This is a genomic window from Streptomyces sp. NPDC043746, from assembly GCF_056436485.1.
In genome coordinates this window covers 291,281-348,154 of the sequence record NZ_JBWKCM010000001.1, presented here as the reverse complement: position 1 = coordinate 348,154, position 56,874 = coordinate 291,281, and the positions used below count along the sequence as shown (strand labels likewise).

Here is a 56,874-nt window from a genome sequence, read left to right as displayed (position 1 = left end):
CCCGGAAGGGCGTACGGCGGGTCGTAGGGCTTCGGGGCTACTGCTCGTCCGCGGGCGCGGCCTGCTGGACACCGAGCAGCACGGCGTCCCGGCCGTCCTCCTCGGCGAGCTGGACCTTGACCGTCTCCCGCAGCGACGTGGGGAGGTTCTTGCCGACGTAGTCGGCGCGGATCGGGAGTTCGCGGTGACCGCGGTCGACGAGGACCGCGAGCTGTACGGCGCGCGGGCGGCCGATGTCGCCGAGCGCGTCGAGCGCGGCGCGGATCGTGCGGCCGGAGAAGAGCACGTCGTCGACGAGGACGACCAGCTTCCCCTCGATCCCCTCGCCGGGGATGTCGGTACGGGCCAGGGCCCGGGCGGGGCGCAGCCGCAGGTCGTCGCGGTACATGGTGATGTCGAGGGAGCCGACCGGCATCTTCCGGCCGGTGATCTCTTGGAGTTTGTCGGCGAGCCGGCGGGCGAGGAAGACGCCCCGCGTCGGGATGCCGAGCAGCACCACGTCGTCGGCGCCCTTGGCGCGTTCGACGATCTCGTGGGCGATACGGGTCAGAACACGGGCGATGTCAGGGGCCTCGAGAACGGGGCGTGCCGCGTTGCCGGTGTCGTCGTGCTGTGCGTCCATAAGAAACGGACCTCCTTCTCCGCCTCACGGGACGGACCTTAAAGGACGTCGAAATTACGTCATCCACGGTATCAGGGCTTGCGTCAGGCTCTGACCCCGGCCCTGGAGGTACCGGGTCCGGCCCATTCGGCTTGACGCAGCCAAGTAACGCTGCGTAACCTCACAGTGAGTTACCAGCCACGCGGCGGAGCCGCACACTGTTCCAGCGTCCGGGGAGCCATATGTCCAGCGAATACGCAAAACAGCTCGGGGCCAAACTCCGTGCCATCCGCACCCAGCAGGGCCTCTCCCTCCACGGCGTGGAGGAGAAGTCACAAGGTCGCTGGAAGGCCGTCGTGGTCGGTTCGTACGAGCGCGGCGACCGTGCCGTGACCGTACAGCGCCTCGCCGAGCTGGCGGATTTCTACGGGGTCCCGGTGCAGGAGCTGCTGCCCGGCACGACTCCGGGCGGGGCCGCCGAGCCGCCGCCGAAGCTGGTCCTGGACCTGGAGCGCCTCGCCCATGTCCCGCCGGAGAAGGCCGGTCCGCTGCAGCGCTACGCGGCGACCATCCAGAGCCAGCGCGGTGACTACAACGGCAAGGTGCTCTCGATCCGCCAGGACGACCTGCGCACCCTCGCCGTGATCTACGACCAGTCGCCGTCCGTACTCACGGAGCAGCTGATCAGCTGGGGCGTGCTGGACGCGGACGCGCGTCGCGCGGTCTCCCACGACGAGAGCTGAGCCCAGCGGGAGCGGAGCCCTCCGGGCCCTGGGACCGGCGTCCGCAGCAGGCGCCGCCCCGCAGCAGAAACGTGCCGCCGGGTCGGCGGGAGCCTTCGGGCCCCCGCCGACCCGGCGTTTTCGTCGCTCGTACTCCCTCGGAACGTACGCCGAAGGTCAGAGACATACGCCGAAGGGCCCACGGCCGGCTGACCATGGGCCCTTCGTGGCGTGCGCGTGGCGGAGCTGCCCCGCACGGGAGCGGGCTACTGCTCCCGGCGGAGGTTCGGCTTGAGGTCCTTGAAGCGGGCCAGCAGGCCGTTCACGAACGACGGGGAGTCGTCGGTGGAGAACTCCTTGGCGAGCTGGACCGCCTCGTCGATCACCACGGCGTCCGGGGTCTCGTCCATCCAGATCAGCTCGTAGGCGCCGAGCCGGATGATGTTGCGGTCGACGACCGGCATGCGGTCGATCTCCCAGTCCACGGCATAGGTGACGATGAGGTCGTCGATCCGGTCCGCGTACTCGGCGTACCCCTCGACCAGCTCCATCGTGAATTCGCCGACCGGCGGCTGGCGGTCGTCGGTCCGCGAGTGCCGGACCCAGTCCGCGAGGACGCTGCGCACGGACTCGCCGCGCTGGTCGGCCTCGAAGAGGATCTGGAAGGCGCGCTTGCGGGCCTTGTTCCGGGCAGCCACGGTTAGCTGTTCACCCGGCCGAGGTAGTCGCCCGTGCGGGTGTCGACCTTGATCTTCTCGCCGGTGGTGATGAAGAGCGGCACGCCGATCTCGTAACCGGTCTCCAGGGTGGCGGGCTTGGTGCCACCGGTGGAGCGGTCGCCCTGGACGCCCGGGTCGGTGTGCTGGATGGTCAGCTCGACCGCGGCGGGAAGCTCGACGTAGAGCACCTCGCCCTCGTACTGGGCGACGGAGGCGGTGAAGCCCTCGATCAGGAAGTTGGCGGCGTCGCCGACGGCCTTGCGGTCGACCATGAGCTGGTCGTAGGTGTCCATGTCCATGAAGACGAAGTACTCGCCGTCCATGTACGAGAACTGCATGTCGCGGCGGTCGATGGTGGCCGTCTCGACCTTCACGCCGGCGTTGAACGTCTTGTCGACGACCTTGCCGGAGAGCACGTTCTTGAGCTTGGTGCGCACGAAGGCGGGGCCCTTGCCGGGCTTGACGTGCTGGAACTCGACGACGGACCAGAGCTGGCCTCCGTCGAGCTTGAGCACCAGGCCGTTCTTGAGGTCGTTCGTGGAAGCCACGGTTGCGGAATCTCCTGGACTGAAGCTGGTGGAACGACCGGGGATGCGCGCTAGAGCGCGAGCAGTTCCTTGGTCGTCATGGTGAGTAGCTCGGGTCCGCCGTCCGCCTCGGGGCGCACGACGAGCGTGTCATCGATCCGGACACCGCCCCGGCCCGGGAGGTGGACCCCCGGTTCGACGGTGACCGGCACACAAGCGTCCAGTTTACCCATGGCTGTCGGTGCCAGTTGCGGGTCCTCCTCGATTTCGAGCCCCACACCGTGTCCGGTCCACGGCTGGAGGCCCTCCCCGTACCCCGCCGACTCCAGCGGATGCCGGGCCGCGCGGTCCACCTCGCGGTAGGCGGCGCCCGGCGCGAGGGCTTCCCGGCCGCCCCGCTGAGCGGCGAAAACGAGGTCGTACAGCTCGATCTGCCAGTCGGCGGGGGCGGTGCCGATGACGAAGGTACGGCCGATCTCGCAGCGGTAGCCGTGGTAGCTCGCGCCGAGGCGGACGGAGAGGAAATCACCCTCCTCCACCCGGCGGTCGGAGGGCCGGTGGCGTCCCTGGCCGGAGTTGGGGCCGGTGGCGACGGAGGTGGCGAAGGCGGGGCCGTCCGCACCGTGGTCGACGAGGCGGCGCTCCAGCTCCAGGGCGAGGTGGCGTTCGGTGCGGCCGACCAGGATCGATTCGAGGAGTTCACCGAGGGCCTGGTCGGTGATCTCGGCGGCGATCCGCAGACAGCCGATCTCCTCCTCGTCCTTGACGATGCGCTGCTGCTCCACGGTGAAGCCCAGATCGGCCAGGAGCAGGCGCGGGGCGGCCTTCCCCATGGCCCGGTGCCGGGCCACGGTCAGGTCGTGCTCCTCCACGGCGAGCGAGTCCGCGCCCGATGCGGCGGCGAGGCCGGCGGCCTCCACGACCGGGTCCCCGTCCGGTACGGGCAGGACGTCGACCCGGAGCGCCTCGTCGGGCCGCCCGTGGCCGGACTCGCCGGTCGGGGCGCGGGAGCAGAGCAGCACGTCCTCGCCGGGGCCGAGCAGCAGCACGGCGCCGGGAGGCGCTCCGCCCGCGAGATAGCGGACGTTGGCGGGGCGGGAGACCAGCGCGGCCGCGGACCCCGCGGCGGCGCACCGGTCGCGGAGCAGCCCGCGTCGGACGGCGTGCACCTCAGACATGCTCCGAGCGTACGAGCGGGGGCGGCTCCCCGCTCGGTCGGCGCATCCGACCGGGGGGCGGGCGTGGGGGGCGCCTGCTCCGGCCGGCAGCTACCAGGCGGGCGGGGAGGCGATGGAGCGGGCCAGCACGTCGTCCAGGACCCGGGCGGTGGTCTCCACGTCGTACGTCGAGTTGTCGATGATCGGGAGTCCGGAGCCGTACCAGCCGGCCATCCGGCCGTGGATGCGGGCGACCTCCTCGTCGGAGAGGCGACGGTTGCCGCTGCGGGCGGCGTTGCGCTCCAGGACGACCTCCAGGCCGGGCAGCAGCACGACGGGGAGCAGACCGGGGCCCACGTGGCGCTTCCAGCCGCCCAGTCCGACGACCGGGCGGTCGGGGAAGACGGCGTCGTCGAGGATGCAGGAGATGCCGTTGGCGAGGAAGTTACGGGCGGCGAAGCCGCAGGTGCGGCGGGCCAGCCGGTACTGGGCCTCGGAGTGTTCGTTCCAGCCCGCCTGCGGGTCGGCGAAGCCGGAGCAGACCCACTCACGGACGTCGTCCAGGGAGACGTGCGCGGTGGGCACCCGGCGGCGGGCCGCCCAGAGCCGGGCCACGGTGGTCTTCCCGGCACCGGCCGGGCCGATCAGCAGCACGGCGAGCGTGGCACTGCCGGTGCCGGGCTCGGCAGGCGGCGCGGGCAACGGCACGGGCCCGCCGGGCGGCAGCTGGACATGCCCGGTGACCTGACCACCGGAGGGCGGCGGGGTGGGGCCGGTGCCACTCCAGCCGTACTGCGGGACCTGGCCGTGAGCCGGGGGCGCAGGGGCCTGGCCCGCAGCAGGCGGCGGGGGCGCCGAAGCGTGCCCCACCTGGCCGGGGGCCGGAACCTGCGGCGCCTGCCCCGCAACCGGCGGCTGCTGAGGTATCGGGGGCGGGCCGGGGTGGCCGGGGTGCTGGGCCTGGTGCGGCCGGCCGGCAGGCCCGATGCCGGGCCCTTGGGGCGGCGGCAGCGGAGCCCCCACTGCGTGCTGCATCCGGTGCCACTCCGTCTCGTCACTGCAACTGGCGCTGTTGGAACGGCTACCGTACCTTCCCGGGCCGTCTCGGGGGGAACGGCCCGGGAGGGTACAGCGTGCCCGAAAGCGCCGGGTCCGCCGGTCGGTCAGTCCGTCAGTTCGTCGGCCAGGGCGCGCAGGGCGAGCCGGTAGGAGCCGATGCCGAACCCGGCGACCGTGCCCGTGGCGACCGGGGCGACCACCGAGGTGTGCCGGAACTCCTCGCGGGCGTACGGGTTGGAGATGTGCACCTCGATCAGCGGGGCGGTGCGCTGGGCGGCCGCGTCCCTCATCCCGTACGAGTAGTGCGTGAAGGCCCCCGGGTTGAGGACGACCGGGATCGAACCGTCCGCCGCCTCGTGGAGCCAGCGGATGAGTTCGCCCTCGTCGTTCGTCTCCCGCACGTCGACGTCGAAGCCCAGCTCCTTGCCGAGCGCGGTGCAGGTGTCGACGAGACCGGCGTAGGAGGTGGCCCCGTAGACGTCGGGTTCGCGGGAGCCCAGGCGGCCCAGGTTGGGGCCGTTGAGGACGAAGACCCTGCGGGTCACGCGGAGACCTCCCCGTAGGCGGCGAGCAGCACGGCCGGGTCGGGGCCCTCCAGGACGGTGGGCTTGCCGAGGGCGTCCAGGACGATGAAGCGCAGCAGGTCGCCGCGGGACTTCTTGTCGACCTTCATGTTCTCCAGGAGCTTGGGCCACTGGTCGCCGCGGTAGGTGAGCGGCAGGCCCACCGACTCAAGGATGGTGCGGTGCCGGTCGGCGGTGGCGTCGTCGAGGCGTCCGGCGAGCCGGCCCAGCTCGGCGGCGAAGACCATGCCGATGGAGACGGCCGCCCCGTGGCGCCACTTGTAGCGCTCGTTCTTCTCGATGGCGTGGCCCAGGGTGTGGCCGTAGTTGAGGATCTCGCGGAGGCCGGACTCCTTGAGGTCGCTGGAGACGACCTCGGCCTTGACCCGGATGGAGCGCTCGATCAGCTCGGCGGTGTGCGGTCCGGCGGGCGTGCGTGCGGCCTCCGGGTCGGCCTCGATCAGGTCGAGGATGACCGGGTCCGCGATGAAGCCGGCCTTGATGATCTCGGCCAGGCCGGAGACGTAGTCGTGGACCGGCAGGGAGTCGAGCGCGGCGAGGTCGCAGAGGACGCCGGTCGGCGGGTGGAACGCGCCGACCAGGTTCTTGCCCTCGGCGGTGTTGATGCCGGTCTTGCCGCCGACGGCCGCGTCGACCATGCCGAGCACGGTGGTGGGGATCGCGATCCAGCGCACCCCGCGCAGCCAGCTGGCGGCGACGAACCCGGCGACGTCCGTGGTGGCGCCGCCGCCGATGCCGACGATGACGTCGGTGCGGGTGAAGCCGGTCTGGCCGAGCGCCTTCCAGCAGTAGGCGGCGACCTCGACGGTCTTGGCCTCCTCCGCGTTGGGCAGCTGGATGGCGATGGCCTCGTACCCCTGGCCCGCGAGGTCCTGGCGGACCGCCTCACCCGTCTCGGCGAGCGCCTCGGGATGCAGGACGGCGACGCGCTGCGCGCGGTCGCCGATGAGCTGCGGCAGCTCACCGAGGAGCTGGTGGCCGACGAGGACCTCGTACGGGTCGGAGCCCGCCGAGCCTGCGACCTGGATGCGGGTGGGGGCCTGCTGTGCCATGCCGGTGTTCTCCACGCCGGGGGCGGCTGCGCCCTCCGGCAGTTCCAGTGCGTCGATGATCGCCTGCGCGATCTCTTCGGGGGTGCGCTCGTCGGTGGCGACGACCGTACGGGCCACCTCTTCGTAGAGGGGGCGGCGGGCGTCCATCAGCTCGCGCCACTGCCGGCGCGGGTTGACCGCGAGGAGCGGCCGGGCGGCGCCCAGACCCACCCGGCGGACCGCCTCCTCCACGCCCATGGAGAGGTAGACGACCGGGTGGTCGGCCAGCAGCTCCCTGGTCCTCCCGTCCAGGACGGCCCCGCCCCCGAGGGCGAGCACGCCCGCGTGCCCGGCGACGGCCGCGGCGACCGCCCGGTGCTCCAGGACGCGGAAGTGCTCCTCACCCTCGTCGTAGAAGATCTCCGCGATCGGCTTGCCCGCCTCGGCGACGACGTCCGCGTCGGTGTCCCGGTACGTGGTGCCGAGCCGGGCGGCGAGCAGCTCGCCGACGGTGGACTTGCCGACGCCCATGGGGCCGACGAGGACGACCAGGGGGCCGCTCATCGGATCTGGAGGTGGTCGAGGTACGACTGGACGTTGCGGTGGGTCTCGGCCACGCTGTCGCCGCCGAACTTCTCCGCGACGGCGTCGGCCAGGACCAGAGCGACCATCGCCTCCGCGACGATGCCCGCGGCCGGGACGGCGCAGACGTCGGAGCGCTGGTGGTGGGCCTTGGCGGCCTCGCCGGTGGCGACGTCCACGGTGGCGAGGGCGCGCGGCACGGTGGCGATGGGCTTCATCGCGGCGCGGACCCGCAGCAGCTCTCCGGTGGTGAGCCCGCCCTCGGTGCCGCCGGAGCGGCCGGAGGTGCGCTTGATGCCGTCCTCGGTGGCGACGATCTCGTCGTGCGCCTTCGAGCCGGGAACCCGGGCCAGCTCGAAGCCGTCCCCGACCTCGACGCCCTTGATGGCCTGGATGCCCATGAGCGCGGCGGCGAGCCGGGCGTCCAGGCGGCGGTCCCAGTGGACGTGCGAGCCGAGCCCGACGGGCACGCCGTAGGCCAGCACCTCGACGACCCCGCCGAGGGTGTCGCCGTCCTTGTGGGCCTGGTCGATCTCGGCCACCATCGCCTTGGAGGCGTCGGCGTCCAGGCAGCGGACCGGGTCGGCGTCCAGCTTCGCCACGTCGGCGGGGACCGGGTAGACCCCGTACGGGGCCTTCGCGGCGGCCAGCTCGACGACATGGCTCACGATCTCGATGCCCGCCGTCTCCTTGAGGTAGGAGCGGGCGACGGCCCCGAGGGCGACGCGGGCGGCGGTCTCCCGGGCGCTGGCGCGCTCCAGGACCGGCCGGGCCTCGTCGAAGCCGTACTTCTGCATCCCGGCCAGGTCGGCGTGGCCGGGGCGGGGCCGGGTCAGCGGGGCGTTGCGGGCCGACTCGGCCAGCACGGCGGGGTCGACCGGGTCGGCCGCCATGACCTGCTCCCACTTGGGCCACTCGGTGTTGCCGACCATGACGGCGACCGGGGAGCCCATGGTGAGCCCGTGCCGTACGCCGCCGAGGAAGGTGACCTCGTCCTGTTCGAACTTCATCCGAGCCCCGCGGCCGTAACCGAGCCGTCGCCGGGCGAGCGCCTCGGCGACCATCTCCGTCGTCACCGGGACGCCGGCGGGAAGGCCCTCCAGCGTCGCCACCAGTGCGGGACCGTGGGACTCGCCTGCGGTCAGCCAGCGCAACCTGCTCAACGGTGCTCCTCATGCTCGCGCCTGAAAAATGCGACGGCACGGCCGGGTGCGCGGCCCCGGCCCGCCGCCGTCGATCCTCCCACGACTGTGGACGGTGTCCGGCCGCCGGTCCAGCAACCGGACGCCTGTTCATCAGGTCGAATGCGTCAGCGCCCCGCGAGCGCCGCTTCCCCGGCCCGCCGCATGGCCGCCAGCGGGGCCGGGCGGCGCCCGGTCATCTGCTCGACCTGGAGCAGCGCCTGGTGGACGAGGAGGTCGAGGCCGCCGACGACGGCACCGCCACGGGCCGACCAGGCGGCGGCGAGGGGCGTCGGCCAGGGTGCGTACAGCACGTCGAAGAGGATGCCCGGCCGATCCGGCACGCCGGTGGCGAGGGCGTCGGTGGTGCCCGCCGGGGTGGTCGCGACGACGAGCGGTGCGTCGAGCGCCTGCGAACCGTCGGCCCAGTCGGCCACCCGGACGTCCACGCCGAGCCGCTGCCCCCAGCCGCGCATCTCGTCGCCGCGCTCCTTGCTGCGCACGTAGGCGGTGACCGGTCCGGCACAGATCACCGCGAGCGCGGCGAGGGCGGAGGAGGCGGTGGCTCCGGCGCCCAGGATCGCGGCGGACTCGACCTTCTCGACGCCGCGCTCCCGCAGGGCGGCGATCATGCCGGGGATGTCCGTGTTGTCACCGATCCGGCGCCCGTCCTCGGTGAACACGAGCGTGTTGACGGCCTCCACGGAGGCGGCCGTCGGGCTGATCTCGTCCAGCAGCGGGATGACCGCCCGCTTGAGCGGCATGGTCAGGGACAGCCCCGCCCAGGAGGAGTCCAGCCCCTCGACGAAGCCGGGCAGCGCCGCCTCGTCGACCTCGAACCGGTCGTAGGACCAGTCGTGGAGGCCGAGTTCGGCGTAGGCGGCGCGGTGCAGCACCGGGGAGAGCGAGTGGGCGACGGGCGAGCCGAGGACGGCGGCCCGGCGGCGGCTGTCAGCCAAGTCCCTGCTGCTCCTTCCACTTGTTGTTCAGCTTCTCGTGCTCGTCGATGGTCTTCGTGAACTCGGTCTTCTTGCCGTCGAGCGAGATGAAGAACATCCAGCCGTTCGACGTCGGGTTGAGCGATGCCTTGAGGGCGTCGACGCCCGGGTTGCTGATCGGCCCCGGCGGAAGGCCCGTGTGGTAGTAGGTGTTGTACGGGTCCGGGTTGGAGCGGATCTCCTTGGTGCTGATCTTGATCTTGCTCTGCTTCATGAGGTAGTTGAACGACGAGTCGAACTCGACCTTGCGGTTGGTGACCGTGTTGTCGGGCTTGAGCCGGTTGTAGACGACCTCGGCCATCTTGCGGAAGTCGTCGTGCGTGAGGCCCTCCGCCTGCACCAGACTCGCCACCGTCAGCACCTGCCACGGGCCGTCCAGCTGGTACTTCTTGGCCGCCGCTTCCAGGTCGAGCTTGTCGTACTCCTTGTTGGCCCGCGTGACCATCCGCTTCAGCGCGTCCTCGGGCTTCGAGCCCTTGGCCACCGGGTACGCCGCCGGGTAGAGGAAGCCCTCCAGCGGGTCCTTCACGTCCGGGTCGTCCTTGACCCAGTCGGGCAGGCCCAGGGACTCCGCCTTGGTCTTGGCGACCTTCTCCGTGGTGCCCTTGTCCAGGCCGAGCCGGGCGTCGATCTTCTCGTAGACCGCGACGTTACGGGTGCCCTCGGGGATCACCAGGAGGTTCTGGCTCTTGTTGTCGAGCATCAGGGCGACCGCGGCGGCTCCCGACATCTCCTTGTTGAGGAGGTAGACGCCGGCCTGGATCGACTTGCCCTTGGGGTTGTCGTTCTGTGCCGCGACGAAGGCGTCGGAGGACTTGATGACGCCCTTCTTGCGCAGGATGTTGGCGATGTCGTAGCCGAGCGCCCCCTCGGGGATCTCGACCTCGACCTGCTCGTCCGTGCCGGATCCCGCGTAGTCGGCCGGGGCGCCGAACTTGTCCTGCCAGAAGTTGTAGCCGACGTACGTCACTCCCCCGAGGCCGCCGACCAGGACGAGGGAGACCACCAGGCAGGCGCAGCCGTTGCGGCTCTTCTTCTTGGTCTTGCCGCCCCTGCGCTCCCTGCTGCCGCGCTCCCGGCGCGAGGCGCGCGAGGAGTCGTCGTCGGGGTCGTCGTCGCCGTCGCGGGGCTCGTGGGAGTCACGGCCGGCGGGCTCGTCGGCGCCGGTGAAGAAAGGATGCGTCTCTTCCTGCGGCTCGTCCGGGTCCCAGTCCGGCGACGGCTTCCCCTGCTGCTCGGGCCGCCCGTGCTGCGGGGCCTGCTGGGCCTGCGGCTGCTGCTGCCCGGGGGTCTCGCGGTGGCCCGGCGGCTGCGGCGGGGGGTAGGCGTCGGGCGTGCCGTAGTAGTCGTGCGATTCGCCGTAGCCGGGAGGCTGCTGATGGGTGTACGGGTCCTGGGGCTCGGCCCCGTACGACAGGGCGGTCCCCTGCCCGGAGTCCCAGCCGCCGTCGTACTGCGGCTGGGCGTGGGGCTGCTGACCGTACGGGTCCTGCTGCGGCGTGCCGTACTGCTGGTGCTGCTGCGAGAGGTCGTACTGCTGCTGCGAGGGGTCGTACTGCTGCTGCCCGTACTGCTGGTGCTGGTCGTACGCCTGCTGCTGCGGGTACTGCTGGTGCTGCTGGGCGTAGGGGTCCTGCGGATAGGACTGCTGCTGGTCGCCGTACTGGCCCTGGCCGTGGGCGGCCTGCCGGCCTCCCCATCCCTGGTCCCCGTACAAGGGGTCCTCGGGATGCCACGGTTCGGAGCCGGGGCCCCGGCCATACTCAGTCATCGATCCCCTAGAGCCGCGAGACGAGGTTCCGCCTCTTCGCTGTGCGGTGTTTGTTCGAACCACCGCCGCATCGCGCGGAACGTTACCGTATCGCGATCAGACAACCACTTCGACGCCCTCTCCCGGGGGATTGCCTGACGCCCGTTCGGACTCCAGAGCGTTCTGAAGGATCACCACAGCGGCAGCCTGGTCGATGACAGACCGGCCCTTCTTGGACTTCACGCCCGAGGCGCGCAGTCCCTGGCTGGCCGTCACTGTGGTCATCCTCTCGTCGACCAGCCGCACCGGAACGGGGGCGATCGAACGGGCGAACGTCTGGGCGAAGTCGCGGACCTTGGCTGCCGCGGGGCCCTCGCCACCGCCGAGGGAGCGGGGCAGGCCGAGGATCACCTCGATCGGCTCGTACTCCTCGACGATGGCCACCAGCCGCCGGTGGGCGGCCGGGACGTCTCGTCCCGGCACGGTCTCCACCGGCGTGGCCAGGATCCCGTCGGGGTCGCACGAGGCGACCCCGATCCGGGCGTCCCCGACGTCGACGGCGAGCCGTCGTCCGCGGCGCATCGGTGTCATCGAGTCCGTCACGCGGTCTCGGTGACGAGGCGCTCGACGGCGGCGACGGCGTCACCGACGGCGGCCGGGTCCGTGCCGCCGCCCTGGGCGACGTCCGGCTTGCCGCCGCCACCGCCACCGAGCGTCTTGGCGGCCGTACGGACGAGGTCACCGGCCTTGAGACCGCGCTCGCGGGCGGCCTCGTTGGTGGCGATCACCGTGAGCGGGCGGTTGTTGGCGGTGGTGAACAGCGCCACGACGGCCGGGCGGCCGCCCTGGATCCGGCCGCGCACGTCCAGGACCAGCTTGCGCAGGTCGTCGGCGGAGGTGCCGTCGGGGACCTGGCCGGTGACCAGGGCGACGCCCCGGACGTCCTTGGCGGAGTCGGCCAGTCCGGCGGCGGCGGCCAGCACCTTCTCCGCGCGGAACTTCTCGATCTCCTTCTCGGCGTCCTTCAGCTTGCCGAGCATGCCCGCGATCTTCTCCGGCAGTTCCTCGGGGCGGCCCTTGACGAGTTCCTGGAGCTGGGCGACGACCGTGTGCTCCCTGGCCAGGAAGTTGTACGCGTCCACGCCGACCAGGGCCTCGATCCGGCGCACGCCGGAGCCGATGGAGGACTCGCCGAGCAGCTTGACCAAGCCGAGCTGGGCGGTGTTGTGGACGTGGGTGCCGCCGCACAGCTCCTTGGAGAAGTCCCCGATGGTGACGACCCGGACCCGCTCTCCGTACTTCTCGCCGAACTCCGCGATGGCGCCCTGCTTCTTGGCCTCGTCGATCGACATGACCTCGGCCTGGACGTCGAGTTCGCGCGACAGGACCTCGTTGATCCGCTGCTCGACGTCGGTGAGGACCGTGCCGGGAACGGCGGCGGGCGACCCGAAGTCGAACCGGAAGCGGCCCGGGGAGTTCTCGGAGCCAGCCTGGGCGGCCGTCGGGCCGAGCGCGTCGCGCAGCGCCTGGTGGGTGAGGTGGGTGGCGCTGTGGGCGCGGGCGATGGCCCGGCGGCGGGTGGCGTCGATGGAGGCGAAGGCGGGGGCCCCGACCGTGACCTCACCGACCTGGACGACGCCCTTGTGGACGTGGACGCCGGGGACCGGCTTCTGGACGTCGCGGACCTCGATCACGGCACCGGTGTCGAGCCGGATACGGCCGGTGTCCGCGAGCTGGCCGCCGCCCTCGGCGTAGAAGGGGGTGCGGTCCAGGACGACCTCGACCTCGTCGCCCTCGGTCGCGGCGGGCGAGGGCACGCCGTCGACCAGCAGCCCGACGATGGTCGACTCGCCGGCCAGGCTGGTGTAGCCGGTGAACTCGGTGGCACCGGAGGCGTCCGCGACCTCCCGGTAGGCGGACAGGTCGGCGTGACCGGTCTTCTTGGCGCGGGCGTCGGCCTTGGCCTTGTCGCGCTGCTCCTGCATGAGGCGGCGGAAGCCGTCCTCGTCCACGGAGAGCCCCTGCTCGGCGGCCATCTCCAGGGTCAGGTCGATCGGGAAGCCCCAGGTGTCGTGGAGCAGGAACGCCTTGTCCCCGGCGAGGACCTTGCCACCGGCGGCCTTGGTCTCGGTGACCGCGGTCTCCAGGATGTTGGTGCCGCCCTTGAGGGCCTTGAGGAAGGCGGCCTCCTCCGCGAGCGCGACCGTCTCGATGCGCCTGCGGTCGGTGATCAGCTCCGGGTACTGCAGCCCCATCGTGTCGATCACGACGTCGATCAGGTCCTTGACGACCGTGCCGGTGGCGCCCAGCAGGCGCATGTTGCGGATGGCGCGGCGCATGATGCGGCGCAGCACGTAGCCGCGGCCCTCGTTGCCGGGGGTGACGCCGTCGCCGATGAGCATCACCGACGTGCGGATGTGGTCGGCGACGACGCGGAGCGAGACGTCCGTGCCGTTCTCGGCGCCGTAGCGGACGCCGGTCAGCTCGGTGGCCTTGTCCATGACGACGCGCAGGGTGTCGGTCTCGTACATGTTCTGTACGCCCTGGAGGATCATCGCCAGGCGTTCCAGGCCGAGACCGGTGTCGATGTTCTTGGACGGCAGGTCCCCGAGGATCGGGAAGTCCTCCTTGCCGTCGCCCGCGCCCCGCTCGTACTGCATGAAGACCAGGTTCCAGATCTCCACGTACCGCTCGTCGTTGACGGCCGGGCCGCCCTCGACGCCGAACTCGGGGCCGCGGTCGTAGTTGATCTCGGAGCAGGGTCCGCAGGGGCCGGGGACGCCCATGGACCAGAAGTTGTCCTTCTTGCCCAGGCGCTGGATGCGCTCGGCGGGGACGCCGATCTTGTCGCGCCAGATGGCCTCGGCCTCGTCGTCGTCGAGGTAGACCGTGATCCAGAGCTTCTCGGGGTCGAGACCGTAGCCGCCGTCCTCGACGGAGTTGGTCAGCGCCTCCCAGGCGAGCTGGATGGCGCCTTCCTTGAAGTAGTCCCCGAAGGAGAAGTTCCCGCACATCTGGAAGAACGTGCCGTGTCGGGTGGTCTTGCCGACCTCTTCGATGTCCGGCGTACGCACGCACTTCTGCACGCTGGTGACGCGCGGGGCGGGCGGCTTGACCTCACCGAGGAAGTACGGCTTGAAGGGGACCATGCCCGCGGGGACCAGCAGCAGAGTCGGGTCGTCCGCGATGAGCGACGCCGAAGGCACGACGGTGTGACCGCGCTCCTCGAAGAAGCTCAGCCAGCGGCGGCGAATTTCAGCCGACTCCATTAGTGGTCCTCATTCCGGTTGTTCGTCTTGTAGGGGAGCGTGCGGTACGTGCCGGGGCGGGCGGCGGGCTCGGCCGATGCCTCCACGGCGTAGTGCCGCTGTACAGGAAGGTCGGGGTCGACCGGTGCTTCGAGGCCCAGGGCGCCGCCCAGTTCGGCTTCGCGCCGGACCATGTTCTCGCGGACGTCGAGGGCGAAGTCCTTGAGCTTGTGGCCGGTCTCGATCGCCTTGTCCGCGGCCTGCGCGGCGAGACTCTCGGGCGTCAGCTGCCTGAGCTTGCGGTTGACCTTGGTGGTGGCCCAGACACCGGCGGCTGCGCCGGCGGTGAACCAGAACGTACGGCGGAACATCGCTGGATCAGTCCTTCTGTCCGCGGGGGTTTCGGCGGTCGCGCTTGCGTCCGCGCGCCGACGGCACGGTGCGGCCGACGATCACCGTACGGCGGACGGAGGAGCGGCCCCGGGCCTGTTCCGGTTCCGGTTCGGGAGAGGGGGCGGTGCGGCGGCCGAGGGCCTGCCGGACGCCGTAGCCGAACGCGGCGACCTTGACGAGCGGTCCGCCGAAGGTGGAGGCGACGGTCGTGGAGAGCGCGGAAGCGTTGGAGGTGACCTCCTGGACGTCGCTCGCGATGGCGTCGACCTTGTCCAGCTGGGTCTGCGCGGACCGGACCGTGGCCGAGGCGTCGGCGAGCAGCGGCACGGCCTGTTCGGTCACCTCCGCCACGAGTCTGGTGGTCGCCCTGAGCGTCTGGGCGAGCCTCACCAGCACCACGGCGAGGAACGAGACCAGGATCGCCCAGAAGACGGCCACGATGATCCCGGCCACCTCTCCACCGGACACTGTGCACCGCTCTCTGCTCGTCACTCGGCCCCCTCGGGGCCATGTCCCACGAGCCTATCGCGCCGCGCATCGCCTCCCCTACCGCATTCCCTGCGGGCCCCGGGCATTCGGGACGGACCGGAAGGGAGCCGATCAACGCGTTTGTACGGAGAGCTTCCAGAGCAGTACTCTGCGTGTTTCATGCGACACCTGCAGCGCCGCTCCACGCACCCGGACACCCGTGGCCCCCGTCCCTCCACCCCGGCAGGCGACGACGCCCCGGCCGTCGGCGCCCCGGCCCGTGCCGTCCCGGTCGGCAACGTCCCGGCGGAGCTGAACCGGTTCGTCGGCCGCGCGGACGAACTGGCCGCGCTGCGCGGGCTGCTGGAGGAGTCCAGACTCGTCACCGTCGTCGGAGGGGCGGGCGTCGGCAAGACCCGCTGTGTCAGCAGGACCGCCGCACAGTTGGAGAAACGGTACTGCGACGGGGTCTGGCTCACCGAGCTGTCCCCCGTGCACGATCCGGAGCTGCTGGAACACACCGTGGCCGAGGCGCTGGGGCTGACCGACCACACCGGCAGGCCGCCGCGCACCGCCCTCGTCGAGCACCTGCGTGGGCGCCGGACGCTGCTGGTGCTGGACGGCTTCGAGCACCTGGTGGACGCCTGCGCCGATCTCGTACGGGAGTTGCTGCGCCGGGCGCCGGGGCTCCGGGTGCTCGCGGCCGGGCGCCGCCCGCTCCTGGTGGACGGTGAAGTGACGTTCACTCTCGCGCCTATGTGCGAGGCGGACGCGGTGGAGCTGTTCGAGGAACGGGCCCGCGCGGTGCGGCCGGAGCGGGAGGAGACGGCCGCGGACCGGGCAGCGGCGCTGGAGCTGTGCCGCCGCCTGGACGGGGTGCCGCTGGCGCTCGAACTGGCGGCGGGACGGCTGCGCGCCCTCTCGGTCGACCAGGTGCTGCTGCGCCTGGACGACCGGTTCCGGCTGCTGACCGGCGGCAGCCGCGGCGCTCCGCCCCGCCACCGGGCGCTGCGCACGGCGATCGGCTGGAGCCACGAGCTGTGCACGCCCGCGCAACGGCTGCTGTGGGCGCGGCTCTCGGTCTTCGCCGGGCAGTTCGACCTGGAGGCCGCCGAGTACGTCTGCGGCGGTGCGGGGCTGCCGGCCGATGCGGTGCTCGACGTGCTGGAGGAGCTGCTGGCCCAGTCGGTTGTGGAGCGCGAGGACGGTACGGGCACCACCCGCTACCGACTGCTGGAGTCGGTGCGCGAGTACGGGGCCGAGTGGCTGGCGGCGGCCGGGGACACCGGGCGGATGCGGCGGCGCCACCGGGACTGGTTCCTGGGGCTCGCCACCTGGTGCGAGCTGGACTGGTTCTCGCCGCGCCAGGCGGAGGTGGCGGCCCGGATCGACGGTGAGCTGCCCAATCTGCGCCGGGCGATGGAGTACTCGATGGAGAGCCCGAAGGAGGTGCACCTCGCCCAGCACCTGGCGGGCTCGCTCTGGTTCTACTGGGCCGGGTGCGGGCGCCTGGCGGAGGGCCGGTACTGGCTGGAGCACGTATTGGAGGAGCCGACCCCGTACGGCACCTCCCGACTGAAGGTGCTGTGGGTGCTGGGGTATGTCGCGGTGCTCCAGGGGGACGCGGTCGGGGCGGTCTCCGCCCTCCAGGAGTGCCGGGAGGAGGCCGAGCGGTCCGGGGACTCCACGGCGCTGGCGTACGCGATCCACCGCACGGGCTGTCTGGCGACCGTCACGGACGATCCGGCGCGCGCCGCGGAGCTGCTGCGGGACGCGCTCGGCCGCTACCGGGAGATCGGCGAGCTGAACAGCAATGTGCTGATGGCGCAGGTCGAACTGGCGATGGCTGTGGCGTTCCTGGGCGATCTGGACGCGGCGGCGGCCATCTGCGAGGAGGTCCGGGAGATCTGCGAGGACCACGGGGAGCGGTGGGCACGGGCGTACGCGCTCTACGTCCTGGCCTACGCGGCGCTGCGGCGGGGGCGGCCGGAGCAGGCGCGGCGGATGCTCGGGGAGTGTCTGGCGATCGGCCGGACCTTCGACGACCTGCTCTCGACCGCGCTCTCGCTGGAGCTGCTGGCACTGGTGACGGCGGTGGAGGGCGACGGCGAGGAGGCCGCGGTGCTCCAGGGGGCGGCGGGACGGATCTGGCCGTCGGTGGGGCTTCAGCTGTTCGGTTCGGCGTACTTCGGCCGACCGCGCGCGGAGTGCGAGGAGCGGTTGCGGCGGGATCTGGGGGACGCGGCGTACGAGGCGGCTGTGCAAACCGGGCGGCGGCTGGAGCGGGGCGCGGCGGTGGAGCGGGCGCTGACGGCCGGGGCCGGTGCCGGTGGGGGCGTACGGGAGCGGCGCGACACGCCCGGGGCGGTACCGGGTTCCGCGAGCGGGCCGGGGGCCGGGAGTGAGCCCGGGGCGCGGGGCGGGTCGGGAGCAGGGGATGGGGTCAGAGCTCGGAGGTGAGTCGGGGCCGGCAGCGAGCCGAGGCCCGGAGGTGAGTCGGGGCCTGAGTCCGAGCCGGCAGCCGGGAGCGAGCCGGGGGCCGCGTCCGAGTCGGGTTCCGGGTCCCAGCCAGGGCCCGCGTCCGGGCCAGGGCCTAGGGGAACGCGAAGGCCCGCCGCCTCCCGGATGAGCGGGAGGGGCGGGCCGGAGCGCTGGTGAGAGCGGCTACGCCTGGATCAGCGGGCGTAGTACTCGACGACGAGCTGCTCGTCGCAGATCACCGGGATCTCCTTGCGGTTCGGGTCCCGGTCCAGGCGGAAGGCCAGGGCCTTCAGGTTCACCTGGAGGTAGCGCGGGGTCTCGCCCTCGGTGTCGTAGCCACCCTCGCGGGCCACCTGGAAGGGGACCTTGGAGCGGCTGCGCTCGCGGACCTGGACGATGTCGTCCGGGCGCACGCGGAAGGAGGGCTTGTCGACCTTGCCGCCGTTGACCTCGATGTGGCCGTGGACGACCATCTGACGGGCCTGGTAGATGGTGCGGGCGATGCCCGAGCGCAGGACCAGGGCGTCGAGACGGCGCTCGAGCTCGACGACCAGCGCCTCGCCCGTCTTGCCCTCGGCCTTCTTGGCGCGGTCGTAGGCGCGCGCCATCTGGCGCTCGCTGATGTCGTACTGCGCACGCAGGCGCTGCTTCTCCAGCAGACGGACCTTGTAGTCCGAGTTCTGCTTGCGGCCACGGCCGTGCTCGCCCGGCGGGTACGGACGCGCTTCGAAGTACTTGACTGCCTTGGGCGTCAGGGCGATGCCGAGGGCACGCGACTTCTTGACCTTGGGACGCGACTGGTTAGGCACGTTCTCCAGACCTCCGTTGTAGGTTAGGTTAGGCTTACCTTACTCAAGGAGATCGCATGTCTCGCCCTGGGAACACCACTCACGTCACGGACAGCACAGACAGCGGCAGCACCTCTTCAAAGGGTGCTGCTACGACGGAAGGCCGATCTGATCGTGGTCAGCCGCGTCCCAGCGGGCTTGAAACCACTCGGATGCCGTCAGCAGCCGAGCGCACACGAACTCTCGTACAGAGTACCTGCTCCGCGCTGCTCGTCGTACCGGGGCTCGATCTGGCCCGCGCCGAACCCCTGATGCCGGACACGCGGAGCGTGGGTCCCGAGGGCGATCTCTTCCTCGAATTCCCCGCGGACTCCCCGGCCGTCCGGGCCGCGACCCACGCGCAGGGCGACGAGCTGACCGCCGTGCTGGAGATCACGGACGTCGCCCCGGTCTCCGTGCCGCACCGCATCCGGGGCCGGGCCTGGATCTCCGGCTGGCTCACCTCCGTACCCGGCATCGCGGAGCCCGGCCGGATGATGCTGCGCCTGGAATTCGGCGAGGCGTACGTGGACGACCTCTGGGGCGCCGAGGACATCGAGGCGGAGGACTTCCGGGACGCCTCCCCCGATCCGCTGGCCTGCCACGAGGCGGAGCTGCTCCAGCATCTGCACGCCGCCCACGAGGACCGGATGCGCACGCTGTGCGCGCTGCTCGGGCAGCGCACGGCCCGCGCGTACGCCTCGCACCGGCCGGCCGCCGTGCCCGTGGCCCTGGACCGCTTCGGGCTGCGGGTCCGCTTCGTGGAGCACAAGGGGTCGTGCTTCGACGCGCGCTTCGAGTTTCCGGAGCCTGTACGGGATGTCGCGGAGCTGCGCCGGGCGATGCACACGCTCTTCGAGGCGGCCGCGTCCTGACCGTGCCCCGAGCGATTCAGGGCCGGACGCCGTTCCGGGCGGGGCGCCGGTCCGGGGCGGGACCCGGGTGGTCCACGGCGGCACCGGGGTGGTTCAGGACGACGGGTCCGGACCGCCGCCCCGGCGGCCCAGGCGCTCGCGGACCCGCTCGACCACATCCGCGTATCTCGCCTCGGCGCCGTGCCGGGTGGGGGTGTAGTACCGCCGGTCGCTGACCGCGTCGGGGGCGTACTGCTGGGCTGCGATACCGCCCTGGACGTCATGCGGATAGACATAGCCCTGGGCGTGGCCGAGCTTGGCCGCGCCCTTGTAGTGGCCGTCGCGCAGATGGGCCGGGACAGGGCCGGCGAGCCCCTTGCGGACGTCCTCCTGCGCGGCGGAGATCGCGAGCGTCGCCGCGTTGGACTTCGGCGCGAGGGCGAGGGCGATCGTGGCGTGGCTCAGGGTGAGCGCCGCCTCCGGGAAGCCGATCATGGCGACGGCCTGGGCGGCCGCCACCGCCGTCGGCAGCGCGGTGGGGTCCGCGAGCCCGATGTCCTCGCTGGCCGAGATCATCAGCCGCCGGGCGATGAACCGGGGGTCCTCCCCCGCCTCGATCATCCGGGCCAGATAGTGCAGGGCGGCGTCCACGTCGGAGCCGCGGATGGACTTGATGAGCGCGCTGGCCACGTCGTAGTGCTGGTCGCCGTCCCGGTCGTACTTCACGGCGGCCCGGTCGACGGTGGCCTCGACCGTCTTGAGCGTGATCTCCGCCTCGTGCGTGGCGAGCGCCGCACCGGCCGCCGCCTCCAGGGCCGTGAGCACCCGGCGCGCGTCGCCGCCCGCGATGCGCAGCAGATGCGCCTCCGCGTCCTCGGGCAGCGTGAGCGCCCCGCCGAGGCCGCGCTCGTCGGTCAGCGCCCGGCGCACCAGATCGCGCAGGTCGTCGTCGGTCAGCGGCTCCAGGGTGAGCAGCAGGGAGCGCGAGAGCAGCGGTGAGATCACCGAGAAGTACGGATTCTCCGTGGTGGCCGCGATCAGGGTCACCCAGCGGTTCTCCACGGCGGGGAGCAGGGAGTCCTGCTGGGCCTTGGAGAAGCGGTGGATCTCGTCCAGGAAGAGGACGGTCTCCTTGCCGAAGCCGCCGGAGGCGCGGCGGGCGCTCTCGATGACGGCCCGGACCTCCTTGACGCCCGCGGTGATCGCGGACAGTTCGACGAAGCGCTTGTTGGTGGCCTTGCTGACCACGTACGCGAGAGTCGTCTTCCCGGTGCCGGGCGGGCCCCACAGGATCACCGAGGAGGCGCCCGCCGGGCCGCCGCTCCCCTCGACGAGTCTGCGGAGCGGCGAGCCCGGCTTGAGCAGATGCTGCTGGCCGACGACCTCGTCCAGGGCACGAGGGCGCATCCGGACAGCGAGGGGGCTGGCGGACGGGTCCTTCTCCTGGCGGTCTTCGGCGGCTGCGGTAAAGAGGTCGGGCTCCACGTCACGAAGCCTAAGCGACCCCACTGACAACGCCCCCGGCCGCCTGCGGAGAGGCGGCCGGGGGCGTCGGGTCGGCGGTCGGGGGCGTCGGGTCGGCGGTCGGGGTCAGCTGGTCCAGAAGTCCCACCAGCGGGTCAGGATCAGCATGCCGATGATCCCGATCCACAGCACCGGCGGCACCCAGTGGAACTCGGTCAGCCCGTTCCGCAGCCAGGCGGGCGCGGGGAGGATGCGGTGCTTGACGTTGTGCGTGGTCACGTAGCAGAACATGATGATCGTGGCGACCCAGGCGAGGCAGCACCACAGGCAGAGCGAGTTGATGTTGTACAGCGACTGGTACTGGAGCCAGGTGCAGAAGCCGACGCCGAACAGGGTGCCCGCGTTGAGGCCGAGCCAGAACCAGCCGCGGTAGCGGGCACCGGCGAGCAGGCCCATGCCGATGGCGATGACCATGCCGTACGTGACCAGGCCGAGCATCGGGTTGGGGAACCCGAAGGCCGAGGCCTGCTCGCTCTTCATGATGTTGCCGCACGCGACGACGGGGTTGAGGCTGCAGCCGGGGGTGAAGGAGGGGTCCTCCAGCAGCTTGAACTTGTCGATCGTGATGATCCAGGAGGCCAGCAGTCCGGCCGCGCCGGTGATCACCAGGAGCAGGGCGAGACCCCGTCCGGCCCCGAAGGTGCGCTTGCCGCCGTCCTCCTCCTGGTCGGATGAGGGCTGGTGGTCTACCGCTGCAGTCGTCATATCGCCGTTCCATCACTGAGTGGTCAGCCGGGCATGGTCATTGTGCCGCACCCCGGGACGGGTCATCCGTTCGATGAACATAAAGACGTACGGGCGGTGGCCGGGAAGCACCCTCCGCCGCAGGGTGTCGGGGTGGGTGACGGAACCCGTGGTGGACGGGCGCGAGGATGAATCGGCGGCGGCCGTGTTGACGTTCGGCGGGGTCCGCCACGGCCGGAGGCCGCCGGGCGCGGAGCTCTGAGACGTCCCCGCCCACACGAGAGGGCGGGGCGGAGGTCTGATGCCTCCGTCCCCGCCCTCTCCGCAGGACCGCTCAGCCGAGCCGCGTCCTCTCCGTACGACCTACCGGGCTCAGCCGAGCCGGCTCTTCAGCTCCGCGGCCACCTCGGCCAGCGGCACCGCCGCCTGCTCGCCGGACTCCATGTCCTTGAGCTGGACGACGCCCTCGGCCAGATCGCGTTCGCCCGCGACCAGGGTGTAGCGCGCGCCGGAGCGGTTGGCGCTCTTCATCGCGCCCTTGAGGCCCCGGCCGCCGAAGGCGAAGTCGGCGGCGACGCCCTCGCGGCGCAGTTCGGTGACGACGGCGAAGAGGGCACGGCGGGCCTCCTCTCCGAGCGGGACCGCGTACACGCTGGTGGTGGCGGGGAGGTCCAGCTCGACGCCCTCGGCCTCCAGGGCGAGGACCGTGCGGTCCACGCCGAGGGCCCAGCCGACGGACGGCAGCGCGGGGCCGCCGATCATCTCGGACAGGCCGTCGTAGCGGCCGCCGCCGCCCACCGCGGACTGGGAGCCCAGGCCGTCGTGGACGAACTCGAAGGTGGTGCGGGTGTAGTAGTCGAGGCCGCGGACGAGCTTCTCGTCGTCCTCGTACACCACGCCCGCCGCCGTGAGCAGCGCGCGGACCTCCTCGTGGTACGCCTTGCAGGCGTCGCAGAGGTAGTCACGGAGCCGGGGGGCGTCGGTGAGCTGCTTCTGCACGTCGGCCCGCTTGTCGTCCAGGACGCGCAGCGGGTTGATCTCGATGCGGCGGCGGGTCTCCTCGTCGAGGTCGAGATCGCGCAGGAAGGTCTGGAGCGCCTCCCGGTAGACCGGGCGGCACTCCTTGTCACCCAGCGAGTTCAGCAGGATGCGGAACTGCCGCAGGCCCAGCGAGCGGTACGCCTGGTCGGCCAGGATGATCAGCTCGGCGTCGAGGACCGGGTCCTCGGTTCCGATGGCCTCGGCGCCGACCTGCGAGAAGTGGCGGTAGCGGCCCTTCTGCGGGCGCTCGTAGCGGTAGTACGAGCCGGAGTACCAGAGCTTGACGGGGAGGTTGCCGGCCTTGTGGAGGTTGGCCTCCAGCGCCGCGCGCAGGACGGAGGCGGTGCCCTCGGGGCGCAGCGCCAGCTGGTCGCCGCCCTTCGTGGTGAGGGTGTACATCTCCTTGGTGACGATGTCGGTGGACTCACCGACTCCGCGCGCGAACAGCTCCACGTTCTCGAAGCCGGGCGTCTCGATGTAGCCGTAGCCAGAGTCGCGCAGGGGCGCGGAGATGGCCTCGCGCACCGCCAGGAACTTGGCGGAGTCCGGCGGGATGAGGTCGTAGGTGCCCTTGGGGGCCTGGAAGGTGCTCACGTGATACGTCTCTCGTCTACATTCCTCGGCGCGGCGCCGCGTCCAGTCCGTTCAGGAACGGGTTGGCGGCGCGCTCGCGGCCGATGGTGGTCTGGGGGCCGTGGCCGGACAGCACCACGGTCGAGTCGTCGAGGGGCAGGCACACACGGGCCAGCGACCTCAGCAGCTCGGCGTGGTCGCCGCCGGGCAGGTCGGTGCGTCCGACGGAGCCGGCGAAGAGCAGGTCGCCCGAGAAGAGGACCGGCGGGATGTCCGCGGCCTCGGGCATCGTGAACGTCACCGACCCCCTGGTATGGCCGGGCGCGTGCGAGACGCCGAACTCCAGCCCGGCCAGGGTCAGCTTCGAGCCGTCGGTCAGCTCCTTGAGGTCGTCCGGCTCCCCCACGGTCAGCTCGCCCATGAGCGGCATCCCGATGGAGCGGCCGAGCGCCTTCTCCGGGTCGCTCATCATGTAGCGGTCCTCGGGGTGGATCCAGGCGGGGACGTCGTGGGCGCCGCAGACCGGGACGACCGAGGCGACATGGTCGATGTGGCCGTGGGTGAGCACGACGGCGACGGGCTTGAGCCGATGCTTCTTCAGCGTCTCCTCGACGCCCTGGGCGGCTTGGTGGCCCGGGTCGATGATCACGCACTCCTCACCGGCGGCGGGGGCGACCAGATAGCAGTTGGTCCCCCAGGCCCCGGCGGGGAACCCGGCAATGAGCACGATCGTCCTTAATGTTCGTCCGGAGGATGCGGCGGCGGCATGGGTCGCAGCAGTTCAGAGCCTACCGGCGCTCCTCATGACACAGGTAACCCATATACGGTACGGGCAGTCCAGACCCGATTCCCCGACGTACCCCCGACGTCACGACGTAACAAGGAGCCCCACCGGTGTCCAGCAGCGAACAGCGCAGGCGGCAGCTCGCCCGGGAGAAGTTCGAGCGCCAGCAGAAGCGCCGGGAGGAAGCCCGTCGCCGGACGAAGCGCATCACCGCGATCGTCGCGGCCTCGGTGGCCGTGGTGGCCGTCGTGGGCGTGAGCGCGTACGTGCTGTCGGGCAAGGACGACGACAAGGACAGGAAGGACGAGGCGGCCGCGAGCCAGAGCCCTGAGCCGGAGCCCTCGGAGACCGAGAGCAAGGCGCCCGAGCCGCCGATGACGATCGACAAGAAGGCGACGTACACGATGTCGCTGGGGACGAGCCAGGGCGACATAGCGTTCACCATGGACGCCTCGAAGACCCCGCACACGACGAACTCCTTCAAGGCGCTCGCGGACAAGGGCTACTTCGACGGGACCAAGTGCCACCGCCTCACCACCCAGAACATCTACGTGCTGCAGTGCGGTGACCCGAAGGGCGACGGCACGGGCGGCCCCGGCTACAACATCCCGGACGAGAACCTGGACGGGCTCGGCAAGGCGGGCGAGGACGGGACGGTGACGTTCCCCGCGGGTACGGTGGCGATGGCCAACACCAGCCAGCCCGACTCCGGCGGCAGTCAGTTCTTCCTGGTCTACAAGGACACCAAGCTGCCCCCGACGTACACCCCGTTCGGCAAGCTCGACAAGGACTCCCTGAAGGTCGTCGAGACGGTCGGCGCCGCGGGTGTCGAGGGCGGCGCCGGTGACGGTGCGCCGAAGAAGGCCGTGGAGATCAAGAAGGCGGCCGTCGAGAAGGGCTGATCCGGGCACGCCACCGGGGCGCGCCCGGCGCCCCGGGCCCCCGGGCGGGAGCGAAGAACTTCGGCCGCGCGGAGTGCGGACAGCCGGGCGGCCGGTCGCCTAGATTGGCGTTGTGCAGGGCGGGCGAGGCCCGCCCGAGGAAACTGTGGACGATGCCCGGGGGGCGAACCCCCTCGCAGGCATCAGGTGGAGGAGGCGCTGTGAGCAGCGACCCGTGGGGCCGCGTCGACGAGACGGGCACCGTGTACGTGCGTACAGCCGACGGCGAGCAGGTCGTCGGATCGTGGCAGGCCGGTTCGCCTGAGGAGGCTCTGGCCTATTTCGAGCGCAAGTACGACGGCATTGTGGTCGAGATCGGCCTCCTCGAACGGCGGGTGAAGACCACCGATCTGTCGGCGAAGGACGCGATGACCGCGATCGACCACCTGCGGCAGCAGGTGGACGAGCACCACGCGGTGGGCGACCTGGACGCGCTGCGCAAGCGGCTGGACGCGCTCGTGGCGACGGTCGAGGCGCGGCGCGAGGAGCGCAAGGTCCTCAAGGCCAAGCAGGCCGACGAGGCCAAGCAGGCCAAGGAGGCGCTGGTCGCCGAGGCCGAGGAGCTGGCGAAGAGCGAGCAGTGGCGCGCCGCCGGTGAACGGCTGCGGGCGCTGGTGGACACCTGGAAGGGTCTCCCCCGGCTGGACCGCAAGTCGGACGACGAGCTGTGGCACCGTTTCTCGCACGCCCGCTCGGCGTTCTCCAAGCGGCGCAAGGCCCACTTCGCCGCGCTGGACGCCCAGCGCGAGGAGGCCCGCAGGGCCAAGGAGAAGCTGGTCGCCGAGGCCGAGGCGCTGTCCGGTTCGACGGACTGGGTCGGCACGGCCGCGCGCTACCGCGATCTGATGACCGAGTGGAAGGCGGCGGGCCGCGCCCAGCGCGAGGCCGAGGACGACCTGTGGAACCGCTTCCGCGGCGCCCAGGACGTCTTCTTCGCCGCCCGCGGCGAGGTCTTCGCCGAGCGCGACGCCGAGCAGGGCGAGAACCTCAAGCTGAAGGAGGAGCTCGCCGCCGAGGCCGAGAAGCTGGTGCCGGTGAAGGACCTCAAGGCGTCCCGGGCCGCCTTCCGGTCCATCAACGAGCGCTGGGAGGCCATCGGCCACGTGCCGCGTGACGCCCGCCCGAAGGTCGAGGGCCGGATGCAGGCGGTGGAGCGGGCGCTCCAGGAGGCCGAGGAGTCCGAGTGGCGCCGGACCAACCCGGAGGCGCGGGCCCGTGCCGAGGGTCTGACCGGTCAGCTCCAGGCGGCGGTGGACAAGCTGCGCGGCCAGATCGACACCGCGCGCGCCCAGGGCAACAACGCCCGCGCGGACAAGCTGGCCAAGGAGCTGGAGGGCCGCCAGGCGCTGCTGGACCAGGCGCTGAAGGGCCTGGAGGAGTTCGGCGGCTGAGCCAGCCACGGCTGACGGAGAAGCCCCGGTACGCGCGATGCGTACCGGGGCTTCTTCCGTTGCCGCTGTCACGGCCTGCGGGCTTCTGCGTCGCCGCTGCTACGGCCGCCCGCGGGCTTCCGCCGCCCCTCGTTACGGCCTGCGCGCCGAGGTGACCCGGTAGACGTCGTAGACGCCCTCCACCCCGCGTACGGCCTTCAGGACGTGGCCCAGGTGCTTGGGGTCGCCCATCTCGAAGGTGAAGCGGGAGGTGGCCACCCGGTCGCGGGAGGTCTGGACGGCCGCCGACAGGATGTTGACGTGCTGGTCGGAGAGGATCCGGGTGACGTCGGAGAGGAGCCGGGAGCGGTCCAGCGCCTCGACCTGGATGGCGACCAGGAAGACCGAGGACTGGGTGGGGGCCCATTCGACGTCGAGGATGCGCTCGGGCTGCTGCGAGAGCGACTCCACGTTGACGCAGTCGGCTCGGTGCACGGAGACGCCGCTGCCCCGGGTGACGAAGCCGATGATCGGGTCGCCGGGGACCGGCGTACAGCAGCGGGCGAGCTTGACCCACACGTCCTCGACGCCCTTGACGACGACGCCGGGGTCCGCGTTGGCCCGGCGCTTGCCGCGCCCGCCGTGCGAGGGCGGTGTGGATTCGGCCAGGTCCTCGTTGGCCTCGTCGTGGCCGCCGAGCGCCTGCACCAGCTTCTGCACGACGCCGGCCGCGGCGACATGCCCCTCTCCGATCGCCGCGTACAGCGAGGAGATGTCGGGATAGCGCATCTCGTGGGCGAGGGTGACGAGGGAGTCGCCGGTCAGGATGCGCTGGATCGGCAGGTTCTGCTTGCGCATGGCGCGCGCGATGGCGTCCTTGCCCTGCTCGATGGCCTCGTCGCGCCGCTCCTTGGAGAACCAGGCGCGGATCTTGTTGCGGGCGCGCGGTGACTTGACGAAGCCGAGCCAGTCCCGGGAGGGGCCCGCCCCGGCTGCCTTGGAGGTGAAGACCTCCACCAGGTCGCCGTTGTCGAGGGTCGATTCGAGCGGGACCAGCCGCCCGTTGACACGGGCTCCTATGGTCCGGTGGCCGACCTCGGTGTGGACGGCGTACGCGAAGTCGACCGGGGTGGCACCGGCGGGCAGCGCTATCACGTCGCCCTTGGGCGTGAAGACGAAGACCTCGTTGCGCGAGAGGTCGAAGCGCAGGGACTCCAGGAACTCGCTGGGGTCCTCGGTCTCCTTCTGCCAGTCCAGGAGCTGGCGCAGCCACGCCATGTCGTTGACGGTGTCCTGGCCGCGGCCGGTGTTCCTGGGGACGTCGGTGCGGACCTTGGAGGCGCCCGCCACGGCCTCCTGCTTGTACTTCCAGTGGGCGGCGATGCCGTACTCGGCGCGGCGGTGCATGTCGAAGGTGCGGATCTGGAGCTCGACGGGCTTGCCGCTGGGGCCGATCACCGTGGTGTGCAGCGACTGGTACATGTTGAACTTGGGCATCGCGATGTAGTCCTTGAACCGCCCTGGCACCGGGTTCCACCGGGCGTGGACGGTGCCGAGCGCCGCGTAGCAGTCGCGGACGGTGTCGACGAGGACGCGGATGCCCACCAGGTCGTAGATCTCGGCGAAGTCGCGGCCGCGCACGATCATCTTCTGGTAGACGCTGTAGTAGTGCTTGGGGCGGCCGGTGACGGTGGCCTTGATGCGGGCGGCGCGCAGGTCGGCCTGGACCTCGTCGGTCACTATGGCCAGGTACTCGTCGCGCTTGGGGGCCCGCTCCGCGACGAGACGGACGATCTCGTCGTACATCTTGGGGTAGAGGATCGCGAAGGCGAGGTCCTCCAGCTCCCACTTGATGGTGTTCATCCCCAGCCGGTGCGCCAGCGGAGCGTAGATCTCCAGCGTCTCGCGGGCCTTCTTCTCCTGCTTCTCCCGCTTGAGGTAGCGCATGGTGCGCATGTTGTGCAGGCGGTCCGCGAGCTTGATGACCAGGACTCTGGGGTCCTTGGCCATGGCGACGACCATCTTGCGTACGGTCTCGGCCTGGGCGGCCTCGCCGAACTTGACCTTGTCCAGCTTGGTGACGCCGTCGACGAGCAGGGCGACCTGGTCGCCGAACTCGCGCTTGAGGGTGTCCAGGCCGTACTCGGTGTCCTCGACGGTGTCGTGGAGCAGCCCGGCCATGAGGGTGGCAGGATCCATGCCCAGCTCGGCCAGGATCGTGGTGACGGCGAGCGGGTGGGTGATGTACGGGTCGCCGCTCTTGCGCTTCTGGCCGCGGTGCCAGCGCTCGGCCACCTGGTAGGCGCGCTCGATCTGGCGGAGGGTGGCCGTCTCGATCTTGGGGTCGTTGCCCCGGACCGTACGGAGGAGGGGTTCCAGGACCGGGTTGTACGGGCTGGAGCGCTGCACCCCCAGTCGGGCGAGGCGGGCCCGCACCCGGTTGGAGGAGCCACCGGGGCGGGAGGCTGATCCGGCCGGGGCGGCGGGCTTCACGGCGGGCGGCGGCGGGGTGGGGGCCGGGGGCTTCGGCGGGGGCGGGCCGGAGGGCTTGGCGGGAGGTCCGGCGGCCGGGCTCGCGGGGGCCGGGGAGGCTGCGGCCGGTTGCGCGGCGGGCGGGCCGGAGGGCTTGGCGGCCGGGGGGCGCGCGGAGCTGGTGCCAGGCTCCGGGGGCGCGGGCTTCGGCGCGTTCGAGGGCGCGGCCTTCCGGGGCGTGGCGGGGGCCGCCACGGGCTTGTCGGGCTGCGGGGCGGCGGCTGACTGGGCCTCGTCTGGCAAGAGCGCTCCTCGTGCGGATCCGGGGTACCCGGAAAGCCCATGGTAACGATCCCCCGGCAGGTCCTCGCCCGGGGACGGTGAGAGCTGGGAGAACGCAGGGCGGGCACCCGGATGCTCCCGGGTGCCCGCCCTTCCCGCTCGGGGGTGCTCAGACCGTGATCAGGGCCTCCAGCGGAGCTCCCCGCAGCCCCGGCTCCAGCCGGGCCCGGCCCGCCAGGAAGCCCAGCTCCATGAGGACCGAGACGCCCGCGACCTGGGCGCCGGCCCGCCGGATCAGCTCCAGCGAGGCCTCGGCGGTGCCGCCGGTGGCGAGGACGTCGTCGATGACCATGATCCGGTCCTCGGCGGTGAGGTCCTCGGCGTGGATCTCGATCTCCGCGCTGCCGTACTCCAGGTCGTAGGCCTGGGAGAGGGTGGCGCCGGGGAGCTTCCCGGCCTTGCGGACCGGGACGAAGCCGATGCCCGCCCGGACCGCGACCGGCGCGGCCAGGATGAAGCCGCGGGCCTCCAGGCCGACGATCTTCGTGGCGCCGTGCCGTACGCACAGCTCCGCGAGGACGTCGGTGAGCGCCGTGAAGGCCACCGGGTCGGCCAGGAGCGGGGTGATGTCCTTGAACACCACTCCCGGCTTCGGGTAGTCCGCGACATCGCGGATCCGGCTGAGCAGCAGTTCCCTGGTCGATCCGGTGGTGCTGGTCATCAGCGCTTCCCCCGGGTGCGGCCGGGCGAGCGGGGGTGGCCGATGGCCGAGCCCGCCGTCGCGGCGTCCTCGCGCGGCTCCACGGGGGCCTCGTCCTCGGGGAAGTCGCCCTTGGCGGCCGCGGCCGCCCGCTTGGCGAGGACCCGCTTCTTCAGCGCCTTCATCTGCGGGTCGCGTTCCTTGAGGTCGGCGACGAGCGGAGTGGCGATGAAGATCGAGGAGTACGCACCGGCGGCGAGGCCCACGAACAGCGACAGCGAGATGTCGTTCAGCATGCCGGCGCCGAAGACACCGCCACCGATGAAGAGCAGCCCGGCCACCGGCAGCAGCGCCACCACGGTGGTGTTGATGGAGCGGACCAGGGTGCTGTTGATCGACCGGTTGGCGATCTCGCTGTACGTGAAGCGGGTCTGCTTGGTGATGTCCTTCTGGCCCTCCTTGAGGCTGTCGAAGACCACCACCGTGTCATACAGGGAGTAACCGAGAATGGTCAGCAGACCGATCACCGTACCCGGGGTGACCTCGAAGCCGACCAGGGCGTAGACGCCGACCGTGATCGTGATGTCGTGGATCAGCGCGATGAGGGCGGCGACGGCCATCCGCCACTCGAAGGCGATGGCCAGATAGATCACCACCAGGATCATGAAGACCACGAGGCCGGTCCAGGCCTTGTTGGCGATCTGCTCGCCCCAGCTGGGGCCGACCAGGTCCGCGTTGATCTCCCCGGCGGGGATGCCGAGTTCCTGGGAGAGGGTCTCCTTGATCTCGTTGGCCTTGGCGGTGTCGACCTCGGTGATCTGGATGCGCAGACCGCCGTTGCCCAGCTCCTGGACGATGGCGTGGTGGCCGGATGCCTCGGTCGCCACCTCCGTGGCCTGGGCCGTGGAGATCTTGGCCCTGGTGTCGGTCGTGAAGACCGCGCCCCCCTGGAACTCGATCCCCATACGGAGACCACCGACCGCCACGCCGATGATGGCCGTGATGGTGATCAGTATCGAGACGCCGTACCAGATCTTGCGGTTGCGGATGAAGTCGTAGCCGACCTCGCCGCGGTAGAGCCGGGCGCCGAGATTGCCGAGTCGCGACATCTCACGCCTCCTTCGGTTCGATGGGGGCGTTGACACGGCGCGAGCGGCGCAGCGGCGGGGGTGCGCCCAGCCGCTTCGGGTCCAGCCCGGACCACGCGCCACCGCTGGAGAAGAACTTCGTCCGGCCCATCAGCGTCATGAGGGGCTTGGTGAAGAAGAACACCACGACGACGTCGAGCAGCGTGGTCAGTCCGAGGGTGAACGCGAAGCCCTGCACCTTGCCGACGGTGACGACGAAGAGCACGGCGGCGGCCAGGAACGACACGAAGTCGGAGACCAGGATGGTGCGGCGGGCGCGCGGCCAGGCGCGCTCGATGGCCGGACGGAGTGTGCGTCCCTCGCGGATCTCGTCCCTGACGCGTTCGAAGTAGACGATGAACGAGTCCGCTGTGATACCGATGGCCACGATCGCTCCGCAGACCGCCGGCAGGTTCAGCGCGAAGCCGATGGCCGGGCCCAGCAGGGACATGATCGTGTACGTCAGCACACCGGAGACCAGAAGACTCAGGAGCGCGATGAACGACAGGCCCCGGTAGTAGACCACCAGATAGATGACGACCAGCGCCAGACCGATGGCACCGGCGATCAGGCCGCCCTTGAGCTGCTCGCTGCCGAGGGCGGCGGTGACGGTGGTGACGCTCGCCTCCTGGAAGGTCAGCGGGAGAGCGCCGTAGGAGAGGATGTTGCCGAGCTCCTCGGCCGACTGCTGGGTGAAGCTGCCGGAGATCTGGGCGTTCTTGCTGAGCGCGGTGCGCACCGAGGGAGCGGAGACGACCTCGCTGTCGAGGACGATCGCGAACTGGTTCATCGGCGGCTGCTGCTGGGAGAGCCGGCTGGTGATCGTCTGGAACTTCTTGGCGCCGGCGGAGGTGAACTCCATCGACACGATCCACTCGCCGGTCTGCTGGTCGATGGCGGCCTTGGCGTCGTCGACGTCGCTGCCGGAGACCTCGGCGGGGCCGAGAACGTACTTCTCGTAGCTGCCGGGCACGTTCGAGCCGCAGCCGACCGTGGAGTCCGTGGCCTTGGCGTTCTTGCCCGCTTCGGCCCGCTGCTCGGGGTCGGAGCAGTCGAGCTTGGCGAACTCCTCCTGGAGCTTGGCCGTCGCCGGGTCCGCGGACGGCGTGGTCTCCGGGGTGTCGGACGGCTCGGGCTCGCCGGAACCCGAGGGGGTCGGCGTGGGGGCCTTCAGGGCCCCGGTGACCGCGCGGCCCTGGGTGGTGGAGCTCGGGGAGGGGGTGGCCTCCTCGCCGGTGGCCTCCTCGCCCTTGTCCTCGCTCTTCGGGGTGGCCTCGCCGCTCGGCGTGGCGCTGCCCGAGGGCGTCGGGGACGCGGAGGGTGCGGGACCGCTCGCCGCCACCGTCAGCACGGGCCGGAAGTACAGCTGGGCGGTGGTGCCGACCTGGTCCCGGGCCTGCTCGGAGTCAGTGCCCTTGGGAATGTTGACGATGATGTTGCGATCGCCCTGGGTCTGAACCTCTGCCTCGGAGACGCCGAGCCCGTTGACACGCCGCTCGATGATCCCGACCGCCGTGTCCATGTTGGTCGGGTTGATCGCGTTCGGCTTACCGGGCTGGTTCTGTGCCTCGAGTGTGATCGACGTACCGCCGGCCAGGTCGATGCCCAGCCTGGGGGCGGTGTGTCCGGACAGGAACATCCCGCCGGTGAGCGCGACCATGGCGATGAGGATCAGAGCCAGGGCACGTCCCGGCCTCCCATGACCGCCGGACGGCCCTCGTCCCTTCTTGGGTGCTGCCACCTTCTCGTTTCTCCCTGTCCAACCGCCCTGCGCCGGGTACGCGCCCGGGCGGCCATGAAGTGTTGTGGGGACCCACCCCCGCCAGACGGCCTCGACGGTCTCGGGGACGCCACGCGCCGGTGGGCGCGCGACGTCCCCGGGACCGTGTGAGGACTACTTGGTGCCGGTCTCGCCGTCGGCCTTGCCCTCGCCCCTGGCGTCCTTGGCCGCCGCGTCGTCCTTGGACCCGGCGCCGTCGTCGGCCGCCTCGTCCTTGCCCAGGTCGATCTTGGCGACGTCGGCCTTGTCCGTGCCGGGCTCGCCGGTGAGCGAGGAGGCGTCGTCCGGGACGACGGTGCCGTCCGCGTCCAGCTCGTCGTCGTCACCGTGGACGATGCGGTTGTACTCCGCATCGTCCAGGACGGCGCCGACCGCGTTCTTCGCGTAGATGGCGTGCACGCCCGGGGCTACTTCGAGGAGGACGGTGTCGTCGTGGACTTCCTTGACGGTGGCGTACATCCCCCCGATCGTCCGGACGCCGGTACCGGGCTGCATGTCGTTGCGCATCTGCGCGGCCGCCGCCTGCTTCTTCTTGGCGGAGCGGGTCATCAGGAACATGGCCCCGATGAGCACGATGAAGGGGAGGAGAGTCAAGATATCCACGGGACGGGAATTCCTTCGCACGACCGCGCTGGAATGCGGCCTGTATATACGGGGGTGGGTACACCGACCTGTAAGGGCGGCATCGGCGGAGTCTAGATGAGTCCGCATCGATGGAACAACGCCCAGCATCGCACCCTGGTTCCGCTACGGGTCAATCTGTGACACATCACGCCCCGAACAAACCCTGTTGCCCCTTTGCGCCGTGGGACGGCGGAACCAGCCCCAGGTGGGCCCAGGCGGCCGGGGTGGCGACCCGGCCGCGCGGCGTCCTGGCCAGCAGTCCTTCCCGTACGAGGAAGGGCTCGGCGACCTCTTCGACCGTCTCGCGCTCCTCCCCCACGGCGACCGCGAGGGTGGAGAGGCCGACCGGCCCGCCGCCGAAGAGTTTCAGCAGCGCTCCGAGCACCGCGCGGTCCAGCCGATCGAGTCCGCGGGCGTCAACCTCGTACACCTTGAGGGCCGCCGCCGCGATCTCCCGGTCGATCGTGCCCTCGGCCTTGACCTGGGCGTAGTCCCGGACCCGGCGCAGCAGGCGGTTGGCGATGCGCGGGGTGCCCCGCGACCGCCCGGCGATCTCGGCGGCGCCGTCCGCGTCGATGCCGACGTCCAGGAGGCGGGCGGAACGGTGGACGACGCGCTCCAGCTCGGCGGGGGCGTAGAACTCCATGTGCCCGGTGAAGCCGAAGCGGTCGCGCAGCGGGGGCGGGAGCAGCCCGGCCCGGGTGGTCGCCCCGACCAGGGTGAAGGGGGGCAGCTCCAGCGGGATCGCGGTGGCGCCGGGGCCCTTGCCGACGATGACGTCGACGCGGAAGTCCTCCATCGCCATGTAGAGCATCTCCTCGGCGGGCCGGGACATGCGGTGGATCTCGTCCAGGAAGAGGACCTCCCCCTCCTGGAGGGAGGACAGGATCGCCGCGAGGTCGCCGGCGTGCTGGATGGCGGGGCCGGAGGTGATGCGGATCGGGGCGTTCATCTCCGCCGCGATGATCATGGAGAGGGTGGTCTTGCCGAGGCCGGGGGCGCCGGAGAGCAGCACATGGTCGGCGGTGGCACCGCGCGCGCGGGCCGCCTTGAGGACCAGGTCGAGCTGTTCACGGACCTTCTCCTGGCCGACGAACTCCTCCAGGTCCTTGGGGCGCAGGGCCGCCTCGACCGCGGTGTCCTCGCCGTCCGCGTCCGCGTCGACCAGCCGGTCGTCGAAGACCGGGCCGGTGGGCTCGTCGGTCTCGGGTCCGGTCTCGTCCCAGTTCATTTCGGGGCCTCTTCGGTGGTTCGGTGCCGGTCAGCGTGCGCGGTTGAGAGTCTGCAGGGCGGCCCGCAGGAGCTGCGGCACGGGGGGTGCGGCGCCTTCGGCCACGGCCGCCTCGGCCTGCGGGGCGACGGCGGTGACAGCCTCCTCGGCCTCGCGGCTCGCGTAGCCGAGGCCGATCAGCGCGGCCTGGAGCTGGTCGCGCCAGCCGGAGGTCACCGGGGTACCGACGCCCTGCTGGCCGATGTGCGCGCCGACCGGCTCACCGAGCCGGTCCTTCAGCTCCAGCAGCAGCTTCTGGGCGCCCTTCTTCCCGATGCCGGAGACGGCGGTCAGCGCCTTCTCGTCGCCGGTGGAGACGGCCAGGCGCAGCGCGTCGGGGCTGTGGGTGGCCAGCATGGCCTGGGCGAGGCGGGGGCCCACGCCGCTGGCGGTCTGGAGGAGCTCGAAGACCTGCCGCTCGTCGTCGTCCGCGAAGCCGTACAGGGTGAGGGAGTCCTCCCGGACGACGAGCGAGGTGGCGAGCCTGGCCTCCTGGCCGACCCGCAGCCCGGCGAGGGTCTGCGGGGTGCACTGGAGGGCCATCCCGACACCGCCGACCTCGATGACGGCCGTGGTCGGGGCGAGAGCGGCCACCGGGCCGGAGACGAAGGCGATCATGCGGCGGGGCCTTTCAGCGTGCGGGGGGCGCGAGGCGTGCGGGAAGTCTCGGCTGCGCCGGGCGTACGGGACGCCGCGGACGCGCCGGTCGTGGTGGATGCGCCGGGCGTGCGGGACGCTGCGGACGCGCCGGTCGTGGTGGATGGACGGGGCGTGCGGGATACGGCAGGCCCGCCTGTCGTGCGGGGCGCGCCCGGTCCTCGGTGGGCCGCCACCGCCTGCTGGAGCCTGTTCTGCGCCGGGGCTCGCCAGATGTGGCAGATGGCCAGGGCCAGGGCGTCGGCGGCATCGGCCGGTCTGGGCGGGGCGTCCAGCCTCAGCAGCCGGGTCACCATGGCCCCGACCTGGGCCTTCTCCGCGCGGCCGGAGCCGGTGACGGCCGCCTTGACCTCGCTGGGGGTGTGCAGGGCGACCGGGATGCCCCGACGGGCGGCGCAGAGCATGGCCACCGCGCTGGCCTGGGCCGTGCCCATCACCGTACGGACGTTGTGCTGGGCGAAGACCCGCTCCACCGCCACGTATCCCGGGGCGTACTCGTCGAGCCAGGCCTCGATGCCCCGCTCCACGGCGACGAGCCGGTCGCCCAGCTCCGCGTCGGCCGAGGTGCGCACGACGCCGACGCCGAGCATGGTCAGCGGGCGGCCCGCCACTCCTTCGACCACGCCGACACCGCACCGGGTCAGTCCCGGGTCAATGCCCAGAACCCGCATGGAGCCCCCTGTCCTCACTGCTCGCCACGCCCACTCGTTCATCTGTTCCCGCAGGCTATCGGCTCGCACTGACAAAGCGTCGGAACCGACAGGACGACGGGCCGACGGGGTGTGTCCCCGTCGGCCCGTCGCAGCGTGCTGTGTCGGCCGCGCCTCAGGCGTCGACCTTCTCCATGACCTCGTCGGACACGTCGAAGTTGGCGAAGACGTTCTGCACGTCGTCGCTGTCCTCCAGCGCGTCGATGAGCTTGAAGATCTTGCGCGCGCCCTCTTCGTCCAGCTCGACCTGCATGGTCGGCAGGAAGTTGGCCTCGGCGGAGTCGTAGTCGATGCCCGCCTCCTGGAGCGCGGTGCGCACCGCGACCATGTCGGTGGCCTCGCTGACCACCTCGAAGGTCTCGCCCAGGTCGTTGACCTCCTCCGCGCCCGCGTCGAGCACCGCGCCGAGGACGTCGTCCTCGGTCAGCTCGCCCTTGGGCACGATCACGACGCCCTTGCGGTTGAAGAGGTACGAGACGGAGCCCGGGTCGGCCATCGAGCCGCCGTTCCGGGTCATCGCGACACGTACGTCGGAGGCGGCACGGTTGCGGTTGTCGGTGAGGCACTCGATGAGCACCGCGACACCGTTGGGGCCGTACCCCTCGTACATGATCGTCTCGTAGTCGGTCCCGCCCGCTTCGAGTCCGCCGCCGCGCTTGACGGCGGACTCGATGTTCTTGTTCGGGACGGAACTCTTCTTCGCCTTCTGGATGGCGTCGACGAGGGTCGGGTTGCCATCGGGGTCCACGCCGCCGGAGCGCGCCGCGACCTCGATGTTCTTGATCAGCTTCGCGAAGAGCTTGCCGCGCTTGGCGTCAATCACGGCCTTCTTGTGCTTCGTCGTAGCCCATTTAGAGTGGCCGGACATCTGCCTTCTCCTTCGCGTCACCAAAATCGAGTCGAACCCGAGAGATCCTACCGGGGTCCACTCACTTCACCGCGCGCACCATGTCCACGAAGAGAGCGTGCACACGGTGGTCGCCGGTCAGTTCGGGATGGAACGACGTCGCGAGGACATGTCGCTGGCGTACGGCCACGATGTGGCCACCGTGCTCCGCGATGACCTCGGCCTCGGCCCCGACGGACTCCACCCAGGGGGCGCGGATGAACACGCCCTCCACCGGGCCGCCCTCGATCCCGGCGACCTCGACCGCCGCCTCGAAGGACTCGTTCTGCCGGCCGAAGGCGTTGCGCCGCACGATCATGTCGATGCCGCCGACGGTCTCCTGGCCCGAGCGGGGATCCAGGATCTTCTCGGCCAGCAGGATCATCCCGGCGCAGGTGCCGTAGACCGGCATCCCCGCCCGCACCCGCTCGCGCAGCGGCTCCATCATGCCGAAGAGGACCGCCAGCTTGGACATGGTCGTGGACTCGCCGCCCGGGATGACCAGGCCGTCGACCTCGGCGAGCTCCTCGGGGCGCCGGACGGGCCTGGCCAGGGCGTCCGCCGAGGCCAGGGCGATCAGGTGCTCCCGTACGTCGCCCTGGAGAGCCAGGACGCCGATCACAGGGGTGTCGCTCATCAGTGGTTACCAGCCGCGGTTGGCGTAGCGCTCGGACTCGGGCAGGGTGTCGCAGTTGATGCCCACCATGGCCTCGCCCAGGTTGCGGGAGGCGTCCGCGATGACCTTGGGGTCGTCGTAGAAGGTGGTGGCCTTCACGATGGCGGCGGCGCGCTTGGCCGGGTCACCGGACTTGAAGATGCCGGAGCCGACGAAGACGCCCTCGGCGCCGAGCTGGCGCATGAGCGCGGCATCGGCCGGGGTGGCGACACCACCGGCGGAGAAGAGCACGACGGGCAGCTTGCCCAGCTCCGCGACCTCCTTGACCAGCTCGTAGGGGGCGCGCAGGTCCTTGGCGGCGGCGTACAGCTCGTTGTTGTCGAAGCCGCGCAGCTTGGCGATCTCGTTCTTGATCTGGCGCAGGTGGCGGACGGCCTCGACGACGTTGCCGGTGCCGGCCTCGCCCTTGGAGCGGATCATGGCCGCGCCCTCGGCGATGCGGCGCAGGGCCTCGCCCAGGTTGGTGGCACCGCAGACGAAGGGGGTGGTGAAGGCGAACTTGTCGCTGTGGTTGACCTCGTCGGCCGGGGTGAGGACCTCGGACTCGTCGATGTAGTCGACGCCGAGGGACTGGAGGACCTGGGCCTCGACGAAGTGGCCGATGCGGGACTTGGCCATGACGGGGATGGAGACGGCCCCGATGATCTCCTCGATCATGTTGGGGTCCGACATCCGGGCCACGCCGCCGTCCTTGCGGATGTCGGCCGGGACCCGCTCCAGGGCCATGACGGCCACGGCGCCAGCGTCCTCGGCGATCTTCGCCTGCTCGGCGTCGACGACGTCCATGATCACGCCGCCCTTGAGCTGCTCGGCCATGCCGCGCTTGACGCGGGCGGTGCCGGTGGCGGGGGACTCGGCGGACTGCGGGGTGCTGGGAAGCGTGGACACGGGACCTCACTCGGTGAAAGACACTGGATACTGCGCCACCGAGGAAACGCTGTGCCACCGGTCCACTGCAAGGGCCAATAGGGAGGCTGTGGATCGTTTTGGCCCCGTATCCGCTCGCCGCTCAGGTGCCGGGGCGGTCCGCGAGAGCCACCGGAGGGGCGTCGTCCATCTCGAAGGCGAGCGGGAACGGGGCGTGCCCGGCCAGCCGGAACAGCCGTACGGTGCGGTGCCTGCGCAAGGCGCGGGCGGCACGTACGGAGTCGTTGTGGAAGCGCCGGGCCATCGGTACGCGCCGTACGGCGGCGGCCAGCTCGGTGGCCGCGTCCTCGCCGCCGGGGACCTCCTTCACCGCCTCCACCTGGGCCGGTTCACCGAAGACGGCGCGCAGGGCGGCGCTCAGCTCGCTCTCGGCGACCTCGCGGTGGTCCTCCTCGGCCTGGCGGGCGGCGTGGGCGGCCTCGTACAGGACGATGGAAGCCGCCGGGTCCAGGACGCCGGATGTGGCCAGCTCCTGGGTGACCGAGGCGCGGCGCAGCAGTTGGGCGTCGAGGGCGGCGCGGGCGGCGTCTATCCGGGAGTGGAGGCGGTCCAGGCGGCCGGCGGTCCAGCTGAGGTAGACGCCGATCGCGATGAGCGCGACGACGATCCAGATGATGAGGGTGACGGTCACGGACGCACACGCTACCGTCGCCGGGGCCGGGTCCTTCAACAGGAGCCCGCGCGCCCGGTTCCCTCGGGAGGCCACGCCCCCGGTTCCCACGGGCACCCGCCCCCCCGGGAGCAGGAGCGCACGCCCCGGCGCGGGCGCCTCAGTCGCGCGCCAGTCCGAACCGCGCCCGCAGCCCCGACCGTTCGTCCTCCGCGACCGACGCGGCCCCGTCCGTCACCGTCTCGTACACCGCGAGGATGTCGGCCCCCACGGTCGCCCAGTCGAACCGCCGTACGTGGGCCTCTCCCCGCTCCCGCAGCCCCGCCCGGCGCTCCGGGTCGCCCAGCAGCCGGATCGCGGCGGCGGCCAGCGCGTCGGCGTCCTCGTTGGCGAAGAGGTCCCCCGCCGCGCCCTGGTCCAGCACCTGCGCGAAGGCGTCCAGGTCGCTCGCGAGGACCGGGGCCCCCGCCGACAGGGCCTCCACCAGGATGATGCCGAAGCTCTCGCCGCCCGTGTTCGGGGCCACGTACACATCGACGCTGCGCAGCAGCCGGGCCTTGTCCTCGTCGCTGACCATGCCGAGGAACTCCACCCTCTCGCGCAGCTCCTTCGGCAGCGATGCCACCGCCTCCTCCTCGTCCCCGCGCCCCGCGACCAGCAGACGGGTCTCCGGGCGGGCGGCGAGGATGGCGGGCAGGGCCTTCATCAGGACGGGGAGGCCCTTGCGGGGTTCGTCGATGCGTCCGATGAAGCCGAGGGTCTGGCCCTGCCATTCGGGCTTGGGCTCGGCCTTGGCGAAGAAGCCGACGTCGACGCCGTTCGGGATGACCACGGCGTCCCCGCCCAGGTGCTCGACCAGGGTGCGCCGGGCGTACTCGCTCACCGCGATCCGCGCGCTGATCTTCTCCAGGGCGGGCTGGAGGATCGGATACGCGGCGATCATCGCCCGGGAGCGCGGGTTGGAGGTGTGGAAGGTGGCCACGATCGGGCCCTGCGCCGACCAGCAGGCGAGCAGTCCGAGCGAGGGGGAGGTCGGCTCGTGGATGTGGATGACGTCGAAGGTGCCGTCGTGGAGCCAGCGGCGGACCCGGGCGGCGGAGAGGAGGCCGAAGTTCAGCCGGGCGACGGAGCCGTTGTACGGGACGGGGACGGCCCGGCCCGCCGAGACGACGTAGGGCGGCAGCGGGGTCTCGTCGTCGGCCGGGGCCAGGACGGAGACGGTGTGGCCGAGGCCGATGAGGTGTTCGGCCAGGTCGCGGATGTGGAACTGGACGCCGCCGGGGACGTCCCAGGAGTACGGGCAGACGATGCCGATCTTCACGTGTGCTCTCCCCGGATTCCGGTCCTCATGTGCTCTCCCCGGCTTTCGATCGTCATGTGCGCTCTCCCGGGGACTCGGTCCTCACGTGCGCTCTCCCCGGGGTTCCAGGTCGTCCAGCCAGAGGCGCTGGAGCATGTGCCAGTCCTCCGGGTGCTCCGCGATGCCCCCGGCGAAGGCGTCGGCCAGGGCCTGGGTCATGGCCGCCGTCCGCTCCGCGCGGGTGCCCTCCTCCGGGACCTCGACCGCCGGGTGGACGCGGGCGCCCATCACGGGGGTGCCGTCGTACCAGAGGGTCACCGGCAGCAGCAGCGCGCCCGTCTGCTGGGCGAGCAGGGCGGGGCCGGCCGGCATCCGGGCGGTGGCGCCGAAGAACGACACCTCGACCCCGGAGGCGGAGAGGTCGCGGTCCGCGACGAGGCAGACCAGGCCGCCCGCGCGCAGCCGCCGGGCCAGCGTCCCGAAGGCCGCCCCGCCGCTGTGCGGCAGCACCTCCATGCCGAGGCCCTCGCGGTAGGCGACGAACCGGTCGTAGAGCGACTCGGGCTTCAGCCGCTCGGCGACGGTGGTGAAAGGGACCTTGAGATCCGTGGTGACCCAGGCGCCGGCCAGGTCCCAGTTGCCGAGGTGCGGCAGGGCCAGGACGACGCCCCGCCCGGTGTCCAGACCCTCGGTGAGCAGGTGGGCGCCGGTGACGTCGATGCTCGCCTTGATCCGCTCGGGGGTCCAGGTCGGCAGCCGGAACGACTCCATCCAGTACCGCATGTACGAGCGCATCCCGGCCCGGGACAGCTCCGCCAGCCGCTCCGGGCCCGCGTCCGGGACCACTCGCGCCAGGTTGGACTCCAGCCGCAGCACGCTCTTGCCGCGCCGCTTCCAGGCCCGGTCCGCGATCGTACGGAACAGGGCCTCGGCTGCGGGTTCGGGCAGCTTCTTCACCGCGCCCCAGCCGAGCCCGTACAGCCCGTCGGTGATCCGGCCCTTGAGCGCGCTCATCGGTCGACCGGTCCGCTGGCGGCCGAGGCCGCGTCGGCCTCGGCGGATTCCCGGCGTACCGTCACCACGCGCTGGATCAGGGTCACCAGGGAGCCCGCGGCGACGATCCACAGCGCGATCGGCAGCAGGATGTCGATGTGCGGAACGCCGAACTTGTGCAGTCCGGCGAGACCGGCCGCGACCAGCGAGATGACCAGCCGCTCGGCCCGCTCCACCAGTCCGTTCACCGCGACCGGCAGTCCGATCGACTCGCCGCGCGCCTTGGTGTACGAGACCACCTGACCGCTGGCCAGGCAGAAGATCGCGACCGCGCAGAGGATGTTGTCGTCGCCCCGGCCCGCGAACCAGAGGGCGAACCCGGCGAAGATCGCCCCGTCCGCGACCCGGTCCAGCGTCGAGTCGAGGAACGCGCCCCACCGGCTGGAGATCCCGGCCTGCCGGGCCATGTTGCCGTCGACGAGGTCGGAGAAGACGAACAGGGTGATGACGATGGTGCCCCAGAAGAACTCCCCCATCGGGAAAAAGACCAGCGCACCCGCCATCACTCCGGCCGTGCCGATGAGGGTGACCGCGTCGGGGCTGACCCCGAGGCGGAGCAGCAGGGCGGCGAACGGTGTGAGGACACGCGTGAAAAATGCACGCGCGTACTTGTTCAGCATGGCTTTCCCGAGGGTTCGGCTGGCCGAGCGGCCCCATCGGCCACCGGCTGGCCCATCGTAGTCACGACCGATGCCCATCACCGGACGGGCACCCGCGGGCTGGGGTGTCACCGCACCGGCTGCCCCCAGGACGCGGCCGGGGGTCCGCTGTATGGACGGGTCGGCGGCCCGGTGCCAAGCTCGAAGGACCGAGAAGAAGGACCCAAGAAGGACCTGGGCGCGGCCGGCTCCTCTTCGCCTCGCCCGTACCGCGTCGTCCTCCGGGAGGCACACCATGGGCGAGAAGGCACACGCACACCCCGGGGCCGCCGGAGGCGTACCGACGGCCGACCACCCCGTGGACGTACGGAACGTGGTGCTGGTCGGTCACAGCGGTTCGGGCAAGACCACCCTGGTCGAGGCTCTGGCCCTGACGGCAGGGGCGCTCAACCGGGCGGGCCGGGTCGAGGACGGGGCGACCGTCTCCGACCACGACGAGATCGAGCGGCGGCGACGGCGTTCCGTACAGCTCTCCCTGGTGCCGGTGGCGTGGGACGGCCGCAAGGTCAATCTGCTGGACACCCCGGGGTACGCCGACTTCGTCGGGGAGCTGCGGGCCGGTCTGCGGGCGGCGGACGCGGCCCTCTTCATCGTCTCGGCGGCCCAGGAGGCCGAGTCGGTGGCGGCGACGACCCGGGCGGTGTGGGAGGAGTGCGCGCTCGTCGGGATGCCGAGGGCGATCGTGGTCACCCATCTCGACACCGCGCGGACGTCGTTCGAGGAGATGACCCGGATCTGCGCTGAGACGTTCGGCGGGGACGACCCCGATGCCGTACTGCCGCTCTATCTGCCGATGCTCGGGCCCGAGGGTGCCGACGGGCACGCGCCGCTCACCGGGCTGACGGGGCTGCTCACCCGGCGGATCCTGGACTACTCCTCCGGGGAGCGGGCCGAGCTGCCGCCCGCGCCCGAGGAGGAAGGCCCGCTGGACGAGGCCCGGAACCGGCTGATCGAGGGGATCATCGCGGAGAGCGAGGAGGAGTCCCTGATGGACCGGTATCTCGACGGCGGGGGCGAGGACATCGACATGGCGACACTGATCGGGGATCTGGAGCGGGCCGTGGCCCGGGGCACCTTCTTCCCCGTGCTGGCCGCAGCCCCCGCGGCCGAGGGCGCCCGGCAGGGCATCGGCACGGTGGAGCTGCTGGAGCTGATCACGCGCGGCTTCCCCACCCCCCTGGAGCGCACCCCGCCCACGGTCACCACCCCCTCCGGCTCCCCCCGGTCCGCCCCGGCCTGCGATCCGGAGGGCCCGCTGCTCGCGGAGGTCGTCAAGACGTCGTCCGACCCGTACGCGGGCCGGATCTCGCTGGTGCGGGTCTTCTCCGGCACCCTGCGGCCCGACGACACCGTGCATCTGTGCGGCCACGGCCTGGACACGGCGGGCCACGAGCCGCGCCCCTGCCACGAGGCGGAGCTGCGGGTCACCGCGCTCACCACCCCGTTCGGCAGGCAGCAGCATCCGGCCCAGGGATGCGTGGCGGGCGATCTGGTCTGTGTGGGGCGGCTGGGCGAGGCGGAGACCGGTGACACCCTCTCCGCCCCCGGCGACCCGGTCCTCATCGAGCCCTGGTCGGCCCCGGACCCACTGCTGCCGACGGCCGTGCGGGCGCATGGGAAGGCGGACGAGGACAAGCTCTCGCACGCGCTGGCCCGACTGGTCGCGGAGGACCCGACCCTGCGCCTGGAGCAGAACCCGGACACCCGTCAGGTCGTCCTGTGGTGCCTGGGCGAGGCCCACCAGGAGGTCGCCCTGGAGCGGCTGCGCCACCGGTACGGCGTCCGGGTCGACGCCGAGCCGTACCGGGTCGCCCTGCGCGAGACCTTCGCCGGGCGGGCGGCCGGGCGCGGACGGCATGTCAAACAGTCCGGCGGGCACGGGCAGTTCGCGATCTGCGAGATCGAGGTGGAGCCGCTGCCGGCGGGGAGCGGGATCGAGTTCGTGGACAAGGTCGTCGGCGGCTCGGTGCCCCGCCAGTTCATCCCGTCGGTGGAGAAGGGCGTCCGGGCGCAGGCCGCCCGGGGCCTGGCGGCCGGACATCCGCTCGTCGACGTGCGGGTCACGCTGCTCGACGGCAAGGCGCACTCGGTGGACTCCTCCGACGCCGCCTTCCAGACCGCCGGGGCGCTCGCGCTGCGCGAGGCCGCCGCCGACGCCCGCATACAGCTGCTGGAGCCGGTATGCGAGGTGGCCGTGCTGGTCCCGGACGGCTATGTGGGCCCGGTGATGAGCGATCTCTCGGGGCGGCGCGGCCGGGTGGTGGGCACCGAGCAGAGTCCCGGAGGGCGCACACTGGTGCGGGCGGAGGTGCCGGAGACGGAGATCGGCAGATACGCGCTGGACCTGCGCTCGCTGACCCATGGCACCGGCCGGTTCGACCGGACCCATGCCCGGTTCGAGGCGATGCCGCAGCAGCTGGCGGAGAAGGTCCGCACGGAACGGGGGGAGGGACCACCCGGCGCGTGACCGGCGCACTGTCGCAAACACCGCCCGCGTCCCTTCGGGTGACGGGCGGTGCGGGGGCGCGGACGATACGCTGTGGTCGCAGCTCAGAAGGTATGCCGCGTACGGTAGTTGGGCACACCGCAGGAGCAGACCGTGCGGCGAGTGGGGGCGACAGACAGTGGCCAACGACGTTTTCGACTTCTCACCCGGGGCGCAGATCCCGATCCAGGGGTCAGGCGGCCAGTCGGTGGCGACCAATGCCCTGGCTTCGGCCGCGTACCGGGACAGCCCGGTGGAGACGATCCTCGACGCCAACAGCGAGTGGCACAAGTCCACGGTGAAGGCGGGCGCCTCCAAGCTCTTCAAGTCCGACTACTTCAAGCCGAATCTGGGCGAGGCGTTCTCCCGTGCCGTGCAGGAGCGGATGCTCGGCGGTTCCCGGGCCGCGCTCGTCCAGTCCTTCGGCACCGATCCGCAGACGGTGGTGGAGCACTGCCTCTCGGCGACCAACCTCCGTAAGGCGCGCGACACCCGGCTCACGCTGATCACCGGGGTGTTCGGCTTCCTGTTCCTGCCGGGGATGATCCTGTGGGTCGTCGCCTTCCGCATCAAGGACGCGCTCGCCAAGTCCAAGGACGCAGCGTTCCGCGCGGTCGGCACGGTGCTGCTCGCCGCGTTCGGGGTCGGCGCGCTGATCCTGCTGTGGAAGCTGCCGACGGACGGCTTCTGGCCGCTCTACGCCCGGGGCGCGATCGTCGCCCCGGTGATCGGCTGGTTCCTGGCCAAGCGGGTCGCGGAGACCTCCGCCCGGGATCTGCGGGCCCGCTGGGACGGGCTGCTCTCCGGCACCGGGGTGATCGCCAAGATCCCGGAGGCGGTGCCGAAGAACCCCAACGAGACCGCGCGCGAGGCGCTGCGCCAGGGGCTGGAGAAGCTCTCGGCGGAACAGCAGTCCAACGCGGTCTTCTACGCCGGACCCAAGGGCATCCTCGGCATGGGCACCCGGTGGGGCAGCTGGCAGCTGGCCGAGGAGCTGACACCGAAGGACCCGACGAAGGAGATCCACCAGTTCCGCAGCTGGGACCTGATCCGGATCATCCACGACCAGCTGAAAATGCTGGAGCGCGGCCCTCTCAACACCGGCGGCTTCCCCAAGCCGTCCGTGAAGCACTGGATCGTCTCCCCCATCGGGGAGAACGCCGACTCCGTCTCCCGCCCCCAGGGCGAGGACGTGGCGACCTTCCAGGTGAAGCCGCACGAGATACAGCGGATCTGCAACCACCAGCAGTTCGGCAGCGGCGACCGGCACTATCTGGGCGTGCAGTTCACGCTCTGGGACGGCCAGCTGGTCATCACCATGATGATCACGGTCACCGTGCTCCACGAGACCCTGCGGATCGAGGTCACCGGCCATGCGCTGGGCCCGGTGCACGGGCTGTTCTTCGCCAAGCCCGCCGCCCGTACGAAGACGGTCAACAAGACCGTGCGGTTCTGGGAGACCCGGGACATCCAGCTGCCGATCGTGGAGGCGCGGGAGGTCGTCCGGCTGGCCCTGCGGGCGCCCTTCACCTGGTATCCGCCGATCCTCGACTACCTGGGCGGCAAGATAGTGCTCCCGGAGCCCTTCGGACTGCGGCACGCCTGGGCCGCCAAGCCGTGGAACCACCGCTTCATGGCGGACGACGCGATGCGGGCGGCCACCCCGGTGCTGCGGGTGGTCCACTCGGCGGCGATGCGGGTCCTTGAGGAGAACGGAGTGGACACCGAGCGCTTCGACAACCGCTCGATGGTACTGAGCGGCCTCGTCCAGGACCCCGCCCCGCGCAAGGCCGACGTGTACGACGCGTAGACCGGCGTACGGACACGGCGGAAGGGCCTTGCCGAAAGGATCAGCAGGGCCCTTCTTCAGGCACGAGACGACTCGCCCAGGCCTTCTCCCGCGCGCACGCCGGAGGCTCAGCCCGCCGGCCAGGCGTCGGCCAGCATCTTCCGGGTGTCGCCCAGGAGCTGCGGCAGCACCTTGGTATGGCCGATGACCGGCATGAAGTTGGTGTCCCCGCCCCAGCGGGGCACCAGGTGCTGGTGCAGATGGGCGGCGATCCCCGCACCGGCGACCGAGCCCTGGTTCATCCCGATGTTGAAGCCGTGCGCCCCCGAGGCGGCGCGCAGGGCGGCCATCGCCCGCTTGGTGAAGTCCGCCAGCTCCGCCGTCTCCGGGCCGTCCAGCTCGGTGTAGTCGGCCACGTGCCGGTAGGGGACGACCATGAGGTGTCCGCCGTTGTACGGGTAGAGGTTCAGCACCGCGTAGACGTGCTCGCCGCGCGCCACCACGAGTCCGTCCTCGTCGGATTTCGCCGGAATCGAACAGAACGGGCAGCCGTCCTCGGCCCCCGGGCCGCTCGGCTTGTCCTGGCCCTGGATGTACGCCATCCGATGGGGTGTCCACAGACGCTGAAACGCGTCCGGCGTCCCCACGCCGATCTGCTGCTCCGGCTCACTCGTCATGCCGATCAGCATATTGCGTCACCCGCACGGACCGTGTCGCCGGGGCCGAGCCGCCTGCCGCCCGGCGATGCTGAGGCGATGAGCCAGCGCCCCGCCCCCGAGCCCCCCGCCAGGCTGACCCGCTGGGAGCAGCGCACGGAGGTGCCGCTCTTCCTCGCGGGGCTGCTCTTCCTCGCCGGGTACGCGGTCCGGGTGCTGACCCCGCACGAGGCCGAGCCCTGGAACGACCTCGCGCTGGCCCTCGTCTGGTCGACCTGGCTGCTCTTCCTCGTCGACTACGTCACGCGGCTGCGGCTCAGCGGTCTGGGCTGGCGATTCCCGCGGGTGCACTGGGTCGACACCGTGGTCCTGCTCCTGCCGCTGCTGCGCCCGCTGCGGATGGTGAAGGTCTACCAGGCGGTGCAGCAGCGCCGCGACCGGCCGCGGCTGGACCTGTACGCGCGGGTGATGGCGTACGCGGGCATCACCGCCGTCCTGCTCGGGTTCGCCGCCTCGCTCGCCGTGTACCACCTGGAGCTCCGGGCCCCGGACGCCTCGATCCGCACGTTCGGGGACGCGGTGTGGTGGGCGTGCGCGACGCTGACGACGGTCGGATACGGCGACGCCACGCCGGTCACGTTCTGGGGGCGGGTGGTCGCGGCGGGGCTGATGGCGTGCGGCCTGGCGCTGCTGGGCGCGGTGACGGGGTCGTTCTCGTCCTGGCTGATCCAGGTGTTCGCGCGGGAGGACGAGAAACGGCCCCCGGAGCGGGGTTAGCGCTCCGGGGGCCGTGACCGACGCCGGGATCAGACCTGGACTCGGTCCTCGACGGCCTTGGCGATCTTGGCGATGGCCTCGTCGACCGGGATGCCGTTCTCCTGCGAACCGTCGCGGTAGCGGAAGGAGACGGCACCGTTGGCCATGTCCTCGTCACCAGCGATGATCATGAACGGGACCTTGTTCTTCTGCTGGTTGCGGATCTTCTTCTGCATCCGGTCCGAGGAGGCGTCCACGTCCACCCGCAGCCCCTGCTTGCGCGCCTTGGCGGCGAACTCCTGGAGGTAGGGGATGTGGGTGTCACCGATCGGGATGCCGACGGCCTGGACCGGGGCGAGCCAGACCGGGAAGGCGCCCGCGTAGTGCTCCAGGAGCACGGCGAAGAAGCGCTCGATGGAGCCGAACAGGGCGCGGTGGATCATCACCGGGCGCTGCTTGGCGCCGTCCGGGCCGGTGTACTCCAGGTCGAAGCGCTCCGGCAGGTTGAAGTCGAGCTGCACGGTCGACATCTGCCAGGTGCGGCCGATGGCGTCCTTGCACTGCACGGAGATCTTCGGTCCGTAGAACGCGGCGCCGCCCGGGTCGGGCACGAGGGGCAGGCCCTGCTTCTCGGCCACCTGGCGCAGGGTCTCGGTGGCCTCGTCCCAGGTCTCGTCGGAGCCGACGTACTTCTCCGGGTCCTTGGTGGACAGCTCCAGGTAGAAGTCGGTGAGCCCGTAGTCGCGGAGCAGGTTCAGCACGAAGGTGAGCGTGCGGTCCAGCTCCTCCGCCATCTGCTCACGGGTGCAGTAGATGTGCGCGTCGTCCTGCGTGAAGCCGCGCGAGCGGGTCAGGCCGTGCACGACGCCCGACTTCTCGTAGCGATACACCGTGCCGAACTCGAAGAGGCGCAGCGGCAGTTCGCGGTAGGAGCGGCCGCGTGCGTCGAAGATCAGGTTGTGCATCGGGCAGTTCATCGGCTTGAGGTAGTAGTCCACCCCGTCGTCGAGCTGCATGGGCGGGTACATGCCGTCGGCGTACCAGTCCAGGTGGCCGGACTGCTCGAAGAGCTTGCCCTTGGTGGCGTGCGGCGAGTAGACGAACTCGTAGCCCTCCTCCTCGTGGCGGCGGCGCGAGTAGTCCTCCATGGCCCGGCGGATCACGCCGCCCTTGGGGTGGAAGACCGCGAGGCCGGGGCCGATCTGGTCGGGGAAGGAGAAGAGGTCCAGCTCGTTGCCGAGCTTGCGGTGGTCGCGCTTGGCGGCCTCCTCCAGGAACTCCAGGTGCGCCTTCAGCTCGTCCTTGGTGGGCCAGGCGGTGCCGTAGATGCGCTGGAGCATCGGGTTCTTCTCGCTGCCGCGCCAGTACGCCGCCGCGTTCCGCATCAGCTTGAACGCCGGGATGAACCGGGTGGTGGGCAGGTGCGGACCCCGGCAGAGGTCCTTCCAGCACAGCTCGCCGGTCTTGGCGTCCAGGTTGTCGTAGATGGTCAGCTCGCCGCCGCCCACCTCGACGTTCGCGCCGTCCTCGGAGGAGGCGGAGCCCTTGATGCCGATCAGCTCCAGCTTGTACGGCTCGTCGGCCAGCTCCTCGCGGGCGTCCTCGTCGGAGACCACACGGCGGGAGAACTTCTGTCCCCGCTTCTGGATCTCCTGCATCTTCTTCTCGATGGCCTTGAGGTCCTCGGGGGTGAACGGCTTCTCGACGTCGAAGTCGTAGTAGAAGCCGTCCTTGACCGGCGGGCCGATGCCGAGCTTGGCCTCGGGGAACAGCTCCTGCACGGCCTGGGCCATGACGTGCGCGGTGGAGTGGCGCAGGATGTCGAGGCCGTCGGGGGAGGAGATCTCCACGGGCTCGACGCTCTCGCCGTCCTGGAGCACGTACGAGAGGTCCTTCAGCTCGCCGCCGACGCGCGCGGCGACGACGGTGCGCTGACCGGGGAAGAGCTCACCGGCGGTCGTGCCCGTCGTCACCACGTGCTCTTCCCGCTCGGAATCGCGTTGGATGATCACACGGACGTCTGACACCGGTCTCTCCTGACTGAGGGGGATGCCTGCCTTCGTATGGCTAGGCAATACGAATCGTACCGAGCCCTCAGCCCCCGATGCGAACGCCTAACCGCAGGCCCTACGGCCCCTCCCCCGCGCACGCCTCCTCGAAGAAGTCCACGTTCTCCTGGAGCGCCTTCATCAGCCGGTCCCGCTCCGCCTCGTCGACCTGGACGGGCGCGACCTGCGAGGCCCCGGTGAGCCGCCGGAAGCCGCCGCGCCGCTCCAGCCGCCCCTCCACCCGCAGCGGCAGCCCGACCAGGTGGGCGTGGGCCGCGATCCGGTACGCCTCCTCGTCCAGCTCCACCCGTACGTGCGCGACCTCCGCCCCCGCCAGCACCCGCAGCCGTACGATCCCGGGTCCGCGCGGCCCCGAGCGGCGCAGCCGGACCACCGCGCCGGTGACCCGGACCGGGACGGCGGGCTCCTCGCGGAGGTAGCGGGCCCCGGCGGAGCGCAGGGCGGGCAGGTCGCCCGGGGAGAACTCGACGGGCGCGGGACGGGCCGGGCAGCCGTCCGGGGTGCCCGCGGCGGGCGCCCACCGCACATCGATCCCGGCCCCCTCGGTGCCCCTCACCAGGGCCACCAGCGCCTCGGTCAGCTCCCGGCTGACGCCCGCCGCCACCGCGCTGTCGAACGCCTCCATGCCCCCGGTGGCGCGCTGGTAGTCCACCGCCTCCCGGGTGGCGTGCAGGGCGTGGCACAGCTGCACGGCGACGGCCCGCCCGGAGTCGACGGGCACGAACGCGGTGAGCCGGCGGCCGCCCGGCGCGGGGCCGATGAGGGCGGAGTCCAGCGCCGCACGGGCCTTCCTGCGGTGCCTGGCCCCGTGGTATCCGGCCCGGCCGCGCGCGGCCAGCGCCCCGGCGAGGAGGATCTGACGGGCCGCCGAGCGCAGCTCCTCCGCCTCCGCCCACCCGGAGGCGCCCGCCGCCCCGGCCGCCGACTCGGGGACCTCGCGCCACCAGCGGATCTCGTCGCTGGGCACGGCGAGGGCGACCAGGACGTCCCGGGCGGAGGGGGCGGCACTGCGGGAGAGCGCGGTCAGCGCCTCGGAGAGCAGGTCGCCGGCGTCGGGAAAGGCCGCGTTCTCCGGGACGAGCAGGCTGGCGCCGGCGGCCGTGCCGGGCGGGGACCAGCGGCTGTATCGCCCGGCGGCCCCGCCGCGCCGCTGCCAGCCGTACCGGTCCAGGAGCGCGGTGAGCACGGCCGGGTCGGGCGGCGGGGCCCCCTCGCCCGCCGGGTCGGCGTACTCCCTGCTCGTGGCGGGGTGCGACCGGGCGCCGGGCAGCTCCACCGGGCCCCGGGGTTCGTCCATCGACCGGTGCATCAGGGTCTCCCTCCGGCCCCGACGCGGGCCATGATGTCGCAGAGTGCGCGGTCGTCGAAGATCCGTGAGGTCGGAATGCGCACGGTGGTCCGGTGCCGGCCCGTCACCGCATGGCCGGCCAGGTTGGTCCAGTAGCAGCAGTGCCGCAGATCGAGGCTGCCGGGCCCGGCGCTCAGCCACTCGTCCTGGCTGCGCGGCACGATCATCACCACCAGGATCTTGTGGACCGAGACCGGGGTGCGGGCCAGCTTGACGAGGTGGGCGTTGTCGAGCGTGAAGGAGAACGCCCCGCCCGCCGGGTGCGGCGGTATCTGATAGGTGCACTTGAGCTGCACCTTGATGGTCACTTCGTCGTCGACGGTGTGGGCGGCGGCGCCGTGGCTGACGTGCCAGTCGATGCCGTTGTCGGGGAAGGGCTGGGAGAGCGAGCAGCCCGCCGCGGCGGCGACGGCGTGCAGATAGCCCACCTGGAGGGTCTCCATGCAGGCGGTGGTGGCGAGGGAGCCGCGCAGCGGCGCGTTGCGCCGTTCCACCGGCCCGAACCGTTCGGCGCGGGCGGGCGGCCCCCCGGGGTCGGGCTGTGCGAGCGCCATGGCTCCGTATGCCTTCCGGACGTGCCGTCAGAAGTGGGATGTCAGAAGTGATGTCGGAGAAGACGTGAGAGGTGGCGTCGAGAAGGAGGACGCCGGAGGTGACCGAGGAGCAACCCCCCTCCCCCCTGACTGTGTTGTCACCGCAGGAGGACGCCCGCAAACGGCGTATCAGGCAAACGGCCCGGGTATCACCGATATCGGGCAGAGGAATCACTCCATCTGCCGTGCAGGTGCGAGGAGTTCGGGGATGATGCACTGGTTCGAAGGGCCGCTGGCCGCTTTTGACACGGAGACGACAGGCGTGGACGTCGAGCAGGACCGGATCGTTTCGGCCGCTCTCGTCGCGCAGGACACGACGGGCGGACGCGTCCGCACCACCCGCTGGCTGGTCAACCCGGGCATCCCGGTGCCCGCGGGGGCCACCGAGATCCACGGCCTGACGGACGATCACCTCCAGCGCAACGGCCGCTGGCCCGCGCCGGTGATGGACGAGGTCGCCCGTTCGCTGGCCGAGAGCTGCGCGACGGGCCGGCCGCTGGTCGTGATGAACGCGCCGTTCGACCTGACCCTGCTGGACCGCGAACTGAAGCGGCACCGCGCCTCGTCGATGGCGGGATACCTGGCGGATGTGCCGCTGCGCGTGATCGACCCCCGGGTGCTGGACAAACACCTGGACCGCTACCGCAAGGGCAGGCGCACGCTCAAGGACCTGTGCGAGCTGTACGAGGTGCCGCTCGACGGCGCCCACGACGCGGCGGCCGACGCCACGGCCTCGCTGCTGCTGGTGCGGGCGATATGCCGGCGCTTCGCCTCCCGGCTGGAGCGGGTCTCCCCCGCCGAGCTGCACACCCTCCAGGCGACCTGGCACGCGGCTCAGGCGCGCGGCCTGGAGGCGTGGTTCGCCAAGAGCGGGACCCCGGAGGCGGTGGACCCGGCGTGGCCGCTGCGCCCGGCGCTGCCCGCGGCGGCCTAGGCGGCAGATGGTCCGAACGCGCGGTCAACGGTCCGGACATGTGAAAGCCGGTCCGCCGTGATACTGGCGGACCGGCTTTCCCCGGTGGGCGATACTGGGTTCGAACCAGTGACCTCTTCGGTGTGAACGAAGCGCTCTCCCACTGAGCTAATCGCCCGGGAACGGGTTGAACCATACAGGTCCCGGCGGGCTTCGTTCAAACCGCTTCCGCCCGCGCGGCCCGGGAGGCGGTCCGGGGACGTACACAGGCGCGGAAACGCGGAAACTGAGTACCCGAGCGCATGTGCGAGGCCGAGAGGCGGGCCCACACTCCCTCCATGGAACACGTGCCGCCACCCGCCGAGGAACTGGCGCTCCTCGACCGAGAACTGGCCCAGCTGGACGCCCGACGCGCCCAGTTGCTGACCCGCCGCGCCTGGCTCGTCGCCGCCTTGCAGCCGAAGGCTTCGGACGCCCCGCGCTGGAGCACCCCGCCCCTGGGCCACGGCTGGGCGCCGGCCCAGCCGTGGGGGGCCGTGCCGAAGGCGCCGAAGCCGTCCGAGCCGCGCAGTGCGCAGAACGTGCTGCTGACGCTGGGCGGGCTGCTGCTGACGGTCGCGGCCGTCGCGTTCACCCTGGTCAGCTGGGGCTCGATGGGCATCGGCGGCCGGGCGGCCGTCCTGGCGCTGGTCACCGTGGCCGCCCTCGCGGCCCCTGCGCTCCTGCTGCGCCGGAAGCTGGCGGCCACGGCGGAGGCGCTGGCCGCCCTCGCCCTGGTGCTGACGCTGCTGGACGCGTACGCGATCCACGCGGTGGCGACACCGGACGCGGACGGGCTCACGTTCACAGCGATCGCCTCGGCGGTGCTCGCGGCCCTCTGGGCGGCGTACGGGCTGGCGCTGGACAAGCTGCACCTGCCGCTGCCCGCCGCCGTGTTCTTCGTCCAGTGGCCGCTGCTGCTGGGCGCCGGGGCGGCCGGTGCCCCGGCGCTCGTGGTCGGGTGGGCGCTGCTGGCGACGGCCGTGCTGGACGGCGCGATCGTCCTCCGGGGCAAGGGTCTGGGCGTACGGGTCACGGCGGGCATCGGTCTGGCGGTGACGGGGTCCGCCACGCTGCTCACGGGGCTCGGCGAGTCGCTGACGGCCGACGGCCCGCTCGGCGCGGTCCTGCCGGGCCTGCTGCTGCTCACGGCGGCCGTGGCGGCCCTGGCCGGGGCGTGGCGCGCCCCGAGCGGCTACGCACAGCTGGGCGGCACGGTGGCCGGTCTGACGGCGGTGGCGGCGGTCGGCGGGGTGCTGCGCGCGGCGGTGCCGGGCGCGTGGCACGTTCCGGTGTACCTGCTCTGCGGGCTGGCCCTGCTGTCCGTCGTACGGGCACGGCTGCCACGCGCCGCCGGACGCGGGGTGCTGCTGGCATCGGCCACCGTGGCGGCCGGGGCGCTGGTGTGGGCGCTGCCCGGGGTCGCGGCGGTGCTGCTGGGGCCGGTCCAGCTGGTGGCCGAGGTGTGGGCGGGGGCGCCGGACGGGTTCCGGGGCGCGCTCGGCGAGGCGATGGCGTGGTCGGAGCTGGCCGCGGCCCCGCTGGTGCTCGCGGTCGCGGCCGGGGGCCTGGGAGCGGCGTACCGCTGGTGGCCGTCGCTGGTGCGGCTCGCCGCTCCCCTGGCCGCTCCGGGTGCGCGGGCGCGCGACGCGGCGGGCGCGGGGGCGCTGGCCCTCGGCTGGGGCGCCGTGCTGCTGGCGGCGGCGACGCTGGGGGTTGCCTACCCGGTGGCGGTGGCGTTGGAGACGGTGCTCGTGGCGGGTCTGCTGGCGGTAGCGGTGGCGGGGGCCGGGCGGGGCGCCGAGGTGACGGGTGCCGGTTCCGGGGCGGATGGTGCTGGTGCCGGGGCGGCCGGTGCTGGTGCCGGGGCGGATGGTGCTGGTGCCGGTCCCGGCGGGAGCGCCGGTGGCTCGGAGCCGTACGCCGGGACAGCGGGTGCCGGTTCCGGCGGGGCGCGCGGGGGTGGTCCGTCCGCCGTGGCGGTGACCGCGTCGGCGCTGGCGGTCGGCGGGGCCGTGAGCGCGGGGCTGCTGTCGCTGGCCGCGGAGGCCGCGACGTACGCGGTGCTCGGGGCGCTGGTGGTGCTCTTCGCGGGGGCGGCGCTGCGGACGCGCCCGGTGGTGGAGCGGGCCGTGTTCGCGGTGGCCGCGGTGGTGTGGGCTACGGCCCTGACCGGGTGCGTGGCCGGGTCCCTGGGGCTAGCCCGGCACGAGGCGGCCCCGCTGCTGCTCGTGGTGCCCGCGGTGACGGTGCTGCTGGGGGCGCGGCTGCGGAACCACCCGGTGGCGCTGCCGGTGGAGCTCGCCGGAGGGCTGGGCGCGCTGGTCGCCATCGGCCTCGCGGCCCCCAGGGCGCCGTTCCTGGCCCTGGTGCTCGCCCTGTGCGGGGTGCTGGCGGCCGGGGCCGCGGTGCGCCCGGAGCGGCGGCCTGCGGCGGGGTATCTGGCGGCGGTGCTCTTCGTGACGGCGACCTGGGTCCGGCTGGCCGCCTCGGATGTGTCGGCCCCGGAGGCGTACACCCTGCCCGTGACGGTGCCCGCCCTGGTGATCGGCGTACTGCGGCGGCGCAGGGACCCCGAGGCGTCCTCCTGGACCGCGTACGGGCCGGGGCTCGCGGCGACGCTGCTGCCGAGCCTGGCCGTGGCCTGGGGCGATCCCGACTGGCCGCGGCCGCTGCTGCTGGGGGCGGCCGCGCTGGTGGTCACGCTCCTGGGGGCGAAGTACCGGCTCCGGGCGCCGCTGCTGCTCGGCGGTGCCGTCCTGGCCCTGGTCACCCTGCACGAGCTGGCGCCGTACGTCGTCCAGGTGGTCGGTGCGCTGCCGCGCTGGCTGCCCCCGGCGCTGGCCGGACTGCTGTTGCTGGCCGTGGGCGCCACGTACGAGCAGCGGCTGCGGGACGCACGGAAGCTGAAGGACGCGCTGGGCCGGATGCGGTGAGGCTTTCGTTGCCCGCCCCCGTACGACGGGGGCGGGCAACGCGACGGCCCCCGCGACTTCGGAAAGTCTCGGGGGCCATTGTCCGGGTGGGCGATACTGGGTTCGAACCAGTGACCTCTTCGGTGTGAACGAAGCGCTCTCCCACTGAGCTAATCGCCCGGGCGCACCGCAAACATTACCCCATGTCAGCGGTGGTCCTGAACGCCCCGGCGCCGCTCCCGGGGGCTACTCGTCGACGGTCCACGGCAGGACGAGCCCGAACTTCCAGACGTAGATCCCGACCAGCACGGCGATGATCACCAGGCCCGCGGCGGTCAGGATGATGTTGCGCCGCCGGACCTTGGGGTCGAGGGCCCGCTGGGCGGCCTCGGTGACCTTGCGCTTCGTCCAGCGCAGGACCACCTGGGCCCAGACGAACTCGGTCGCCCAGATCGCCATGCCGCCGAAGATCACCAGCCACCCGGGCCCCGGCAGCACCAGCATCAGCACACCGGCCACCACCACGCCCAGGCCGACGACGAAGACGCCGACCTGCCAGCTCAGGTGGAGCGGCTTCGAAGCCTTGATGAAGCCCGGCGCCCGCGATCCCAGCTCCCGTTCCGCCTTGCCCGTGCCCCCCGGGGCGGAGGCCGCGACCGCCTCTCCGGCGGTCCCGGTCCGCTCGTCACTCTCCGCGTTCATGGAGCTCAACCTACCCGAACCGTCACCTTCACTTGAATGGACGCATGACTCAAAGTTACACACCGCTGGGCGAGGGACCCGAAGCATCACAAATGGGTCAGAGGGGTTTACAACGCCACCGTAGGTGGCATGTCGATTTCGCCGACGTGCGAATCCCCGAGCGCACACTGAGCGAAAGGCCCTGGCGCTTATGAACACCACGGTCAGCTGCGAGCTGCACCTGCGCCTCGTTGTGTCGAGCGAGTCCTCACTGCCTGTTCCCGCGGGCCTGCGGTATGACACGGCCGATCCCTATGCCGTGCACGCCACCTTCCACACCGGAGCGGAGGAGACGGTCGAGTGGGTTTTCGCCCGTGACCTCCTTGCCGAGGGGCTGCACCGGCCCACCGGCACCGGAGACGTCCGCGTCTGGCCATCACGGAGTCACGGCCAAGGCGTCGTCTGCATCGCACTGAGTTCCCCGGAGGGCGAAGCCCTGCTCGAGGCTCCGGCGCGAGCCCTGGAGTCGTTCCTGAAAAGGACCGACGCCGCGGTTCCGCCCGGCACCGAGCATCGTCACTTCGACCTCGACACGGAACTCTCCCACATCCTGGCCGAGAGCTGAGCCAGGCCGAGAGCTGCCGACGCCGTCCGACTCGGGGAGACGGCGTCGCGCGGACAACCGCATAGGGCTGGCCCAGGCGGGGGGGGGGGGGGGGGGGGGGGGGGGGGGGGGGGGGGGGGGGGGGGGGGGGGGGGGGGGGGGGGGGGGGGGGGGGGGGGGGGGGGGGGGGACGT

At 71.8% G+C, this 56,874-nt stretch carries 50 protein-coding genes and 2 tRNA genes; 11 read left to right on the top strand and 41 right to left on the bottom strand.

From position 1 onward, the window contains the following. Positions 1-37: 37 nt before the first annotated feature. Entirely contained in the window at positions 38-622 is a 585-nt protein-coding gene (pyrR, locus tag AC0682_RS01675) for a bifunctional pyr operon transcriptional regulator/uracil phosphoribosyltransferase PyrR (RefSeq protein ID WP_478530445.1), read from the bottom strand. Positions 623-843: 221 nt separating this feature from the next. On the opposite strand from pyrR, the gene bldD reads away from it, so the two are divergent. Then, complete coding sequence (gene bldD / locus AC0682_RS01670; protein WP_006123181.1) at positions 844-1,344, top strand: transcriptional regulator BldD; 501 nt, start codon at positions 844-846, stop codon at positions 1,342-1,344. Between the two features lie 245 nt (positions 1,345-1,589). Here the strand turns inward: bldD and nusB are convergent, their stop codons facing one another. From nusB to AC0682_RS01605, 13 genes are all read right to left on the bottom strand, one after another. Further along, a complete protein-coding gene (gene nusB / locus AC0682_RS01665) occupies positions 1,590-2,021 on the bottom strand; it encodes a transcription antitermination factor NusB (RefSeq protein WP_019764385.1) in 432 nt (143 codons plus the stop codon). A gap of 2 nt (positions 2,022-2,023) precedes the next feature. Beyond that, the gene (gene efp / locus AC0682_RS01660; RefSeq protein ID WP_018490319.1) at positions 2,024-2,590 is read right to left on the bottom strand and encodes an elongation factor P; all 567 of its coding nucleotides are present in this window, start codon (positions 2,588-2,590) and stop codon (positions 2,024-2,026) included. 50 nt (positions 2,591-2,640) lie between these two features. Further along, entirely contained in the window at positions 2,641-3,747 is a 1,107-nt protein-coding gene (locus AC0682_RS01655; RefSeq protein ID WP_478530444.1) for a M24 family metallopeptidase, read from the bottom strand. Between the two features lie 90 nt (positions 3,748-3,837). Beyond that, positions 3,838-4,761, bottom strand: a complete 924-nt coding sequence (locus AC0682_RS01650) for a Pro-rich N-terminal domain-containing protein (protein ID WP_478530443.1) — start codon at positions 4,759-4,761, stop codon at positions 3,838-3,840. A 128-nt stretch (positions 4,762-4,889) separates the two neighbouring features. Next, complete coding sequence (gene aroQ, locus AC0682_RS01645) at positions 4,890-5,330, bottom strand: type II 3-dehydroquinate dehydratase (RefSeq protein WP_356754284.1); 441 nt, start codon at positions 5,328-5,330, stop codon at positions 4,890-4,892. Continuing rightward, complete coding sequence (aroB, locus tag AC0682_RS01640) at positions 5,327-6,964, bottom strand: 3-dehydroquinate synthase (RefSeq protein ID WP_478530442.1); 1,638 nt, start codon at positions 6,962-6,964, stop codon at positions 5,327-5,329. Before aroB ends, aroQ begins: the two co-directional genes overlap by 4 nt. Continuing rightward, complete coding sequence (gene aroC, locus AC0682_RS01635; RefSeq protein WP_093756313.1) at positions 6,961-8,145, bottom strand: chorismate synthase; 1,185 nt, start codon at positions 8,143-8,145, stop codon at positions 6,961-6,963. Before aroC ends, aroB begins: the two co-directional genes overlap by 4 nt. A gap of 146 nt (positions 8,146-8,291) precedes the next feature. Then, on the bottom strand, positions 8,292-9,122 hold the full coding sequence (locus AC0682_RS01630; RefSeq protein ID WP_478530441.1) for a shikimate dehydrogenase: 831 nt from the start codon (positions 9,120-9,122) through the stop codon (positions 8,292-8,294). After that, a complete protein-coding gene (gene mltG / locus AC0682_RS01625) occupies positions 9,115-10,932 on the bottom strand; it encodes an endolytic transglycosylase MltG (RefSeq protein ID WP_478530440.1) in 1,818 nt (605 codons plus the stop codon). Before mltG ends, AC0682_RS01630 begins: the two co-directional genes overlap by 8 nt. A gap of 96 nt (positions 10,933-11,028) precedes the next feature. After that, a complete protein-coding gene (ruvX, locus tag AC0682_RS01620; RefSeq protein ID WP_254813298.1) occupies positions 11,029-11,502 on the bottom strand; it encodes a Holliday junction resolvase RuvX in 474 nt (157 codons plus the stop codon). A gap of 8 nt (positions 11,503-11,510) precedes the next feature. Further along, entirely contained in the window at positions 11,511-14,180 is a 2,670-nt protein-coding gene (gene alaS, locus AC0682_RS01615) for an alanine--tRNA ligase (RefSeq protein WP_478530439.1), read from the bottom strand. Further along, positions 14,180-14,530 carry a hypothetical protein gene (locus AC0682_RS01610; protein WP_254813002.1) on the bottom strand — a complete coding sequence of 117 codons (351 nt, stop codon included), beginning with the start codon at positions 14,528-14,530 and terminating at the stop codon, positions 14,180-14,182. The genes alaS and AC0682_RS01610 overlap by 1 nt, the downstream gene beginning before the upstream one ends. A 7-nt stretch (positions 14,531-14,537) precedes the next feature. After that, on the bottom strand, positions 14,538-15,005 hold the full coding sequence (locus AC0682_RS01605; RefSeq protein ID WP_254813001.1) for a DUF948 domain-containing protein: 468 nt from the start codon (positions 15,003-15,005) through the stop codon (positions 14,538-14,540). Between the two features lie 195 nt (positions 15,006-15,200). Between AC0682_RS01605 and AC0682_RS01600 the strand changes: the two genes are divergently transcribed. Continuing rightward, positions 15,201-17,480 (top strand): ATP-binding protein, encoded by a 2,280-nt coding sequence (locus AC0682_RS01600; protein ID WP_478530438.1) that lies wholly within the window; start codon positions 15,201-15,203, stop codon positions 17,478-17,480. A 215-nt stretch (positions 17,481-17,695) separates the two neighbouring features. Here the strand turns inward: AC0682_RS01600 and rpsD are convergent, their stop codons facing one another. Next, positions 17,696-18,310, bottom strand: coding sequence for a 30S ribosomal protein S4 (rpsD, locus tag AC0682_RS01595; protein ID WP_006123201.1), 615 nt, complete (start codon positions 18,308-18,310; stop codon positions 17,696-17,698). A 191-nt stretch (positions 18,311-18,501) separates the two neighbouring features. On the opposite strand from rpsD, the gene AC0682_RS01590 reads away from it, so the two are divergent. Beyond that, positions 18,502-19,203 carry a DUF2470 domain-containing protein gene (locus AC0682_RS01590; protein WP_478530437.1) on the top strand — a complete coding sequence of 234 codons (702 nt, stop codon included), beginning with the start codon at positions 18,502-18,504 and terminating at the stop codon, positions 19,201-19,203. Positions 19,204-19,296: 93 nt separating this feature from the next. Here AC0682_RS01590 and AC0682_RS01585 read toward each other — a convergent pair whose 3' ends face one another. From AC0682_RS01585 to AC0682_RS01570, 4 genes are all read right to left on the bottom strand, one after another. Then, positions 19,297-20,667 carry a replication-associated recombination protein A gene (locus AC0682_RS01585; protein WP_478530436.1) on the bottom strand — a complete coding sequence of 457 codons (1,371 nt, stop codon included), beginning with the start codon at positions 20,665-20,667 and terminating at the stop codon, positions 19,297-19,299. A 105-nt stretch (positions 20,668-20,772) separates the two neighbouring features. Continuing rightward, complete coding sequence (locus AC0682_RS01580; protein WP_254812997.1) at positions 20,773-21,411, bottom strand: vitamin K epoxide reductase family protein; 639 nt, start codon at positions 21,409-21,411, stop codon at positions 20,773-20,775. A 351-nt stretch (positions 21,412-21,762) separates the two neighbouring features. Then, positions 21,763-23,025, bottom strand: coding sequence for a histidine--tRNA ligase (gene hisS, locus AC0682_RS01575; RefSeq protein ID WP_254812996.1), 1,263 nt, complete (start codon positions 23,023-23,025; stop codon positions 21,763-21,765). A gap of 16 nt (positions 23,026-23,041) precedes the next feature. Next, positions 23,042-23,731, bottom strand: coding sequence for an MBL fold metallo-hydrolase (locus tag AC0682_RS01570; protein WP_254812995.1), 690 nt, complete (start codon positions 23,729-23,731; stop codon positions 23,042-23,044). Between the two features lie 167 nt (positions 23,732-23,898). Between AC0682_RS01570 and AC0682_RS01565 the strand changes: the two genes are divergently transcribed. Both AC0682_RS01565 and AC0682_RS01560 read left to right on the top strand, forming a co-directional pair. Next, positions 23,899-24,690, top strand: coding sequence for a peptidylprolyl isomerase (locus tag AC0682_RS01565; RefSeq protein WP_254812994.1), 792 nt, complete (start codon positions 23,899-23,901; stop codon positions 24,688-24,690). A 200-nt stretch (positions 24,691-24,890) separates the two neighbouring features. Further along, positions 24,891-26,120, top strand: coding sequence for a DUF349 domain-containing protein (locus AC0682_RS01560; protein WP_254812993.1), 1,230 nt, complete (start codon positions 24,891-24,893; stop codon positions 26,118-26,120). Between the two features lie 132 nt (positions 26,121-26,252). Here AC0682_RS01560 and AC0682_RS01555 read toward each other — a convergent pair whose 3' ends face one another. The 15 genes from AC0682_RS01555 to pgsA all read right to left on the bottom strand — a co-directional run bounded on the left by AC0682_RS01555 (position 26,253) and on the right by pgsA (position 41,793). Further along, a complete protein-coding gene (locus tag AC0682_RS01555; protein ID WP_437441651.1) occupies positions 26,253-28,874 on the bottom strand; it encodes a RelA/SpoT family protein in 2,622 nt (873 codons plus the stop codon). Between the two features lie 148 nt (positions 28,875-29,022). Beyond that, positions 29,023-29,574: an adenine phosphoribosyltransferase gene (locus tag AC0682_RS01550; protein ID WP_254812992.1), complete on the bottom strand. Its 552-nt coding sequence runs from the start codon at positions 29,572-29,574 to the stop codon at positions 29,023-29,025. Further along, positions 29,574-30,662: a protein translocase subunit SecF gene (gene secF, locus AC0682_RS01545; RefSeq protein WP_254812991.1), complete on the bottom strand. Its 1,089-nt coding sequence runs from the start codon at positions 30,660-30,662 to the stop codon at positions 29,574-29,576. Before secF ends, AC0682_RS01550 begins: the two co-directional genes overlap by 1 nt. A 1-nt stretch (position 30,663) precedes the next feature. After that, positions 30,664-32,421, bottom strand: coding sequence for a protein translocase subunit SecD (gene secD / locus AC0682_RS01540; RefSeq protein ID WP_254812990.1), 1,758 nt, complete (start codon positions 32,419-32,421; stop codon positions 30,664-30,666). 153 nt (positions 32,422-32,574) lie between these two features. Further along, positions 32,575-33,063 (bottom strand): preprotein translocase subunit YajC, encoded by a 489-nt coding sequence (gene yajC, locus AC0682_RS01535; protein ID WP_254812989.1) that lies wholly within the window; start codon positions 33,061-33,063, stop codon positions 32,575-32,577. Between the two features lie 166 nt (positions 33,064-33,229). Then, positions 33,230-34,315 carry a Holliday junction branch migration DNA helicase RuvB gene (gene ruvB / locus AC0682_RS01530; protein ID WP_254812988.1) on the bottom strand — a complete coding sequence of 362 codons (1,086 nt, stop codon included), beginning with the start codon at positions 34,313-34,315 and terminating at the stop codon, positions 33,230-33,232. Between the two features lie 30 nt (positions 34,316-34,345). Further along, positions 34,346-34,972: a Holliday junction branch migration protein RuvA gene (gene ruvA, locus AC0682_RS01525; RefSeq protein WP_254812987.1), complete on the bottom strand. Its 627-nt coding sequence runs from the start codon at positions 34,970-34,972 to the stop codon at positions 34,346-34,348. Next, on the bottom strand, positions 34,969-35,682 hold the full coding sequence (gene ruvC / locus AC0682_RS01520) for a crossover junction endodeoxyribonuclease RuvC (protein WP_478530435.1): 714 nt from the start codon (positions 35,680-35,682) through the stop codon (positions 34,969-34,971). Before ruvC ends, ruvA begins: the two co-directional genes overlap by 4 nt. Positions 35,683-35,836: 154 nt before the next feature. Then, entirely contained in the window at positions 35,837-36,589 is a 753-nt protein-coding gene (locus AC0682_RS01515) for a YebC/PmpR family DNA-binding transcriptional regulator (protein WP_029395566.1), read from the bottom strand. A gap of 61 nt (positions 36,590-36,650) precedes the next feature. After that, positions 36,651-37,244 (bottom strand): pyridoxal 5'-phosphate synthase glutaminase subunit PdxT, encoded by a 594-nt coding sequence (pdxT, locus tag AC0682_RS01510; protein WP_254812985.1) that lies wholly within the window; start codon positions 37,242-37,244, stop codon positions 36,651-36,653. Positions 37,245-37,250: 6 nt separating this feature from the next. Then, positions 37,251-38,171 (bottom strand): pyridoxal 5'-phosphate synthase lyase subunit PdxS, encoded by a 921-nt coding sequence (gene pdxS / locus AC0682_RS01505; RefSeq protein WP_019765392.1) that lies wholly within the window; start codon positions 38,169-38,171, stop codon positions 37,251-37,253. Positions 38,172-38,292: 121 nt separating this feature from the next. Further along, on the bottom strand, positions 38,293-38,841 hold the full coding sequence (locus tag AC0682_RS01500; protein ID WP_254812984.1) for a hypothetical protein: 549 nt from the start codon (positions 38,839-38,841) through the stop codon (positions 38,293-38,295). 139 nt (positions 38,842-38,980) lie between these two features. Further along, positions 38,981-40,141 carry a glycosyltransferase family 4 protein gene (locus AC0682_RS01495; RefSeq protein ID WP_254812983.1) on the bottom strand — a complete coding sequence of 387 codons (1,161 nt, stop codon included), beginning with the start codon at positions 40,139-40,141 and terminating at the stop codon, positions 38,981-38,983. 81 nt (positions 40,142-40,222) lie between these two features. Further along, complete coding sequence (locus AC0682_RS01490) at positions 40,223-41,134, bottom strand: phosphatidylinositol mannoside acyltransferase (protein WP_478530434.1); 912 nt, start codon at positions 41,132-41,134, stop codon at positions 40,223-40,225. Next, positions 41,131-41,793 (bottom strand): phosphatidylinositol phosphate synthase, encoded by a 663-nt coding sequence (gene pgsA, locus AC0682_RS01485; protein ID WP_478530433.1) that lies wholly within the window; start codon positions 41,791-41,793, stop codon positions 41,131-41,133. Before pgsA ends, AC0682_RS01490 begins: the two co-directional genes overlap by 4 nt. A 274-nt stretch (positions 41,794-42,067) precedes the next feature. On the opposite strand from pgsA, the gene AC0682_RS01480 reads away from it, so the two are divergent. Next, positions 42,068-44,299: an elongation factor G-like protein EF-G2 gene (locus AC0682_RS01480; protein WP_478530432.1), complete on the top strand. Its 2,232-nt coding sequence runs from the start codon at positions 42,068-42,070 to the stop codon at positions 44,297-44,299. 157 nt (positions 44,300-44,456) lie between these two features. Further along, positions 44,457-46,127: a hypothetical protein gene (locus tag AC0682_RS01475; RefSeq protein ID WP_254812981.1), complete on the top strand. Its 1,671-nt coding sequence runs from the start codon at positions 44,457-44,459 to the stop codon at positions 46,125-46,127. A gap of 107 nt (positions 46,128-46,234) precedes the next feature. On the opposite strand, the gene AC0682_RS01470 is transcribed toward AC0682_RS01475, so the two are convergent. Further along, the gene (locus tag AC0682_RS01470; protein WP_019765397.1) at positions 46,235-46,795 is read right to left on the bottom strand and encodes an HIT family protein; all 561 of its coding nucleotides are present in this window, start codon (positions 46,793-46,795) and stop codon (positions 46,235-46,237) included. A 66-nt stretch (positions 46,796-46,861) separates the two neighbouring features. On the opposite strand from AC0682_RS01470, the gene AC0682_RS01465 reads away from it, so the two are divergent. Then, entirely contained in the window at positions 46,862-47,539 is a 678-nt protein-coding gene (locus AC0682_RS01465) for a potassium channel family protein (RefSeq protein WP_254812980.1), read from the top strand. A gap of 29 nt (positions 47,540-47,568) precedes the next feature. Here the strand turns inward: AC0682_RS01465 and thrS are convergent, their stop codons facing one another. The 3 genes from thrS to AC0682_RS01450 all read right to left on the bottom strand — a co-directional run bounded on the left by thrS (position 47,569) and on the right by AC0682_RS01450 (position 51,489). Then, the gene (gene thrS / locus AC0682_RS01460; RefSeq protein ID WP_254812979.1) at positions 47,569-49,545 is read right to left on the bottom strand and encodes a threonine--tRNA ligase; all 1,977 of its coding nucleotides are present in this window, start codon (positions 49,543-49,545) and stop codon (positions 47,569-47,571) included. Between the two features lie 100 nt (positions 49,546-49,645). Beyond that, the gene (locus AC0682_RS01455) at positions 49,646-50,896 is read right to left on the bottom strand and encodes a hypothetical protein (protein WP_478530431.1); all 1,251 of its coding nucleotides are present in this window, start codon (positions 50,894-50,896) and stop codon (positions 49,646-49,648) included. Beyond that, entirely contained in the window at positions 50,896-51,489 is a 594-nt protein-coding gene (locus AC0682_RS01450; RefSeq protein ID WP_254812977.1) for a DUF4365 domain-containing protein, read from the bottom strand. The genes AC0682_RS01455 and AC0682_RS01450 overlap by 1 nt, the downstream gene beginning before the upstream one ends. Before the next feature lie 247 nt (positions 51,490-51,736). Between AC0682_RS01450 and AC0682_RS01445 the strand changes: the two genes are divergently transcribed. Beyond that, positions 51,737-52,462 (top strand): exonuclease domain-containing protein, encoded by a 726-nt coding sequence (locus AC0682_RS01445; RefSeq protein ID WP_478530430.1) that lies wholly within the window; start codon positions 51,737-51,739, stop codon positions 52,460-52,462. A gap of 85 nt (positions 52,463-52,547) precedes the next feature. Here the strand turns inward: AC0682_RS01445 and AC0682_RS01440 are convergent. Then, positions 52,548-52,619, bottom strand: a tRNA-Val gene (locus AC0682_RS01440). A gap of 160 nt (positions 52,620-52,779) precedes the next feature. Here AC0682_RS01440 and AC0682_RS01435 point away from each other — a divergent pair. Next, positions 52,780-55,416 carry an SCO7613 C-terminal domain-containing membrane protein gene (locus AC0682_RS01435; protein ID WP_478530429.1) on the top strand — a complete coding sequence of 879 codons (2,637 nt, stop codon included), beginning with the start codon at positions 52,780-52,782 and terminating at the stop codon, positions 55,414-55,416. A gap of 87 nt (positions 55,417-55,503) precedes the next feature. Here AC0682_RS01435 and AC0682_RS01430 read toward each other — a convergent pair. Beyond that, positions 55,504-55,575, bottom strand: a tRNA-Val gene (locus AC0682_RS01430). Positions 55,576-55,641: 66 nt separating this feature from the next. Further along, a complete protein-coding gene (locus AC0682_RS01425) occupies positions 55,642-56,097 on the bottom strand; it encodes a TIGR02611 family protein (protein ID WP_254812974.1) in 456 nt (151 codons plus the stop codon). A gap of 190 nt (positions 56,098-56,287) precedes the next feature. On the opposite strand from AC0682_RS01425, the gene AC0682_RS01420 reads away from it, so the two are divergent. Further along, positions 56,288-56,701: an SsgA family sporulation/cell division regulator gene (locus AC0682_RS01420; RefSeq protein ID WP_003959770.1), complete on the top strand. Its 414-nt coding sequence runs from the start codon at positions 56,288-56,290 to the stop codon at positions 56,699-56,701. Positions 56,702-56,874: the final 173 nt, after the last annotated feature.

Coding starts and splice junctions, on each gene's coding strand:
- AC0682_RS01650 (WP_478530443.1), bottom strand. CDS start 4,761: ATGCAGCACGCAGTGGGGGCTCCGCTGCCGCCGCCCCAAGGGCCCGGC.
- pdxT (WP_254812985.1), bottom strand. CDS start 37,244: ATGAGCGACACCCCTGTGATCGGCGTCCTGGCTCTCCAGGGCGACGTA.
- AC0682_RS01435 (WP_478530429.1), top strand. CDS start 52,780: ATGGAACACGTGCCGCCACCCGCCGAGGAACTGGCGCTCCTCGACCGA.
- AC0682_RS01455 (WP_478530431.1), bottom strand. CDS start 50,896: ATGCACCGGTCGATGGACGAACCCCGGGGCCCGGTGGAGCTGCCCGGC.
- pyrR (WP_478530445.1), bottom strand. CDS start 622: ATGGACGCACAGCACGACGACACCGGCAACGCGGCACGCCCCGTTCTC.
- AC0682_RS01465 (WP_254812980.1), top strand. CDS start 46,862: ATGAGCCAGCGCCCCGCCCCCGAGCCCCCCGCCAGGCTGACCCGCTGG.
- ruvX (WP_254813298.1), bottom strand. CDS start 11,502: ATGACACCGATGCGCCGCGGACGACGGCTCGCCGTCGACGTCGGGGAC.
- AC0682_RS01470 (WP_019765397.1), bottom strand. CDS start 46,795: ATGCTGATCGGCATGACGAGTGAGCCGGAGCAGCAGATCGGCGTGGGG.
- alaS (WP_478530439.1), bottom strand. CDS start 14,180: ATGGAGTCGGCTGAAATTCGCCGCCGCTGGCTGAGCTTCTTCGAGGAG.
- secF (WP_254812991.1), bottom strand. CDS start 30,662: ATGTCGCGACTCGGCAATCTCGGCGCCCGGCTCTACCGCGGCGAGGTC.
- AC0682_RS01580 (WP_254812997.1), bottom strand. CDS start 21,411: ATGACGACTGCAGCGGTAGACCACCAGCCCTCATCCGACCAGGAGGAG.
- AC0682_RS01490 (WP_478530434.1), bottom strand. CDS start 41,134: ATGAGCGCGCTCAAGGGCCGGATCACCGACGGGCTGTACGGGCTCGGC.
- AC0682_RS01600 (WP_478530438.1), top strand. CDS start 15,201: ATGCGACACCTGCAGCGCCGCTCCACGCACCCGGACACCCGTGGCCCC.
- AC0682_RS01420 (WP_003959770.1), top strand. CDS start 56,288: ATGAACACCACGGTCAGCTGCGAGCTGCACCTGCGCCTCGTTGTGTCG.
- pgsA (WP_478530433.1), bottom strand. CDS start 41,793: ATGCTGAACAAGTACGCGCGTGCATTTTTCACGCGTGTCCTCACACCG.
- AC0682_RS01550 (WP_254812992.1), bottom strand. CDS start 29,574: ATGACCAGCACCACCGGATCGACCAGGGAACTGCTGCTCAGCCGGATC.
- AC0682_RS01450 (WP_254812977.1), bottom strand. CDS start 51,489: ATGGCGCTCGCACAGCCCGACCCCGGGGGGCCGCCCGCCCGCGCCGAA.
- AC0682_RS01425 (WP_254812974.1), bottom strand. CDS start 56,097: ATGAACGCGGAGAGTGACGAGCGGACCGGGACCGCCGGAGAGGCGGTC.
- AC0682_RS01480 (WP_478530432.1), top strand. CDS start 42,068: ATGGGCGAGAAGGCACACGCACACCCCGGGGCCGCCGGAGGCGTACCG.
- AC0682_RS01590 (WP_478530437.1), top strand. CDS start 18,502: ATGCCGTCAGCAGCCGAGCGCACACGAACTCTCGTACAGAGTACCTGC.
- mltG (WP_478530440.1), bottom strand. CDS start 10,932: ATGACTGAGTATGGCCGGGGCCCCGGCTCCGAACCGTGGCATCCCGAG.
- AC0682_RS01515 (WP_029395566.1), bottom strand. CDS start 36,589: ATGTCCGGCCACTCTAAATGGGCTACGACGAAGCACAAGAAGGCCGTG.
- aroB (WP_478530442.1), bottom strand. CDS start 6,964: ATGAGCGGCCCCCTGGTCGTCCTCGTCGGCCCCATGGGCGTCGGCAAG.
- ruvA (WP_254812987.1), bottom strand. CDS start 34,972: ATGATCGCCTTCGTCTCCGGCCCGGTGGCCGCTCTCGCCCCGACCACG.
- AC0682_RS01655 (WP_478530444.1), bottom strand. CDS start 3,747: ATGTCTGAGGTGCACGCCGTCCGACGCGGGCTGCTCCGCGACCGGTGC.
- bldD (WP_006123181.1), top strand. CDS start 844: ATGTCCAGCGAATACGCAAAACAGCTCGGGGCCAAACTCCGTGCCATC.
- ruvC (WP_478530435.1), bottom strand. CDS start 35,682: ATGCGGGTTCTGGGCATTGACCCGGGACTGACCCGGTGCGGTGTCGGC.
- AC0682_RS01445 (WP_478530430.1), top strand. CDS start 51,737: ATGATGCACTGGTTCGAAGGGCCGCTGGCCGCTTTTGACACGGAGACG.
- ruvB (WP_254812988.1), bottom strand. CDS start 34,315: ATGAACTGGGACGAGACCGGACCCGAGACCGACGAGCCCACCGGCCCG.
- AC0682_RS01610 (WP_254813002.1), bottom strand. CDS start 14,530: ATGTTCCGCCGTACGTTCTGGTTCACCGCCGGCGCAGCCGCCGGTGTC.